The sequence below is a fragment of the Paenibacillus sp. R-74696 genome (assembly GCF_055814915.1).
Map to the genome: position 1 here is coordinate 57,672 of NZ_JBPULM010000018.1, position 57,671 is coordinate 115,342.

The 57,671-nt window shown below is 47.0% G+C and carries 48 protein-coding genes (2 of these 48 cut by a window edge); 11 read left to right on the plus strand and 37 right to left on the minus strand.

Going from position 1 to position 57,671, the window contains the following annotated elements:
• Positions 1-46: the beginning of a P-loop NTPase family protein gene (locus tag ACSR9A_RS04655; protein ID WP_473755931.1), read on the minus strand. 455 nt of this gene lie to the left of the window's left edge; 46 of the gene's 501 nt are visible here — the first part of the coding sequence; it begins with the start codon at positions 44-46; the stop codon falls past the left edge of the window.
• Between the two features lie 176 nt (positions 47-222).
• On the opposite strand from ACSR9A_RS04655, the gene ACSR9A_RS04660 reads away from it, so the two are divergent.
• On the plus strand, positions 223-2,256 hold the full coding sequence (locus tag ACSR9A_RS04660) for a DUF2157 domain-containing protein (RefSeq protein ID WP_473756108.1): 2,034 nt from the start codon (positions 223-225) through the stop codon (positions 2,254-2,256).
• Positions 2,257-2,653: 397 nt separating this feature from the next.
• Here the strand turns inward: ACSR9A_RS04660 and speD are convergent, their stop codons facing one another.
• The 6 genes from speD to rlmN form a co-directional block, all read right to left on the minus strand.
• A complete protein-coding gene (gene speD / locus ACSR9A_RS04665) occupies positions 2,654-3,112 on the minus strand; it encodes an adenosylmethionine decarboxylase (protein WP_473755932.1) in 459 nt (152 codons plus the stop codon).
• Between the two features lie 2 nt (positions 3,113-3,114).
• The gene (locus ACSR9A_RS04670; protein ID WP_473755933.1) at positions 3,115-3,999 is read right to left on the minus strand and encodes a carbon-nitrogen hydrolase family protein; all 885 of its coding nucleotides are present in this window, start codon (positions 3,997-3,999) and stop codon (positions 3,115-3,117) included.
• A gap of 14 nt (positions 4,000-4,013) precedes the next feature.
• Positions 4,014-5,564, minus strand: a complete 1,551-nt coding sequence (locus tag ACSR9A_RS04675; RefSeq protein ID WP_473755934.1) for a GNAT family N-acetyltransferase — start codon at positions 5,562-5,564, stop codon at positions 4,014-4,016.
• 267 nt (positions 5,565-5,831) lie between these two features.
• Positions 5,832-6,107: a hypothetical protein gene (locus tag ACSR9A_RS04680; RefSeq protein ID WP_473755935.1), complete on the minus strand. Its 276-nt coding sequence runs from the start codon at positions 6,105-6,107 to the stop codon at positions 5,832-5,834.
• 41 nt (positions 6,108-6,148) lie between these two features.
• Positions 6,149-6,631: a transcription elongation factor GreA gene (gene greA / locus ACSR9A_RS04685; protein ID WP_473755936.1), complete on the minus strand. Its 483-nt coding sequence runs from the start codon at positions 6,629-6,631 to the stop codon at positions 6,149-6,151.
• Positions 6,632-7,055: 424 nt separating this feature from the next.
• Positions 7,056-8,147 carry a dual-specificity RNA methyltransferase RlmN gene (gene rlmN / locus ACSR9A_RS04690; RefSeq protein WP_473755937.1) on the minus strand — a complete coding sequence of 364 codons (1,092 nt, stop codon included), beginning with the start codon at positions 8,145-8,147 and terminating at the stop codon, positions 7,056-7,058.
• Positions 8,148-8,422: 275 nt separating this feature from the next.
• Between rlmN and ACSR9A_RS04695 the strand changes: the two genes are divergently transcribed.
• Positions 8,423-9,268, plus strand: coding sequence for an aldo/keto reductase (locus ACSR9A_RS04695; RefSeq protein ID WP_473755938.1), 846 nt, complete (start codon positions 8,423-8,425; stop codon positions 9,266-9,268).
• 136 nt (positions 9,269-9,404) lie between these two features.
• Here ACSR9A_RS04695 and ACSR9A_RS04700 read toward each other — a convergent pair whose 3' ends face one another.
• Entirely contained in the window at positions 9,405-9,842 is a 438-nt protein-coding gene (locus tag ACSR9A_RS04700) for a hypothetical protein (protein WP_473755940.1), read from the minus strand.
• A gap of 263 nt (positions 9,843-10,105) precedes the next feature.
• On the opposite strand from ACSR9A_RS04700, the gene ACSR9A_RS04705 reads away from it, so the two are divergent.
• On the plus strand, positions 10,106-11,680 hold the full coding sequence (locus tag ACSR9A_RS04705; RefSeq protein WP_473755941.1) for a diguanylate cyclase domain-containing protein: 1,575 nt from the start codon (positions 10,106-10,108) through the stop codon (positions 11,678-11,680).
• Positions 11,681-11,683: 3 nt separating this feature from the next.
• On the opposite strand, the gene ACSR9A_RS04710 is transcribed toward ACSR9A_RS04705, so the two are convergent.
• The 4 genes from ACSR9A_RS04710 to ACSR9A_RS04725 all read right to left on the minus strand — a co-directional run bounded on the left by ACSR9A_RS04710 (position 11,684) and on the right by ACSR9A_RS04725 (position 16,622).
• Positions 11,684-12,235, minus strand: coding sequence for a DinB family protein (locus ACSR9A_RS04710; RefSeq protein ID WP_473755942.1), 552 nt, complete (start codon positions 12,233-12,235; stop codon positions 11,684-11,686).
• 62 nt (positions 12,236-12,297) lie between these two features.
• Positions 12,298-13,245 (minus strand): helix-turn-helix transcriptional regulator, encoded by a 948-nt coding sequence (locus ACSR9A_RS04715; protein ID WP_473755943.1) that lies wholly within the window; start codon positions 13,243-13,245, stop codon positions 12,298-12,300.
• Between the two features lie 79 nt (positions 13,246-13,324).
• Entirely contained in the window at positions 13,325-14,833 is a 1,509-nt protein-coding gene (locus ACSR9A_RS04720) for a response regulator transcription factor (protein ID WP_473755944.1), read from the minus strand.
• 16 nt (positions 14,834-14,849) lie between these two features.
• A complete protein-coding gene (locus tag ACSR9A_RS04725) occupies positions 14,850-16,622 on the minus strand; it encodes a sensor histidine kinase (RefSeq protein WP_473755946.1) in 1,773 nt (590 codons plus the stop codon).
• 206 nt (positions 16,623-16,828) lie between these two features.
• Between ACSR9A_RS04725 and ACSR9A_RS04730 the strand changes: the two genes are divergently transcribed.
• From ACSR9A_RS04730 to ACSR9A_RS04740, 3 genes are all read left to right on the plus strand, one after another.
• Complete coding sequence (locus tag ACSR9A_RS04730; protein WP_473755947.1) at positions 16,829-18,148, plus strand: ABC transporter substrate-binding protein; 1,320 nt, start codon at positions 16,829-16,831, stop codon at positions 18,146-18,148.
• 75 nt (positions 18,149-18,223) lie between these two features.
• Entirely contained in the window at positions 18,224-19,093 is an 870-nt protein-coding gene (locus ACSR9A_RS04735; protein WP_473755948.1) for a carbohydrate ABC transporter permease, read from the plus strand.
• Positions 19,093-19,923, plus strand: coding sequence for a carbohydrate ABC transporter permease (locus ACSR9A_RS04740; protein ID WP_341280136.1), 831 nt, complete (start codon positions 19,093-19,095; stop codon positions 19,921-19,923). Before ACSR9A_RS04735 ends, ACSR9A_RS04740 begins: the two co-directional genes overlap by 1 nt.
• Before the next feature lie 178 nt (positions 19,924-20,101).
• Here ACSR9A_RS04740 and ACSR9A_RS04745 read toward each other — a convergent pair whose 3' ends face one another.
• Entirely contained in the window at positions 20,102-21,634 is a 1,533-nt protein-coding gene (locus ACSR9A_RS04745) for an FAD-dependent oxidoreductase (protein ID WP_473755950.1), read from the minus strand.
• A 362-nt stretch (positions 21,635-21,996) separates the two neighbouring features.
• Here ACSR9A_RS04745 and ACSR9A_RS04750 point away from each other — a divergent pair, with 362 nt between their 5' ends.
• Positions 21,997-23,469 carry an MBOAT family O-acyltransferase gene (locus tag ACSR9A_RS04750; RefSeq protein ID WP_473755952.1) on the plus strand — a complete coding sequence of 491 codons (1,473 nt, stop codon included), beginning with the start codon at positions 21,997-21,999 and terminating at the stop codon, positions 23,467-23,469.
• 10 nt (positions 23,470-23,479) lie between these two features.
• On the plus strand, positions 23,480-24,568 hold the full coding sequence (locus tag ACSR9A_RS04755) for a hypothetical protein (RefSeq protein ID WP_473755953.1): 1,089 nt from the start codon (positions 23,480-23,482) through the stop codon (positions 24,566-24,568).
• A 158-nt stretch (positions 24,569-24,726) separates the two neighbouring features.
• Here the strand turns inward: ACSR9A_RS04755 and ACSR9A_RS04760 are convergent, their stop codons facing one another.
• Together ACSR9A_RS04760 and ACSR9A_RS04765 are read right to left on the minus strand one after the other, a co-directional pair.
• Entirely contained in the window at positions 24,727-25,791 is a 1,065-nt protein-coding gene (locus ACSR9A_RS04760) for an LLM class flavin-dependent oxidoreductase (protein WP_473755954.1), read from the minus strand.
• Positions 25,792-25,815: 24 nt separating this feature from the next.
• On the minus strand, positions 25,816-26,157 hold the full coding sequence (locus tag ACSR9A_RS04765; RefSeq protein WP_341280139.1) for a zinc ribbon domain-containing protein YjdM: 342 nt from the start codon (positions 26,155-26,157) through the stop codon (positions 25,816-25,818).
• A 289-nt stretch (positions 26,158-26,446) separates the two neighbouring features.
• Between ACSR9A_RS04765 and ACSR9A_RS04770 the strand changes: the two genes are divergently transcribed.
• Positions 26,447-27,496, plus strand: a complete 1,050-nt coding sequence (locus tag ACSR9A_RS04770) for a bifunctional transcriptional activator/DNA repair enzyme AdaA (protein WP_473755955.1) — start codon at positions 26,447-26,449, stop codon at positions 27,494-27,496.
• Positions 27,497-27,515: 19 nt separating this feature from the next.
• On the opposite strand, the gene ACSR9A_RS04775 is transcribed toward ACSR9A_RS04770, so the two are convergent.
• The 4 genes from ACSR9A_RS04775 to ACSR9A_RS04790 all read right to left on the minus strand — a co-directional run bounded on the left by ACSR9A_RS04775 (position 27,516) and on the right by ACSR9A_RS04790 (position 33,088).
• Positions 27,516-28,532, minus strand: a complete 1,017-nt coding sequence (locus tag ACSR9A_RS04775) for an SDR family oxidoreductase (RefSeq protein WP_473755957.1) — start codon at positions 28,530-28,532, stop codon at positions 27,516-27,518.
• A 96-nt stretch (positions 28,533-28,628) separates the two neighbouring features.
• Positions 28,629-28,958, minus strand: a complete 330-nt coding sequence (locus ACSR9A_RS04780; protein ID WP_473755959.1) for a hypothetical protein — start codon at positions 28,956-28,958, stop codon at positions 28,629-28,631.
• Between the two features lie 530 nt (positions 28,959-29,488).
• Entirely contained in the window at positions 29,489-30,502 is a 1,014-nt protein-coding gene (locus ACSR9A_RS04785; protein WP_473755960.1) for an NADP-dependent oxidoreductase, read from the minus strand.
• Positions 30,503-30,781: 279 nt separating this feature from the next.
• Positions 30,782-33,088 (minus strand): beta-L-arabinofuranosidase domain-containing protein, encoded by a 2,307-nt coding sequence (locus ACSR9A_RS04790; RefSeq protein WP_473755961.1) that lies wholly within the window; start codon positions 33,086-33,088, stop codon positions 30,782-30,784.
• A 133-nt stretch (positions 33,089-33,221) separates the two neighbouring features.
• On the opposite strand from ACSR9A_RS04790, the gene ACSR9A_RS04795 reads away from it, so the two are divergent.
• Both ACSR9A_RS04795 and ACSR9A_RS04800 read left to right on the plus strand, forming a co-directional pair.
• Positions 33,222-33,986: a helix-turn-helix transcriptional regulator gene (locus ACSR9A_RS04795; protein WP_473755962.1), complete on the plus strand. Its 765-nt coding sequence runs from the start codon at positions 33,222-33,224 to the stop codon at positions 33,984-33,986.
• Between the two features lie 48 nt (positions 33,987-34,034).
• Entirely contained in the window at positions 34,035-34,685 is a 651-nt protein-coding gene (locus ACSR9A_RS04800; RefSeq protein WP_473755964.1) for a pentapeptide repeat-containing protein, read from the plus strand.
• A gap of 49 nt (positions 34,686-34,734) precedes the next feature.
• Here the strand turns inward: ACSR9A_RS04800 and ACSR9A_RS04805 are convergent, their stop codons facing one another.
• The 18 genes from ACSR9A_RS04805 to pyrF form a co-directional block, all read right to left on the minus strand.
• Positions 34,735-36,156 carry a hypothetical protein gene (locus tag ACSR9A_RS04805; RefSeq protein ID WP_473755965.1) on the minus strand — a complete coding sequence of 474 codons (1,422 nt, stop codon included), beginning with the start codon at positions 36,154-36,156 and terminating at the stop codon, positions 34,735-34,737.
• Between the two features lie 30 nt (positions 36,157-36,186).
• Positions 36,187-36,963 (minus strand): DODA-type extradiol aromatic ring-opening family dioxygenase, encoded by a 777-nt coding sequence (locus tag ACSR9A_RS04810; protein WP_473755967.1) that lies wholly within the window; start codon positions 36,961-36,963, stop codon positions 36,187-36,189.
• On the minus strand, positions 36,960-37,613 hold the full coding sequence (locus ACSR9A_RS04815) for an alpha/beta hydrolase (protein ID WP_473755969.1): 654 nt from the start codon (positions 37,611-37,613) through the stop codon (positions 36,960-36,962). Before ACSR9A_RS04815 ends, ACSR9A_RS04810 begins: the two co-directional genes overlap by 4 nt.
• 176 nt (positions 37,614-37,789) lie before the next feature.
• Positions 37,790-39,844, minus strand: a complete 2,055-nt coding sequence (locus ACSR9A_RS04820) for an S-layer homology domain-containing protein (protein WP_473755970.1) — start codon at positions 39,842-39,844, stop codon at positions 37,790-37,792.
• 172 nt (positions 39,845-40,016) lie between these two features.
• Positions 40,017-40,577, minus strand: coding sequence for a signal peptidase I (gene lepB, locus ACSR9A_RS04825; protein WP_473756109.1), 561 nt, complete (start codon positions 40,575-40,577; stop codon positions 40,017-40,019).
• Between the two features lie 484 nt (positions 40,578-41,061).
• Positions 41,062-41,898 carry an alpha/beta fold hydrolase gene (locus tag ACSR9A_RS04830; RefSeq protein WP_473755971.1) on the minus strand — a complete coding sequence of 279 codons (837 nt, stop codon included), beginning with the start codon at positions 41,896-41,898 and terminating at the stop codon, positions 41,062-41,064.
• Between the two features lie 188 nt (positions 41,899-42,086).
• Positions 42,087-42,803: a hypothetical protein gene (locus ACSR9A_RS04835; protein WP_473755972.1), complete on the minus strand. Its 717-nt coding sequence runs from the start codon at positions 42,801-42,803 to the stop codon at positions 42,087-42,089.
• A 164-nt stretch (positions 42,804-42,967) separates the two neighbouring features.
• Positions 42,968-46,135, minus strand: coding sequence for a hypothetical protein (locus ACSR9A_RS04840; RefSeq protein ID WP_473755973.1), 3,168 nt, complete (start codon positions 46,133-46,135; stop codon positions 42,968-42,970).
• A gap of 260 nt (positions 46,136-46,395) precedes the next feature.
• Positions 46,396-49,752, minus strand: a complete 3,357-nt coding sequence (locus ACSR9A_RS04845) for an RCC1 domain-containing protein (RefSeq protein WP_473755974.1) — start codon at positions 49,750-49,752, stop codon at positions 46,396-46,398.
• A 247-nt stretch (positions 49,753-49,999) separates the two neighbouring features.
• On the minus strand, positions 50,000-50,794 hold the full coding sequence (locus ACSR9A_RS04850) for an ABC transporter permease (protein ID WP_473755975.1): 795 nt from the start codon (positions 50,792-50,794) through the stop codon (positions 50,000-50,002).
• A gap of 18 nt (positions 50,795-50,812) precedes the next feature.
• Positions 50,813-51,601 carry an ABC transporter permease gene (locus tag ACSR9A_RS04855; protein WP_473755976.1) on the minus strand — a complete coding sequence of 263 codons (789 nt, stop codon included), beginning with the start codon at positions 51,599-51,601 and terminating at the stop codon, positions 50,813-50,815.
• Between the two features lie 12 nt (positions 51,602-51,613).
• Positions 51,614-52,621, minus strand: a complete 1,008-nt coding sequence (locus tag ACSR9A_RS04860; RefSeq protein ID WP_473755977.1) for an ABC transporter ATP-binding protein — start codon at positions 52,619-52,621, stop codon at positions 51,614-51,616.
• A gap of 27 nt (positions 52,622-52,648) precedes the next feature.
• The gene (locus ACSR9A_RS04865) at positions 52,649-54,232 is read right to left on the minus strand and encodes a nucleotidyltransferase family protein (RefSeq protein WP_473755978.1); all 1,584 of its coding nucleotides are present in this window, start codon (positions 54,230-54,232) and stop codon (positions 52,649-52,651) included.
• 10 nt (positions 54,233-54,242) lie between these two features.
• Positions 54,243-54,866, minus strand: coding sequence for a hypothetical protein (locus ACSR9A_RS04870; protein WP_473755979.1), 624 nt, complete (start codon positions 54,864-54,866; stop codon positions 54,243-54,245).
• Positions 54,853-55,476, minus strand: coding sequence for a dTMP kinase (gene tmk / locus ACSR9A_RS04875; protein WP_473755981.1), 624 nt, complete (start codon positions 55,474-55,476; stop codon positions 54,853-54,855). The genes ACSR9A_RS04870 and tmk overlap by 14 nt, the downstream gene beginning before the upstream one ends.
• Entirely contained in the window at positions 55,473-56,162 is a 690-nt protein-coding gene (locus ACSR9A_RS04880; RefSeq protein ID WP_473755982.1) for an SDR family NAD(P)-dependent oxidoreductase, read from the minus strand. Before ACSR9A_RS04880 ends, tmk begins: the two co-directional genes overlap by 4 nt.
• Positions 56,163-56,172: 10 nt before the next feature.
• Positions 56,173-56,826 carry a GTP cyclohydrolase II gene (locus ACSR9A_RS04885; protein ID WP_473755983.1) on the minus strand — a complete coding sequence of 218 codons (654 nt, stop codon included), beginning with the start codon at positions 56,824-56,826 and terminating at the stop codon, positions 56,173-56,175.
• A gap of 237 nt (positions 56,827-57,063) precedes the next feature.
• A protein-coding gene (gene pyrF / locus ACSR9A_RS04890) for an orotidine-5'-phosphate decarboxylase (RefSeq protein WP_473755985.1) crosses the window boundary here: on the minus strand, positions 57,064-57,671 show its 3' portion. Its footprint extends 292 nt past the window's final position; only the last 608 of its 900 coding nucleotides appear in the window; the start codon falls outside the window, past its right edge; it ends in the stop codon at positions 57,064-57,066.

A 57,671-nucleotide genomic window follows, 5' to 3' on the forward strand; every position in this document is an offset into this window, starting at 1 on the left:
GCAGCAGGAGACAAACAGCTGCCGCCTGCACTATTTTCAGAATCACAATAAACCACCCTCTTCTCTCGTTTCTTCTACTCCTATGATCTAAACGCCAAAATCAGGAAAATAGTTTCGATCCGCAGCAGAGTGCTTCGGTACTACAAAAAGTGAGTACTAGTTCAAGGGGAAACAGGAGAATATAATGAGACGTATACTCCTAGAGAAAGGCAAGTGAACGCTATGCTGCGTACAAACATGATAAGAATGGGCTTCCTGATGGGCATCGCATTGCTGCTTGCGGCTATCTTCTATTTATTCGCTGCGAATTGGGACGGATTTAGCAGCTCTCAGAAGATGCTGACCTCCGCCGGATTCGTTTTATTTTTCTATGTGCTGTCCTTCGGGTTCTCCCGGAGCAGGCTCCCGCTTGGCTTGTCCGCCTTTCTAAGCGGCATATTTCTCGTCGCAGGCTGCATCGCCTTTGGAGCAGCCATAGCGCTTGCTGACCAAATTTATAACCTGCATCAGCCCCCTTTCATCATTTGTCTGATTTCATTTCTGCCGAGCCTGCTGCTCGCATGGATTACGCGATACAAGCCGCTATATGTGCTGACGTATATATTTGCGCATTTCACGCTTTATTTTTTATTCGATTATCGTTTGTTTACACCGAATGTGGAGATGAACACCCTGCTGGCTGATTCCACTTTTGTCTTGTTCAATCTAGCTTTGTTTCTGCTAGCACAGACGAAGCGGCTTGCTTCTGAAATCGTTCGGCTGGCAAGCTTTGTGATGCTCCACATATCGCTGCTTAACCTTGCTGGCGCCTTTGAGCATGCTGGCCTGTCGCTGTTCATGAATGTTTTGGATATCGCCGTCATAGGGGCCTGCTTCTATTATTTCATGCGCATTCGTCTTGATAAAACGCTCCTGACCCTTACCGCACTAGCGGCATCCGCGTATACGGTGGCAAAATTCATCCGTTTCTCGCTTGAAACCGAATCCGTCTTTCGTTTCGTTCTCGGCATCTTGTTCGTTATCGTGCTGCTTACAGCAAACGTGCTGTTTTTCCGCTATATGAACAAGCTAGGCAATAAAACCTCTACTGGAGAGAAAACGGCAGAAGAGATGAAAGAGTCTGATGTTTCTACTGTTTCTGTTGCGGAAACTGCCCATCAGCAAGTAAATGGCGCCGCGAGCCGGACCACTGACCATCATCTGCTGGGCAGCATCGTCTCTACGGTCATTACAATTGTCGGCATCATCATCGGCAGCATTTCCGTTATTGGCCTAGTTGTACTGCTAACGGATGAAAATGGACCGTTGAAGACGCAGCACGCCCTGTATGCTCTATCGCTGCTGTTCATCGTGCCAATGCTTCTGCTGCCACGCGTAAATACGGTCGTTCGTTATACGGTGTTTACCGTTGGCTTCGCTATGGGGCTCGTGTCCATTGCCTGGATCGAAAAAGCGCCGCTGAGCGTCATTTTCTTGGCTATTGCGATTATCAGCTGGCTTCGCCTGCAAGGGCGCATGCAGCAATTGATCACCTATACGCTGATGAATATTGCCGCTGCCATTGTGCTTTATCAGCTATTCCAAAACATGCACGACGCTTATTCCAGCATCATCATTTCCTTGACCGTGCTTAATGCAGCGGTATACGGCAGCTCCTTCGCCGCATCGCATGGCGAGCGGCTCGCCCATCTGAGGGAAGGCAGCCTGCTGTTCAGCTTTATTTTTCTCCTATGGCTGTCATCGCTGGACCCGGTATTTACTTTATCAGTGACGCTATTCAATGCGTTGGCCTTCATTGTGCTGACAGCTGCGGTTTTCCTCTTCATCAAACGCGAGCAAGCGCTGGAAACAGCGGGAAGCTTCTTCTTCTGGCTCCTCTTTCTCGCGATCAAGTATTACGATTATTTGTGGACGCTGCTGAACAAATCGGTCACGCTTGCGCTGCTGGGCATTGTCGCACTCGGCGTCTCCTACTGGTTTGCACGCCGCCTGTTGAAGGGTGAAAATCCTCATGAGGCAAGCGTTAAAATCGAGTTTTTCGTTGGAAAAAGGAGCTGGCTCATCGCCGCAGTTGTATTGCTCCAGCTTGGTTTCATAGCCTATCAGACGACAGCCAATGAGTCTTCTCATAGTCGTAAAGACCCTGCGTTGTCAGCCCTTGCTGATCCTGCCAACGTCGAGGTATCCGTCGTCACTGTATCTCTGCCGCACGGTCTAGTGATAGCTACACAAGCTACTCATAGCCACATCAGCTAGTAATCCCAGCAAGCAATTGAATCATATGCATATGCAAAGCACAAAAAGCGCCAAGCCTGCTGGCTTGACGCTTTTTGTGCTTTTGTGCTTTGTGCTTTTTGTTGATTTGGAGCTTACTCGTATTAATCTCGAAAGAGCGGAGCAACCTGAGCAACCTGATCGCTTGCTCATTTTGGCTTCTAGCGGACACGAGATCCGCTATTTGAGGAAAAGAGGGGCTAGATCTAAATGTGCGGACTACAAATCCGTTATTTGTCTAAAACGGAACATACACAATAGGATAATAACAAAATAAGGCCCCTGGTGTCCGCCTAAGTCCAAAAGTCGTTCATTTATCCGAAATAACGTCGCTGGTGTCCGGCTACTGTAGGAATTCGGCGGAATCATTAGGATATGACTACGGCTTCATTTTCCCTTCCCCTTGCTCGCTCCCAAGGACGGAAGCTGGAACTTTCGCGTCAGACTCCAATCGATTCGCTAGCGGGTAGCGGTTAATAACGAGCTCGCCCATCCCCCTCGTAATTTTCACCTCAGCCGTTTCCTGCGGTTGAAGGAATACGAGCATTGCCTGAATAGCAACATGCGGATCGACGGTGTCGCCGCAGGTGTAACAGTCGAGCGCGGCGAAGCCCTTCTCGGGATACGTATGGATCGACATATGACTCTCGGACAGCATGACGAGCACCGTCGCGCCCTGCGGCTCGAACTGCTCAGCCTGCACGGATAATATCGTCGCGCCGCTCGCCTCTGCTGCTTGTACCATCTGCTGACTCAATAGATCAGCGGCGTTTAAATGCTCGAATGCGATGCCCCACGCGTCCATTGCGACATGGCGGCCATACGTTGAATATTCCATCATCAGCACTCCTTCAGCAGCCTATTTTCTTGTTGTTTGTAAAGATCCGGACGGCGGTCATAAAAAGGAGCGACCAGCCCCTGCTCCCGATTCGTGCGCAGCATGGAAAAATCCAGCTCCGCCATCACGAACATGTCCTGATTCAGCTCACCCGTCTCCAGTATGCCATCCTCGGCAAAAGGCACATCGCAGGGCGTGAACAGCCCCGCCTGGCAATAGCCGCGGTCAACCTGCGGACGATCCTCATTGAGCTCCCCAACGATGCCGCTGAGCACAACGAACAGCTGGTTCTCGATCGCCCGAGCCTGCGCGCAGAGGCGCACCCGGTAATAGCCGAAGGAGGTGTCCGTGTAGGACGGACATAACAGCAGCTCCGCGCCTTGATCGGCAGCAAGCCTTGCCAGCTCGGGAAACTCGATATCGTAGCAGGTCAGCATCGCAAGCTTGCCCCAGCTTGTCTCCACAATATTGAGGCTGTCCCCTGCCGCCAGCGGCCAGCGTGTCTGCTCCTCAGGCGTGAGATGCAGCTTGCTTTGCGTCTCTATCCGTCCGTCCGGAAAGAACAGGAATGCTTTGTTAAAAAACTTGCCGTTTTCCTTGCAAATATGGGTGCCGCCCAAAATCATCAAGCCCTGCTCGCGGCTGTTTTTTTGCATCAGAGCTATATAATCCTCGGTGTAGCTGTCTAAGTAACGGCAGGCTGCCTCATGATCCATTTCCTCCGTAAAACCCAGCAAGTGTGCGGTCATATATTCAGGAAACACGATAAGATCAGCGCCACGTCCTGCGGTCTCCTGAATGGTAGCCGTGATTTTTTGCCAAAATGCCGCCTCGTCCGCGATGCCCGTCAAGCTATATTGCACAGCTGCTACCATAAATGGCTTCATAAGCGCCTCCTATGCTACGAATGAATTTGCAAGGAATAGATGTCCGTCCTGCGGTCGCGGAACGTCAGCACATCCTTGGACTTGCGGTAGCGCTGTAAAATTTCCATGTCGACTTCGACCATGATAATCGTCTCTGTATTTTCACTGCACTCTCCAGCAATGCCGTCGCGCGGGAATGAGGAATCAGCTGGCGTATATACACCGGATTGCGCATATTGAATATCGACGTTGTCCACATGGGTCAAATTGCCGACCGTTCCCGAGGTAACCGTAAACACTTGATTTTCAATCGCCCGCGCCTGGGCGCAATATTTAACCCTTAGAAAGGTCTGGCGATCCTCTGCGCAAAAGGGGATGAAAATCAGCTGCGCACCTGCTTCCGCTACGGCCCGCGACAGCTCCGGATATTCAATGTCGCTGCTCAGCTGAATGGAAATTTTGCCGCAGTCGGTATCGAATACCTCCAGCCTGTCGCCACCATTGATGCCCCACCATTTGCGCTCATTTGGTGAAATATGCAGCTTGTACTGCTGCTCGATCGTCCCGTCGCGGCGGAATAAATGACCCACATTGTAGATGCGGTTATTACGCTCCACAAAATGTGAGCCGCCGATAATATTTACATTGTATTTAACGGCAAGCTCCGTGAACAGCTCCACGTATTCCGCTGTGAAAGTCGTCAGCTTGCGCACCGCAAGGCTGGGCGACCGGTCATCGAGGAAAGAGAGCAGCTGCATCGTCACATTTTCCGGAAACACGACAAAATCCGATTTATAATCGGCCGCGACATCGACGTAATGCTCGCACTGGGTTGCAAACTCCTCGAACGAGTCGATTTTTTTCATCATATATTGAACGACGCAAATACGCACTGGAAATGACAGCTTGTAATGGATTTTGCTGCTGCTCGGCTTGTAGTCGATATTGTTCCATTCCAGCAAGGAGGCATAGCTCATCGAATCATCATCATCGGGCAAATAGTTCGTCAAAATCCGCTTGAGCGTAAAGCCGTTCATCATTTGGAACGTCAGCACTGAATCATAGATGTTCTGCTGCAGCACTTCCTCCGCATATTCGCGCGGCGTCAGCTTGTCGCTGTATTTGTGATAGCCGGGAATACGTCCCCCGACAATAATGCTTTTTAAATTAAGCTTCTCGGCCAGCCGCTTGCGCGCTTCATACAGCCGTCTGCCGATTTTCATCCTCCGGTAATCGGGGTGCACCATGACCTCCATCCCATACAGGCTCCCGCCTCGCGGGTTATGGTTGCGAATAAAGCCTTTATCCGTAATTTCCGAATACGTATGCTGCTCCAAATAGTCGTCGAAGTTGACGATCAGGCTGGAGCAGGAGCCAATAATTTCGCCATCCAGCTCCACGCAAATTTGCCCCTCAGGAAAAATGCGAAGATGGCTTTCGAGCTGGACTTTTTTCCATGGAGCCATATTAGGAAAGCAAATGAGCTGCAGCGCAATAATCTGGTCGATATCTGCCATTTCTATATTGCGGATGATCATCTTTTTCTCAAATTGAGCAATCGGATCGGCTGTCATAGAACGCCTCATTTCATTATTTGTCCTTAGTATACGCTTGAAAGTTCATAGCTGTATTAGAGTACGGTAAATGCATTGTAAACTTCGCTGCATAAGCATAGCATTGCCGATTTTCCCGAAAATATGGAGGTCCGCTCCAAAACGGAGCCGAAATGGGAAAAAGCCCGGCGCACAGGCTGCTTTCCCCACAAGGGAAGGCTTTCTGCGCGCCGGGCTTTTGCCGCGGCAACTCGCTTTGTAAGGTATGAGATGAAGGCAGCCCATTACAGCTCCATTGACTTAGTCAATCTTTATAACGCGGCCCTTTTCATCCAAAATAAACTTCGCTTTTCTAACCGTATCCTCTTTGACCATGCGGACAGCACGAACCGCCGGATCGGAATCATCCAGCTCCGTCTTCCAGCCAGCTGTGTTCACCAAAGCCAGCACCTGCTCAAAATCCATATCCTTGTAGCCAAAAAAGCCGCTTTGTCCCGCCCATTCCTTGAGCAGCACCGTTAGTTTATGATTCAGCTTGTCTTCTACCGTTGTATGAATGATTTTTTTTCTAGCCATTGTCCATATCTCCTCTATTTGACCACGAATAAGCTCTTGCGTTAAGCCTTAATTTCGAGCAGTTCATATTTTATGATACCCATCGGTGCATTCACGCTAATAATGCTGCCCACTTCCTTGCCCATCAGCTCTTTGCCAAGCGGGCTTTCGTAGGAGATTTTATTATTTGCTACATCGGCCTCTTCTGTGCCAACGATTTTGTATTCCAGCTTCTCCGAGAATTCCACATCATTCAAAATTACGGTGAAGCCAATGTTGACCCGGCTCGTATCCAGCGCTTCCACATCAATGACGCGTGCCTTCTTAAGCATTTTCTCCAAAATAATAATCCGGGTTTCCATGAAAGACTGGTCGTTTTTAGCCGAATGGTACTCGCTGTTTTCCTTCAAGTCACCATAGCTGATGGCCAGCTTGATCCGGGCTGCGAGCTCCTTGCGCTTCACATATTTGAGATCGTCAAGCTCCGCTTCCAGCTGGGCAAGCCCCTCTTGCGTTAATATAATTTCTTCTCTATCTTTCGACATCTTAACAGCTCCTGTCCAGCATTCTATTGTTCATTCTAACCTAATTCGCCTCAACATGCGAAGACTGCCTTTCGTTAAACGCTGCTTCACAAGGTGAAACGGCAGGCGCTACCCTCTGGCGGCGTTGCGCGTTTCATTCCGAGAAATATAGAGAAAGGATAACATTAGTTCATCCTTTCCTATATTTCAAGGTGAAACGGCAGGCGCCATCCTCTGGCGGCGTTGCGCGTTTCATTCCGAGAAATATAGAGAAAGGATAGCGTTTGTTCATCCTTTCCTATATTTCAAGGTGAAACGGCTGGCGCTGTCCTTTCGCGGTCCGGCGCTTATAAAAGCTTATATCTTAGAAAAAGCATCCCCTGCCGCCTGTAAAAAAGCAGTCGGAGATGCCCGTATGCCTTGCTGCTGCCCAACCTGCTATGTGCTATCTAGCCGCGCTTTCCTGCGTCACTTGATCTTTGGATGCCTTGATCTGCTTGCTGCGAAGCTGTCCACAGGCCGCATCAATATCCGTACCATGCTCCAGTCGAACGCTGCAGCTGAGGCCATTTTTCTTAATCGTATCATAGAACGCCCGGATCGACTCCGGCTCGCTGCGCTGATACTGGCTATGCTCATCGACCGGATTATAAGGAATGAGGTTCACATTTACGAGCGACCCTCTATCCGCTACAAGCTCGACCAGCTCAAGCGCATGCTCCACCTGATCATTCATATCCTTGAGCAAAATATATTCGAGCGTAATTCTCCGCTTCGTCTTGGCCAAATAATAATCAATGGCTTCCATCAGCTTCTCAATTGGCAATGCCCGATTGATCTTCATAATGCGCGTGCGCAGCTCATTATTCGGCGCATGCAGCGAAATCGCCAGATTGACGCCAAGATCGTTGTCGGCAAAATCCATAATCTTTTTGGTCAAGCCGCTTGTCGAAACGGTAATATGCCGCGGGCCAATCGCCAGCCCCTTTTGATCCTTGATGACCTGCAGAAAATCGACCAGATTCGTATAGTTGTCGAACGGTTCGCCAATGCCCATAACGACCAGATGGCTGACGCGGTCGCCCTGCTGCTCCTTATCCAGATACAGCTGCGCCTTCATCACCTGCTCAACGATTTCGCCGCTCGTCAGGTCGCGGCTCTTCGCCAGCAGCCCGCTCGCACAGAAGCTGCAGCCGATGTTGCAGCCTACCTGCGTCGTCACACAGACGGACAAGCCGAACTTATGCCGCATCAGCACCGTCTCGATCAGATTGCCGTCGCTGAGCTTGAACAGGAATTTGCGCGTTCCATCCGCCGACTCCTGAAGCGTATGCTCTGCCAGCGTCTGGATGGCAAAATGCTCTGCCAGCAACTTCAAGCATTCCGGATTGACGTCCGTCATTTCCTCAAAGGACGTGACCCGTTTCCGGTACAAATACTCCCACACCTGAGTCGTGCGGAATTTCTTATGTCCATACTCCAGCAGCCAAGCGGTTAGCTGCTCGAAGGTTAATCCATAAATGGATGGTTTCATCATGATTGTTCCTCTTTCCACTGCATTGAACGACCGATCCGTTCTTCTTTAACATTATTGTCCCAAAAATACTACCCGAACACAAGGGGCGTGGAGAAAATGGCTATGCGGCGGCCATAGACAAAGATTACTTTTTAGCAATATGGGTACTTTAAAGTACGTACTGTTCTTTCCGCATGCAAGGGTGCATAATTACAGTTGTCAGTGAGCAATGAGTTAAATGCTGCAAATCATATTGCGGCTCAATTATACTTTTTTTTCAGGAGGAGAATTCATTTATGACAGCACAACATTTGCAGGATACGGTCACGCTTCATAACGGCGTCAAAATGCCTTGGTTCGGACTTGGCGTATTTAAAGTAGAAGATGGCGAGGAAGTCGTCAGCTCGGTTAAAGCAGCGATCAAAAATGGCTACCGCAGCATTGATACCGCAGCTGTATATCAGAATGAGGAAGGCGTGGGTCAAGCAATCAAAGAAGCGATGGAACAGTACGGGGTCGCCCGTGAAGATCTGTTCGTTACCTCCAAAGTGTGGAATTCCGATCTCGGCTATGAGACGGCGATTGCCGCATATGAGACTAGCCTAGCAAAGCTTGGACTAGCGTATTTGGACCTTTATTTAATCCACTGGCCTAAGGCAGGCAAATATAAAGAAGCTTGGCGTGCGCTGGAAACGTTGTATAAAGAAGGCCGCGTGAAAGCAATCGGCGTCAGCAACTTCCAGATTCATCATCTGGAGGATGTCCTGAAGGATGCGGAGATCAAGCCTATGGTCAATCAGATTGAGCTTCACCCCCGCCTGACGCAGAAAGAAATTAGAAGCTTCGCTAGCGGGCACGGTATTGTTATTGAAGCTTGGTCACCGCTCATGCAGGGAAAATTGCTCGATGAGCCCGTTCTGAAAGCCATTGCCGACAAGCATGGAAAATCGACGGCTCAAGTGATTTTGCGTTGGGATTTGCAAAATGGCATCATCACTATCCCTAAATCGATTAAAGAAAATCGGATTATCGAAAATGCCGCCATCTTCGACTTCGAGCTTTCCGCAGAAGAAATCGCACAAATCGACGGCTTGAATCAAAATGTGCGCGTCGGTCCAGATCCGGACAACTTTGATTTCTAAATCGATATCTAGCACGAGTCATTAAAAAAATGTTATGGATGCTTTTAACGCAGCTTTCTTTACAAATAAAGAATCCCATTGGAAAAGATGATGCCCTTAAAAAACATCATCTTTTCTTCATTACTATTCTTAAATATTACCAGCAATTTTCTATTACTTCAGTTCCATTATCCGTGATGATTACTTCCGAAAATCCTGTTAATGATTCCGTATAAGAGCATATTCCTTTTTTAAAAACAGCTCCTTCTGAGTTAACATAGCCTAAATAAACCCCTCCCTCTTTTCCCCCCAAGGATATATTAGGTTTTATTTTCTTTTTTTCACCACTTTTTAGAACATTACTAAAAATATGCTTATTCTCCTTTTTCACACTATCGTATGTGTCTGTTCCTGTCAGCACCCCAAGCTCTAGTGAGACAACATCATAACTGGATTGATTATCAATAGTGACTGAATAACTTTGAAATTGCGAAAGGAATTCTCTATTGCTTTGTATCAAAGTAAAAATGATAGTTAACCCTACGAGTAGAAAGCCAAGAAAGGACAATAAGAGAACTTTTTTGCTTTTATTCATATAACTGTTCTGACCTCCTCACATGTAATCCTTCCTTTCTATTCTGCTCCTCCACCTCTACCTTACAGACTCTCAAAATAAGGGATATGTTTCATTAATTATAAAATCCCCCTTCTCATTCGCCTCTCCTCTTTTTACTGTCATATTTTCACATGGTGCTATAAATATATTTCAAATCGACAAATAGCGACGAACTGTCTAAAATGAGTTTAGATGCTTGTGCAGCATGCAGATCAGATAAATCCGGAAGGGGCAGAGGGGCCTTGAGTCTGTCGGAAGTATTAGTTTCATTGGGTGCTTATTTGCTCCCCATGCTTTTATTTTTCTATATGGGTCTGGATGTCCTGTACCGCAACCCGAAGAAGATTGAGCATCAGCTCGTAAGTCTTATTATTGCTTGTTATTTTATTATGTTTATGGAGGAGTACGTTCGTTTTCTGCTTCCCATTGAATATAGCCCAGCTCTCACAGCGTTGTGGTTTTCTAACATTGGTATCGCCATACCGGGAATTGGCGTGCATTTCATCTCCAAATTTTCCGGCATGGATAAGCGGCTTCCGCGCTTTGTCTACCCGTATATTTTCTACTTCCCGCTGCTGATTATTCCCTTCAATATTTTTAGTAGTCAAAAATACATCTCCTCGCAAGAGTTCGTTCAAGTCGGCATTTGGAAATATCCCGTATACAATTTCCCTTATTTCGCCGCCATGACGGGCAGCATTCTGATTGCCATTGTGTATCTTGTGTTTCTATTGCTTGGACAAGCTCGGGTTAGAGCCACTCAGGACCGCGAACGTGCGCCTATTTATCGGCTTATGATTGCAGGCACCATTATTACGATGCTTTGGGTTGGTTTTTTTGGCTATTTTCAATTCGAAAATACACTGCCTCCTTATTCTTATTTATACGGCGGTCTCGTATGGTGCTTTATGCTGCGGCTCGCTATGCAAAGATTTGAGTTTCTCAACTCCAATAAACAGCGATATGAGCGACTGTTTAATTTGAACCCAGCCGCTATTCTGCTCGTTGAGAGCTCCGGCACCATTAAAGAAGCTAATCCAAGTGCGAAGCAGCTGTTTGATCATTTACAGCTGGAGCATGCTGGACTCGACGCGTTAGCTAGTACCGAGCTGAAAAAACGGCTCCGAAACCAATTGGAAATTAAAGAGCTGGAGACGAAAATTCATAAGGGAGACAGAGAACTCACGGTGCTAATTGATGGGGACTATGTGACAGTGGATAATGAACCGCATGTCATTCTTATTTTCCGCAATATTACGCTCATCAAGGAGCATCAGGAACAGATTGCCTTTCTCGCCTACCATGACGCACTGACCGAATTGCCGAACCGCCGCTTCTTCTACGAAAGGCTGGCGGCAGCCATTGCGGAAGCAGAGCGGAAGCAGCAACAGCTGGCTGTTGTACTGATTGACCTGGATGAATTTAAAGAAACGAATGACCGCTTCGGGCATGATGCAGGCGATGCTCTGCTGCGGCACACCGCTGGAATCATTAAAGAAAGCGTCGGCGGTCAAGGTATGGCAGCAAGGCTGGGCGGCGACGAATTTGTCCTATTCATCAGCCCGCTCCCGGCTGCCGATTGCGTTTACGAGATCATTCCTGAGATTGAGGAACGCTTCGCGAGCCGTTCACTGCGCTACGGCAATGAGCAGCTGTTCGCCAAGCTTAGTATGGGGATCAGCCTATATCCGCGAGACGGACTGGACGGGGATTCCTTGCTAAATAGTGCAGATAAAGCGATGTACAAGCTTAAGCGCGAGCGCAAGCTGCGGAAGCACAATGTGGACCAGCTCCCGCAGTCGCAGTCCATCCTGTAGCAGTTACATCGAAGCTGCAAAAGGCTTCAAACGCTCCAACTGACGAAGATGATGACGGAAATGCATTTCGATGAGCAAAAACCATTCCTTGGCGTTCATTTCACCAAAACCCGGATGTGGAATTGTACGATGCTCCGGCGCCCCCGCAAGCGCTGGCTCCAGTTCCTTCATCCGTCGCAGTACTTCGCCCATTCCTTGTACCAGCTCATCTTTGCTTTTCGGCTGGCTAGGCGTGTACTCAGGGGAGGGCTCCACCTGTATACGCATCGGCGGCAGACTGCCCGCTGTAAAAATGGCATTTTTCCTCGCATTCGTTTCGCTTGTTGAATCGCTTAGGCTAACGGGTGCTTGCGATTCATCGCTCAAGCATTGCTTAGCGAAATTTAACTGCATGTATAGCGCACTGTTGATCAGATGAACATATACCTGACCGATCGACCATTCGTCCTCGGCTGGCTTCTGCTGCAGCTGCTCAAGCGTGAGCAAGTCCAGCTCCCGTTCATATTGCTCCTTCAATGGTTCAAATTGCTTCAAAGATTGTAACGTGTTTATCAATTTACACAGCCCCTTTAGATAAGATAGGGCCATTATAAGAAAAAGCTACTGACAGCTGCATGTCAGTAGCTTTCCAATATTTTAGCGGCCTCCGCCCGAATTTGCTGGCGCAGCGATTCCGGCTCCAGCACAATGACGCCAGAACCCCAGCCGAGTATCCAGTGCAACAGCTCCTCCTGCACACGAACAAGAAAATTCACGTACAGGCCGTCATCTGTCTCCTCCAAGGATTCCATATAAAAGTTATTTTGCTCCTTCACTTTATCCGCGATAGAAGGATTCACCCAAATGCGTACGGGCAGCTTGCGGTCATTTTCGGGCGTATAAGCATGCAGATCAAAATCCTGCGGCAGCTTGAAACGCTCATCGAGCAAGGCAAGCTGCTCCATGCGCGACAAGCGGAAATGGCGCAGTGCTGCCCGCAGCTCGCAATAGGCCAGCAGCAGCCAGTTTCCCTGCGATAGTACGAGTCCATATGGCGCGACTACCCGGGTGCTTTGCCGGCCTCCGTCCTCTTCCGCATACGTTTTTTTATAGTGGAGACGTATTTTGCGCTGCTCCAATATAGCGGTACGCAATAGATTGATATTTTGCTTATCCACTCCCCCCGCTAGCGGGTCATAGGGTGCCAGCAGCTTAATGGAAGCGCGGACACGCTGCGTTTCCTCACGGACATGCTCCGGCAATATAGCCTCGATTTTCCCGCGGGCAGCGCCGGCCTTCGACGTATATCCCTCATCAAACTGCTGCTCGACAAACACAGTGCCGATCAACAAGGTCACTGCTTCCTCTACGGTAAAGCTCACAGGTGGCAGAAAATAGCCCTCCATTAGCGAATAGCCGACACCAGGCTCTCCGACAATCGGGACACCGGATTCGCTGAGTGCCTGCATATCGCGATAAATCGTACGGACGCTCGTCTCGAATACCGCGGCCAAATCCTCGGCGCGCATTCTGTCTTTACGCTGAAGCTCCAACAAAATCGCCAACAATCGCTCTGTTTTATTCATAAAGCCAGCTTGTCCTCATCGCAAATCCTCCTAGTTCCATGTTGGATGACAAGGGCTGCGCCTGCCCTTTAAACATTCCTTATAAGCCCTTGAGCTGCTCCTTATACTCCGTCGGACTGCACCCTGCATACTCCTTGAATACCTTGGAAAAATAGTGCTGGTCGCTGAACGATAGCACATCAGACAGCTCTTTAATCTTCATCTCCGGCTTCGTTTCCAGCAGCCGGCACGCCTCCTTGATTTTCAAATTCAAGTAGTAGTGGACGAATGTTTTCTCCGCATATTTTTTCATAATTCGGCTGATATAGGAGGGACTGACATGAAATCGCTGCGCGAGATCGGCAATGGATACATGCGAATACATGTTCATCTGCACATACTCGTCAATTTGCTGGAACAGCTCTGAGCCGCTTTTGCGATTTTGATTGTGCAGCAGCTCAAAGCATTGCTCGGCCCAGAGCAGCAGCTGCATGGTAAAGTCTGCAAAGCTGCCCAGCTCCAGCAGCGCATTCGCCTGCTCCGTCAGCTTGAGCTTGTTCCATGGGTCCTGCTCGGAGAGAGAGCTGCCGAAGGCCTCGCTCAGCAGCGCCAGAAAACGCTCCAGCTCCGCCAGGCGAACGTTGCTGCTCTGCCATTTTTGCAGCTGCTCGGCCAGCTTTAAGGCGAAGCGCTCCTTCTGGCGCTGGCGAATCATGTCCACGAAGCTGTTCGAGAGCAGCTCGGTTACACCTGAATCGGCGTTCAGAGGCAGCGCAGCGAGACCGTTATCCAGCAGCAGAGGGCCTGTGACGGATAGCTGCTCCTTCATGAGCCGCGAAATTTGCTGATAAAAATCCGCCAAGCCGCTATCCTGCACCGCTTGCAGCTGGCCGCATAGCGAGGCATATAAGCCTTCCCTCAGCAAGCCGCTGCGTGCCGCCTCCATGCATTCATAAGCAGAAGGGTATTTGTCCTTAACCGAAAGATTAACGAGTACAAAAAACTGATAGGGCTGCTGCGTTGGAAAAACCCAACAGCCATGCGGGGCATAAACCTCCGTCAAACTTGCCTGCAGCACGTTCAGCTTCCAGTGTTCCTTATTCGGGGAGAAGGGCTGCTTATGGATGAGAAAGGGCGCTTTCATCTGTTCCCGGAACTCAGGCCCCAGCCTGAGCTCTGCGTGAAAATCGGGATCAACAATATCCTTGAAGCTCCCAGCCTCCCCCGATTGCTGCTCCTTCAGTTGGACGATGATCCGTTCCATAACCTCCTGCAGCTGATGGCGCTCAACAGGCTTGAGCAAGTAGTCAAATACCTGCAAATTCAGCGCTTTGCGCGTATATTCAAAATCATTATAGCCGCTGATCAGCACAACCTTGAGCTGCGGATGAAGCAGCTTCGCCTGCTCGATAAGCTCCAGTCCATCCATTTTAGGCATCCGAATGTCCGTAAGCAAAATGTCGATGCGATGCTGCTGCATATATGCCAGCGCTTCCTCCCCATTCGCCGCTGTTGCGGCAATATGAATCGGCAGCTCGGTCGCTTGCAGCAGCGCTTTAATATTGCGAAGGATCGGCTTGCTGTCTTCTGCAATTAAAGCATGGAACATCGCTTAGCCCTCCTCATTAGTAAAAATCCTTCGTCAGTGATGCGATAATCTGAATGGTTGCGCCTTTGCCGGTATCTGCATTGTTGTAAACATTGAAAAACAAGCGGTTTTTGTACATCAGCTTGAGCCGATTGACCGTATTCACCATGCCCATATTGCCAATGCCCGTGCTGTTCGTTTGCAGCTCAAGCGCCCCCGAATCGGAATCATGAATATTACCGAGTATTTCTTTGATTTTGTCGTCGGAGAACCCTTCGCCATTATCACTTATCTCAATCGCCCACAGCCCGTTATACAGCTTGAAGCGAATCGAAATTCGCCAAGGCGGGTCGATATTTTTAAAAGCATGCTCGATGCAGTTTTCAACGAAGGGCTGGATAACGAGTCTTGGCAGCTGGATCAAGCCTGTTGTATCATCGGACTCCATGTCCCACTCCAGATCATCCTCATATTTCTGCTGGACGAGCGACAAGTAATTTCGCGTATACGCCAGCTCGTCCGACAGCGATACATGCTGATAGGGCGAGGATACGACATAACGTAGGCTGTCCGAAAGCTGCTTGCACATATCCTGCACGACCTGATCCTTGCCCTCCTGAGCAGCAATGCTAATCAAATACAGCACATTATGGATAAAATGAGGCGCGATTTGCGCTTGCAGCGCAGAGTTTCGCGCTTTAATCTCCTCATGCAGCGCCAGCTTCTCGCGCTCAATCGATTGCTGCAGCCGCTCCAGCAGCTCCTGAAATGCCTCATTGAGCAAAATCAGCTCATTATTATGCGAGCGGCTATCTACCTTCACATTCATATTGCTGTAGTTGACGCGCAAAATTTGACTGCGCAGCTTGCGAATCGGCAGCAATAAATTTTTTGCGGAAAAATAAATGTAAAAAAAGGAAAACAGCATCAGCGAAGTAATGAGCAGGATGGAAATGTTGCTGATCGAGCTGACGGGGCCGAGCACCGCTTGTTTTGGCGTGACAATATAGGTTGTCCACTCTGAGCTGCTGGATTTGTAATAAGTAACGTAGTTCTGCTCATGATCCATATACATGCCGCTTGCTCCCGATCGCGGCTCCAGCGTAGACAGCCTTTTATCAACCTCGGCATTTTGGGAGCTTGAGATGAGCTGACCGTCCTGCCCTAAAACAAACACCTCGCTGTCAGCTAGTCCCTCCGCTGGCTTTTGCAAATAAGCTTGGTCCAGCTGGATCGATAAATAACCGAAAATTTCCCCATTTTGATTGATAATCGGGCGAATAAAGGAGACTTTCCCTGCCTGCTCACGATTGAGCAAATAACCGCTTCTGCTCCAGATTGCTAAAGTCTCGCTGTCTTCCAGCAGCGGCTTTAAAGAAGGCGGCGTCCGGTCGTAGCCAATATAAGAGACCAGGGCAGAGCCCTCGAGATTGTAAATAATCATATCCTGAATGTTCAAGCTCGGCCCGATCGCCTGAAACATAATATCCTTCAGCTTGCGGCTGCGGGACAAGCCTTCAAAGGTTTGAGAAGCCGCATCATCGGCAAGCAAAATATAAACATCTTTATTGGACAAAATACGTTGAGATAGCTGATTTTGGCTATCGATATAAATATCGAGCTGATCGCTGACCTTCTCTGCTGACATCAGCTTTTCATTTTCCGTTTTCTCTTTAAGCGGTTGAATGACGACGAGGTTGACATAGACCAGAAAGCTGCCAAGCACGATAAGCAGCAGCACCACGAACGTTAGAAAAAACTTGGTTTGCAGACTCGCTGGAAATGGGTTTTTACCGAACTTGCGATTCATGATAGCCAGCTATATTCCTCCCTCACACGCTTTAATGCTCCTACTGTACCATTTCGGATACAGGCGGACAAGCGGGGAATGGTTCAGAATATTACACATGAAAGGTAAATGGCAAACATGTACCTACCCTGCTTTAAAGTCTATAATCGAACCTGTAACCGCATTCAGAATGATTCACATACAATTCAATACGGGGGGATTTAAACATGAATCACAAGATGAAAAAAGCTGCAACGGGCGTCATCGCAAGCTTACTGGCTTTGTCACTGGCGGCATGCGGATCAAACAGCAATAGCCCAGCCGGTACAGCAACCAACGGAGGAAGCGGCAGCAGCGGCAGTAAAGTAACGCTGGAGCTGGCGATTTCGAAAAGCTCGCAGGACTCCGCTTTTGTAGCGCAAGACCTTCTTGATGCTTTTGAGAAAGAGACCAATATTAAAGTTAATCTTCAACTGCTTCCAGCTGAGCAGACAGCAACCGTGCTGCAAACCAAGCTGGCTGTTGATGAAACTCCAGATATTATTCAGTACAACCTGGCTAGCGCCGTAACCGACCTGAACTTGGAGCGCAACTTTGAAATTTTGGATAGCGAGCCATGGGTTAGCCGTCTATTGAACAAAGACGTACTGTCGGCTAATGATCATGTATACAGCTTCCATGTCAGTCAAGACACAGGCATGCAAGGCGTTGTGTACAACAAGGATATGTTCAAGGAGCTGAACCTGTCGATCCCGACAACCTTCGAAGAGTTCCTTGCGGTATGCGAAGCGATTAAAGCAAGCGGTGTTACACCGGTATTCATGCCTTTCAAGGATAACTGGGCAGCCAACATCTGGCCGGGAGCAGCATTCGCGGATTATGCAGCGAAAAATGATCCAACGTTGTTCGATGATCTGAACAGCAACAAGAAAAAATGGACAGACATCCCGGAGTTCGCAGCGCTGCTGGACCAGCAGTACCAAGTGTTCAAAAAAGGCTACACCAACCCTGATATTCTGAGCGACAGCTACGATATGGCCGTTGGTAAATTTTTGGACAAAGAAGTAGCGATGATGTTCATGGGCGACTGGCTGATTGAGAACGTAGCGGAAAAAGATCCTAGCATCCACCTTGGACTGTTCGCGATTCCTTCTTCCAAAGATGCAAGCCTCGGCGCAAGCCCGCTCGGTGGACAGCTGTTCATTCCTAAAAAAGCGAAGCATATGGCTGAAGCTAAAAAATTCCTTGAGTTCATCGCAACCAAAGAGCAAGCACAAAAAATTGTTGATGCACAGGGTTATGTTTCCAACTTCAACGATGTGACGACACCTAAGCTGCCGGACTACAAGCAAGAAATCGTAGATAACTACATTACACCGAAGAAAACCGTTCTGACTACAGATGCGCATATGCTGGTTGACCGCAGCGAGCTTTACAGAAACCTGCAGGATCAGTTTGCCGGTGCCAAAACACCGGAAGAAGTATTGTCTGCATGGAACGACAAGTTTGCACAGCTTATGAAAGATAAAGGCGTTGCCGGATTTTAATTGAAGGAACACTAGGCAGAATAAAGTCCTTTCGGGCTTTATTCTGCCCCAAGCTGTTATGGAGCGTGATTACAGATGAAGACAAAAAGCTTATATCCTTATTATCTAATATGGCCGGCCCTATTCATTTATTGTATTTTTTTCGTATTACCCGCCCTCATCGGCTTGTTTTACTCCTTTACGGACTGGCGGCTTGACCGCGAAACGCTTAAATTTATCGGCTTGGACAATTTCGAACAAATTTTTTCAGATAAGACGCTCGTTCTAGCCCTTAAAAATACTTTTATTTTTGCGATTGTTACGGTTATCGGAAAAAACGTGCTCGGTATCGCTTTAGCCATTGGTTTGAACATGCGACTGAAATCCAAAAATTTGCTGCGCGCGATTTTTTACTCGCCGTCGATTTTAAGCGTTCTGGTTATCAGTATTGTGTTCACACCAATGCTGCGCACAGATGGCACTATCAATAAATTTTTGGAAGCAATCGGTCTGGGTGTCATTGGCCAATCGTGGCTGACCGATCCTACTATTGTTATATGGACCGTTGCCCTGGTCTCCATCTGGCAGCACACCGGATTCCAAATGGCCATCTATCTGGCTGGACTCCAGTCCATTTCGAAGGAGTATTATGAAGCAGCGACGATTGACGGCGCAGGCGCATGGAGCACATTCAGCAAAATTACGCTCCCGTTATTGCTGCCCGCCATTAATATCAATCTCATGCTGACGCTCATCGGCGGCTTGAAAGTATTTTCCGAAGTCTTCGTCCTGACTGGCGGCGGACCGGGCAACGCTTCACAGGTTGTCGGAACGATTATTCTCCGTTCTTTCGGAGAAGGCAGCTGGGGTATGGGTACGGCAATCAATACGCTGCTGTTCGCGGCGGTTACCGTTATATCCATTCCGCTGCTGATCTTCATGCGTCGTAAGGAGGTTGCTGAATAATGAGTTATACACGAAAACTTGCGCTTCGCAACTATATCGTCGAAATTTTTCTGCTGGTCGCTTCCCTGATCATTATTGTGCCGCTGCTCATTATGATTTTCGGTTCCTTTATGACCAGCTCTGAGGTGCTGCGCTTTAAGCTCGCGCTTCCGGACAAGTGGATGTTCTCCAACTACACGCAGGTTTTTAAAGAAGGCGGCCTCGGCCGTGCCTTCCTGAATGGCCTGCTGATTACCGGCGTATCTTCCATCGTCAACATTATTACCTCTTCAGCCGCCGCTTTCATTCTGGTGCGGAGAGAATCGAAGCTGTCGAGCTTCCTGTATATGTTTTTCTTTATGGGACTTATCGCTCCTATGTCGATCATTACGACGATTCGTGTCGTACAATGGCTGGGCTTCTACGGCAGCATTACAAGCGTTATTTTCATTTACGCCGCTTTGAACGTCGCGTTCAGCGTGTTTCTGTATAGCGGCTTTATCAAATCAATACCGAGGGCGCTCGATGAAGTAGCTTTCCTGGAAGGCGCAAGCATGCTTGCTGTATTCTTCCGCATTATTACACCGCTTATTGTTCCGGTGAATGCGACTGTAGCGATTATGGTGTTTATGTCGGTATGGAATGATATTACGATTCCGCTTTATTTCCTCACAGACAGCTCCGACTGGACAATGCCGCTATCCGTTTACAATTTTTATGGAAAATACAGCCGGGACTGGAACCTGATCTTCGCCGATCTGGTTATGACCTCTATCCCTGTGCTCGTCCTTTACCTGTTCGCACAGAAATACATCGTCAGCGGCCTTACAGCTGGCGCGGTCAAAGGTTGACCGCCACACACCAAGCCCTCGCGCCGGACTGCCATCTCCTGCGCGGGGGCTTTTTTACATCGGCTTTCTGCAGCATGTTAAAAAGAGCCTCTGCCGCTGCGAACGGCAAAGACTCTTAGGGCTCCGACCTGTATGAGATCGGCCAGTGCTGAATTTGCTTTGATTGATGGACTGCCGGTTACAAGTGCAGTCGTGTCAACGGCTGCTTGGCAGGCCCCTCCATAACATCGCCTTCATAGGAGAAGCGCGAGCCATGGCATGGACAGTCCCATGTGCGTTCCCCATCATTCCACTCGACCTCACAGCCCATATGCGTACACGTGGTATCGACCAGGTGAAGCTGGTCCTCCTTGTCTCGGTAACCACCCGCTCTTCGGCCATGGAGCGTGATAGCTCCCCCTTCATCTTTTAGCAGGTCTTCTGGCTTTCTATAAACCATTTCAAGCTTGCCTGCTATTAAATGCTTGGCTACATCGGCATTGTCAGAGACCAGCTTTTGTACCGTGTGCCAGCTAATCGATCGTGAAGGAGAATACAGCTCTATATAGGGGCTCTCCTTCTCTTGCAGCAAATCTCTAAGCAGGAGAGCAGCGGCCGTTCCCGTTGTCATTCCCCATTTGCGATATCCCGTGGCGACATACACATTGGAAACGGAGCTTGTTAACGGTCCAATAAATGGTATTTTGTCTCCTGTGACAAGATCCTGCGCAGACCATCTATAGCTGATCTCCTTGAGCTTGAAATGTTCCGCGGCAAACTGCTGCAAGGCTTCATAATGATTAATGGTGCATATGCCTTGTCCCGTCTTATGGCTCTGGCCTCCAATAAGAACCAATCTGTCCCCATTGCCGGTTTGCACACTGCGAATAGAACGTTTGGGCTCATCAGCGCTCAAATACATGCCGCTCGGATACGCTTCGTCTAATTTAACACCGAGAACGTAGGAGCGATCAGCGTGCATTCTTGCAAAATAAAACCCGCCTCCGTCATGGAACGGGAAATGGGTACAGCTAACCACATAACGGCAGCTTACATGATGGCCATCTCTTGTGACGACCTTTGCCATTGATCCATTTTCTATATCAACGGCTGTTGTATACTCGAAAACCTCTCCACCTGTGTTCACGAACTCCTTTACGAGAGCAGCCAAATAACGCAGGGGGTGAAACTGTGCCTGCTGAGGCATCGTTAGGGCGCCTAGCGCAGGAATGGGCAGTGGAATGCTTTTATGATAAGAGCTGGGAATGCCCAATGTGTTATAGGCCTCAAGCTCTTTCTCCAATTGAGAGAGTCCGCTGTCCGTGTTCGTGTATATACAGGCGTCCTGTTCCTCAAAGCCACAATCGATATGAAGCTGTTCGACCGTTGATTGAATAAAATGCAGCGCATCCGTATTGGCCTGGTAATAGAGCAAGGCTTTTTCTTTTCCTTCACGCTGGATTAATTCATCATAGATCAGGTCGTGCTGGGCGGTGATTTTGGCGGTCGTATGGCCCGTTGTGCCATTCAGAAGCCTGCCGGCCTCAATCAATGCAACTTTAAAACCAGCCTTTGCGAGAACATATGCCGTGGTGATACCCGAGATCCCGCCGCCAATTACAGCAACATCTGTTTCGTGATTGTGCTTTAACGCAGGGAATTCTTGAAGCGTGTCGCAAGAAGCCTGCCAATACGCCTCTGGAAACGTTGGAAATGCTTTTGGATTCGTCAAAGCTTCTGCCTCCTTATAGGTTTGCTGATTTTAATATGTTCGAAAAATGGGAATCTATACATATTCTCAAATACCCCTTACAAGAAGGGTTTGAATTTAATTAGAAGCCGATATGACATGAAATTATGTACTACCACACACCAAGCCATCGCGGCGGACTGGCATCTTCTGCACAGGGGCTTTTTCGGCTTTATTCTGCATACTAAAAAGACCCTCTGCAACTGAGAACAGCAGAGACTCTTTGCACTTAAAAATAATAATGCTTTAATAGTTAATGAATTTAACTTATAATTTGGAAAACAATATAGTAACTCTCCATGCTCTATTGACCCCAAATAGACTGTAACAGGATGTGCGCCTCGATGCTTTTTAATTCACCCGTTTTTATTTTCGGCTTTTTGCCTCTCGTTTTTGGTGGTTATTTTCTTTTCTCATCGATTGCTTCCCCCTCCATCTCAAGGTCATGGTTAGCAGTCTGTTCGATCTTCTTCTACGGCTGGTGGAATCCCAGCTATCTGCCCATTCTTTTTGTATCCATGCTAGTTAACTTTTTCTTAGGAAGGTTTTTAACTACTCATAAAAAAAAGACTGTGCTCGTTATAGGCATTCTATTTAATTTAAGCTTGTTAGGTTATTTCAAATATACCGATTTTCTAATTTCTAATTTCAATTTCGCCTTCTCTACCCATATATCGCTGCTCCATGTTGCATTACCCTTGGCTATCAGCTTCTTCACCTTCCAGCAAATCACCTTTATCGTAGATTGCTTTAAAAGCAAGGTAAAAAATTACAGTATTATGAATTACGCCTTATTCGTCACGTTTTTTCCGCATCTTATTGCTGGTCCCATTGTCCATCATAAAATCATGATGCCCCAGTTTCAAAACGAGCACAATCACAAAATAAATTACGAAAACATTTCCCGAGGTCTGTTTATTTTCTCCATTGGATTGTTCAAAAAGGTCATATTAGCGGATCAATTTGCAATAACGGTAGGCAGCGGTATGGGCTATCTCGATACCATTGGCTTTTTCGATGCATGGGCTCTCATTTTATCCTACACGTTCCAGCTGTACTTTGACTTTAGCGGCTATTCAGATATGGCAATTGGACTAGCTCTGCTTTTCAACATTAAGCTGCCCATCAATTTCAATTCGCCATATAAAGCGACCCAATTTCAAGATTTGATCTCTCGCTGGCATATTACGTTAACTCATTTTCTCTATGAATATGTATACTTTCCAATGAACCGCTTCTTTACTAGAAAAGTAATGCCGAGATGGAAAATTCGACTATCCTCGACCACGCAAGTCAATCTTAGCCTAATGACTTTGTTCTTAATAAGCGGTATTTGGCATGGAGCGGGTTGGAACTTCGTCGTATGGGGGCTGCTTGTAGGACTTGGAGTTGTCGTCTATCGTACATGGAGCAAATTCAAGATTAAACTTCCCACTATTCTCGCTTGGATGCTTACTTTCAGCTATTTAAACCTAACTTTGGTTTTCTTTAAAATGGAGAGCTTTCAGCAGGCTCTGTTGTTCTTCAAAGCTTTATTTGGTTTTCAGGGCTTCACGTTACCGATTGAACTGTCAGGCCTGCTGTCCCCTCTTGCTTCCTATGGGTTACAATTTATTCCAACCCCGATTAATGAGGATTGGAGATATGCAGCCTTGATTGGGTTAGGATTTATAATTGTATTAGGCTTTAAAAATAGCTCAGAGAAGATGGCGGCCTTTAAGCCCAATTTCTTTCATGCTCTCTTCTTCATCCTAATTCTTGTGTATGCTCTATTAAATCTAACCAAAATATCCGAATTCCTATACTTCAAATTTTAAGGTGAATGCTATGAAAAATGATAGACGATGGACATTGTCCGCTTTAACTGCAACCGCCCTGCTGCTGCTTCTAACAGCCTTCATTAATTATTGCATTGATCCGTATGGGCTATACCATTTTTCCGGGGAAAGCTACAATTACCGAAAAAGCATCAATAAGGATCCCTACCAATTTAAAACCTATCACAGCAAGCGATTACAGCCACAGGCCATTGTTCTAGGAACGTCAAGAGCGATGAGGCTCGACCCTGCCTTTATTCAATCACTCACTGGTGAGGTTACCTATAACCTAGGTCTTCCTGCTGCCACTCCTTATTCAAGCTATCAATATCTTAAATATATGCTTAAGGTTAACCCGCAGCTAAACACCGTTTACCTTGGTTTAGATTTTGAAGTCTTTGATGATCAGCTAGCCGATCATGCCAACTATGTTGAGAAGCGCTTGACTAGCCCCTTGTATATTACGGACTACTTCTCTACCTTATTATCTGAGCCAGCGCTTACAGAAAGCTGGAAAATATGGTCGGACAACCATAATCACACTACTGCCTATTCAGAAACCCGTTATTTGCAGGATGGCAGCTTTGATGAGAAATATGTTTATCCTGATAATATTAATGAAGGCACATTAAATATTCTTCCAACTACGCTGGAGCTATCATCAAACAGCCTGGATGTTTTAAAAAGAATAATCCAACTATGCGAGCAAAATCACTTGCAACTCTACCTCTACATCAGCCCGGTTCATGCAATTGTTTTAGAAACCTATTGGCAAAACGGCCTGTGGCCACAATATGAAGAATGGAAACGACAACTGGTCAGTATCGCCCCCATATGGGACTTCTCTGGCTACCACGATATTTCTACAAGTTCGCTGCAAACAGGGGAAAACTACAACGACCTTTCTCATTTTTCAAAAAAAATAGGCAACCTCATGTTGGAACGCATGCTGAACCTTCATGATGAGCAAGTTCCTTCCTATTTCGGATCAAAACTTACTCCAGATAATGTAGAAGAACATTTAAAGGAACTGAAGGAAAACAGAGAACGCTGGTCAGAGAAAGATAAAAACATGGCCGAACTAGTGGTCAGCTATTAATAAGCCTAGACATACCTCTCTCGAGAAATGCGGTACAGTTATTCTAATTCCTTGCGGGTAACCAACCGTATAAAAACAAAAAGGAACCCAGGTTTCCCTGGATTCCTTCTCTTCTTGCCTTATGCATGTCGCTGCCTTGATATGGCTTAAGTTCGCTTTTAGTTCGTCTTTCCTTCGTTTTCCGCTTCCCACTTGGCAATTTCTTCGCGCACACGCGGTGCAACCTCCGTACCAAGCAGCTTGATCGCGTTCATCACGTCCTCATGCGGCATTGTGCCCAGCGGCGTATGCAGCAAAAACCTTGTAATGCCGACATGCTTGCGCAGGTTAATGATTTTGCGGGCAACCGTTTCGGGATCGCCTACGTAAAGTGCGCCTTCAATGCTGCGAGCAGCGTCAAAACTGGAACGGTCATAATGCCCCCAGCCCCGCTCTTTGCCGAGCACATTCATAACCGCTTGCGTCGAAGGGAAAAACGTGTCCGCTGCAAGCTGCGTCGTCTCCGCAATAAAGCCGTGAGAGTGCGATGCGATAGGCAGCTTCGAGGCATCATGCCCCGCATGAGTGGCGGCTCTCTTATACAGCTGCACCAGCGGCGCAAAATTCATCGGACTGCCTCCGATAATAGCGAGAACCAGCGGCAGGCCGAGCAGGCCAGCACGGACAACCGATTCCTGGTTGCCGCCGCTGCCAATCCACACCGGCAACGGGTTCTGAACAGGGCGCGGGTAAACGCCCAGATTGTTAATGGCTGGGCGGTGACCACCTGCCCAGGTTACTTTCTCGGATTCGCGAATTTTCAGCAGCAGCGCCAGCTTTTCATCAAACAGCTCATTGTAGTGGTCCAGATCGTAGCCGAACAAAGGGAACGATTCAATGAAGGAGCCACGTCCTGCCATAATTTCCGCACGACCATTTGAAATGCCGTCCAGCGTAGCAAAATCCTGAAATACGCGCACAGGATCAGCAGAAGACAGCACCGTAACCGCGCTCGTCAAACGAATCTGCTTCGTTTGTGCAGCAGCTGCCGCCAAAATAACGACTGGAGAGGAAGCCGCATAATCCTCGCGATGATGCTCCCCTACTCCATAAACATCAAGCCCAACCTGATCGGCAAGCACGATTTCTTCAACGACTTCACGTATACGCTGGGCATGGCTCATCACCTCTCCTGTTTCTACATCTGGCGAGGTTTCAACAAACGTACTAATCCCTATTTCCATCGTAAGATCCCTCCTGCTTCCACTCTATATTTTTTTAACAAACTCCGATTTCAGCTTCATTGCGCCAAAACCGTCAATTTTGCAATCAATATCATGATCGCCGTCGACGAGACGGATGTTTTTGACCTTGGTGCCAATTTTGACAACGAGCGAGCTGCCTTTTACCTTCAAATCTTTAATGACCGTGACTGAATCACCATCGCTCAGCACATTGCCGTTCGAGTCCTTTACAACCTTCTCATCTTCACTGGCATTATCCTGTGCATTCTCATTCCATTCATGCGCGCATTCCGGGCAAACGAGCATCAGCCCATCCTCATATGTATATTCTGACTGACACTGTGGACAATTTGGCAAGCTAGACATGTATTCATGCCCTCCATTCCTGTTACTATAATCGTTACGACTTTACCTTGAAGTTTTATTATAAACGGGAAAATAGCAAGCGTAAACGGCTGAAGCCATCCTCCGGCGGTAAAGCTGCCGTTTCGCGGTGAAATATAAGTCCTATTTATAAGCTACAACTTATAAATTCTTATATTTCAAAAAACCATGCTGCACCTCTGCATAGAAAAATCAATGCCTGATTTTCGGCTGCAACGGCTGCCTTGAAGCTATATAATAAAATCCATCAGAAAAGGGAGGGGCGAGCGCCATGATACCTGTTGAACGTTATCCCGAATGCTATCAGGCCTTAGTGGAGAAAAATACTGAATATGAGGGCGTTTTTTATGTTGGCGTCAAAACGACCGGGGTATTTTGCCGGCCAACCTGCCCGGCTCGCAAGCCCAAGTTTGAAAACTGCGAGTTTTATGAAACGGCGCAGCAGGCGCTGCTTGCGTCTTTCCGTCCTTGCCAGCGCTGCCAGCCGCTTTCCCATCCGAATCAGGTGTCAGAGGTTGTTCGCCTGCTCGTTGAAGCGGTAGAACAAAACCCGGAAAAACGCTGGAAGGGTCAAGATTTCAAAAACTTATCCGTCGATGAATCAACAGCGCGCCGCCAATTTAAGCAGCGCTTCGGCATGACCTTCGTCGAATATGCCCGCGCCCGCCGGATGGGAATCGCCTTGAAGAACATTAGATCTGGCCAATCGGTTATGGATACGCAGCTTAACGCCGGCTATGAATCCAGCAGCGGCTTTCGCGATGCTTTTTCCCGCATTATGGGGGCTGCTCCTACCTTGTTGGAGGATGGCAAGGTGCTGAAAGCGGCTTGGATCGATACACGGCTCGGCCCGATGATGGCCATTGGCGACGAGCAGCACTTGTATTTATTGGAGTTTGTCGATCGGAGAGGCCTTGAGCGCGAGGTCGAGCGGCTTCGCAAAAGAACCAAATCCGCGATCATTCCCGGCACAACCGCATCCATTCAGTCTATTGAACGGGAGCTGGCGCTTTATTTTGACGGGAAATTGACGGAATTTAAGACGCCGCTATTTTTATTAGGCTCGCCGTTTCAGCAAAGCGTGTGGGCACAGCTGATGCAGATACCGCCGGGTGAAACCCGCTCCTACGCTGACATTTCGGTCGCACTTGGAAAGCCGACAGCCTTTCGTGCGGTCGCTCAGGCCAATGGAGCCAATCAGCTGGCCATCCTCATCCCCTGCCATCGCGTTATTAACTCGAATGGTGAATTGGGCGGCTACGGAGGCGGACTATCTCGAAAAAATTGGCTGCTCCAGCATGAGAAACAAGCATCATGCTGAAGCAGCCGCTTCAATTGAGCTATTCGGCTAGAGCCTTCTCGGCAGCAGCCAGAGCATTCACCACTTTATCGCACCAGAGATCGAATTCCTCGTCTTCCTTCTGATGCTCAGCATTGGTCAGAATATGGGCAACTGTCTGCTTGATGCCCTGATCAAGCCGCGTCGTAGCTACAAATTCAGGAACGAGTCTTTTCAGCTTCGCATTGTCAAAGACGACGGAGTTCGCCTTGTCGCCCAGCAAGCCGCCTCGGAAATCATACTTGCTGCTCGCAGCCAGAAAATCAGAAGACACATGCACCGCATTCAGCTTCACGCCGAGCGCATCCGCGATGATTTCATAAATTTGATTCCAGGTAACCGACTCATCCGACGTAATATGAATGGCTTCGCCAATGGCATGAATATTGCCCATCAGGCCGATGAAGCCTTTGGCAAAATCGCTGTTATGCGTCATCGTCCATAGGGAAGTGCCGTCGCCGTGGATGATGACCGGTTTATTTTCAAGCATACGCCTTGCGACCTGCCAGCTTCCGTTATTGCCATGCACGCCCAGCGGTATCGAGCGCTCGTCATACGTATGGCTTGGCCTTACAATCGTGATTGGGAAGCCATGCTCTCGGTACTGTTTGGTCAAATACTCTTCACATGCTATTTTGTTGCGGGAATATTCCCAATAGGGATTGGATAATGGCGTTCCTTCGGTGATGCGATAATCCGACAACGGTGTCTGGTAGGCTGAAGCTGAGCTGATAAACATAAACTGCTTGGTTTTTCCATTGAATAGTCGGTAATCGCGCTCCAGCTGCTCTGGCTTGAAGGCGATGAAATCCGCTACTACATTAAATGACAGATCGGCAATAAGCGCCGCCACCTGCTCCTCATTATTAATATCGGCTTTAATGCTATGTACACCTGCCGGCAAATCAGCGTTTCTAGTTCCCCGGTTCAAAAGATAAAGCTCGCATCCACTCTCTACTAACTGCTTCGTAATGGCAGAACTAATCGTGCCCGTTCCTCCAATAAATAGCGCTTTCATAAAACACCTCCGTTAGTATGGTATTGCTGTAAAAGCTGCTTCTTTTCTTCTTTATGATAGCATGGAGCACGTATGAATACTACGACTGAGCGCTCATTATTCGTCTGAGTAATCCTCACATTGAGCAAAAATACGCTCTAATTTTTCCTCAGCGATTAGATGATGGATGACTTCCTCAATACGTAAGCGGCTGCACTCGTCGACTAGCAGCATATCGCTGCCCCAGAGATATTTTCCAGATAGGTACTCGCCAGTTTCGCGGTTTTTCGCAGCAAGCGTCTGTATATTGGTGTAAGTGTAAAAAGAAGCGACCCATCTTGTCCCATTTTCAAATGTGACGATAGCATCGGTGTTGTCATTCTGGATATCCCAGTCGTTTTCCCATTGCTCCGCTTCAATCCAAAGCGTGTATGGCTTATCTTTCATTTGGGTTCCTCCCTTAACATCAGAGACGTATTTGATATTTTTAAATGCTAAGTATCCCGAAAATAACCCATTACGGTACAGACAATTCCCGATAACAGAGAAGGGACAACTAAAAAAATAACAAATCCCGTTTTCATCGAATAGCTGACTATTGCTTCTAATGAAAATACGATACCTGGGCTATATATGTAGTAGTACAAATACGGGCTAATAAAGCTTATGACTAGACAAAGCGGAACGATCGCCCAATATAGTCTAAGGCTCAGCTTTGTTTGGACTAGAACAAACAATTTAAAAATTAGTAATGGATATAAAATAGAGACTATTAATGCTAACACTAAACGCATAGCGTCCCTCCCCTATAGGTAAAATGTTTTGTATTTAGCTTCTTTCCAGCCAGCACCTACATAAACTTTCAATAATCATACCCGTTTTACCTTTAATAGACCGTAACGAAGAAAAAAAGCTGGAAAAGGCACCGACATTACTGTCGATACCTTGTCGGTGCCTTCTTGAGAGCTGTGCTTTTCCTAAGGAATCTTAACCAGCATTTTCCCCATATTCTTGCCTTCAAACAGCTGCAGAAACGCTTGAGGCACTTTGTCGAAGCCTTCGACAATCGTCTCCTCGTATTTCAGCTTGCCTTCGCCAAGCCACTGTCCTAGCGCCTGAATACCCTCCGCCGTGCGGTCGGCGTAGTCGCCGAGCACAAAGCCTTTAATAAGCGAGCGCGTCTTGATCAGCTGCGTCTGTATCCGGGGGCCAATGTCGCCCGATTTGCTATTGTAAGAGGAAATTGCACCACATAGCGGAATACGCGCATGCGTGTTCAGCAGAAGCATCACCTGATCGGAGATGTCGCCGCCTACGTTATCAAAATAAACGTCGACTCCATTCGGACATGCCGCCTCCAGCGCTTTGCCTAGATCGCCGACCGTTTTGTAGTTAATCGTTTCGTCAAAGCCAAGCTCCTGCTTCAAATAGCTGGTCTTCTCATCCGTACCCGCGATGCCGACGACACGAGCGCCCTTGAGCTTTGCAATTTGCCCAACAATCATGCCGACTGCGCCTGCAGCGCCAGATACGACGACGGTTTCTCCCGCCTTAGGCTGTCCAATATCCAGCAGACCGAAATAGGCAGTCAGCCCTGTAAGCCCCAAAACGCTTAAATAGGCCGATAATGGCGCCACTTGATCATCCACCTTGCGAACGCTGGCGGCATCCACGACATTGTACAGCTTCCAGCCCAGCATGCCGAGCACCTTGTCCCCAACTGCAAACTGCTCGGAGTTCGATTCGACAATCTCGCCCACAACACCGCCTACAATCGGCTCACCCAAGGCAAATGGAGGGATGTACGACTTGCTGTCATTCATTCGTCCCCGCATATATGGATCAACAGATAAATACAGGCTGCGTACGATAACCTGCCCTTCTGCCGGTTGTTCCACCGCTGCGTCCTTCATCGCAAAATGCTGTTCTGTCGGCATGCCCTCAGGCCGTGCTGCCAAAACGATCATCTGGTTATTTAAAGTTTGGTTCATGATTCAAAAACCTTCTTCCTCGTTTTAAAATAATATATCCATTTTAACGGGCGGCATTCGGGTCGCCCGAGCTACCATAAAGATTTTGCATAACACAGCCGTAGTTGTATTTAAGAAAATAACATACTGGAGGCGAAGTTTCAATGTTCGATTTACATCGAACTGTTTTCACTGAGCCATTTTCACAATTAGCGTATCTATGATCCAATCGGTGAAAACGACAAAACAACCGGAGCCTCATATGGCGCCGGTTGCTTGACTTGCTTTTGTACCGCAGCCTTACGGGCTGACTACCGCACTTGTCGTTCTAACTCCCGCAACGCGACCCGCACAGCTCACAGGCGACTTTGCTTTAAACGTGACAATGACACTGTTCTTCTCTCGTGTAAGCTCCTCTGCTATTTCATAGGTTACATAAAAAACATGCCCGATTTTGTTGCAATGGATCGTCTGCTCTCCGACGATCTCATCATCGACCAGCACCTCAAACTCGCGATTATACGACTTGCCTTCATGCTCGAATCGGAAATAATCGCCACCCCAATAAGCTACGCAAAGATGATTTTTGTTCGCGCCATCAACCGCGAGGCGGTAGCTGAAGTATGCATCGCTCACGCCAAACGCTTCTCTCCACATGTGCAGTTTGTTCTGATTATCCGTGAATGATCCATTATAGGCACTCGTCAAGCAGTTGCCTTGAAGCTGATGCCCGATCTCATCCTGCTGACCGTCCGGCTCTACACTATCGATGGTCACCTCATTCAGCTTCTTCTCGAACGCATCGCCCTCGTCATTCAAATTCCAATACAGCGTATAAAACTCATGATGCAAGGCGTAGAAAGGAATAAGCGTAGCCCCTTTTCCATCGGAGGTCACTTCTTTCGCTATATCAAACGTTAGCGTAGCAGCGTCCCGCAGGGTGATGAAATCGGATAAATTTTCACTTTCCGTCCATAGCACAGGCACATCCGCCGTCTTCGTGCTTAACGCTGTCTCATCCACGATTGTATCCTCTGGAAGACCTTCATTGCCAAACTTGCCCGCAAGCACGATTGGCCCATAAAGAAAGGCGATCTTGCTTGCGCTATCCTTCGCGGTGTACTTTCTCAGTGCCATCGGCAGCGTGAGAATGATTTGGTCCCCCTTGCTCCATGTGCCACTGATGGTCAAGTAGCCGGCTTGATTTTCAACATATTTGTGCTCGCCGTTGACGACCGCTACCATCTCACCCGAAAGCCAGGATGGCACGCGCAGCTTAAGATTAGCCTCTGCCGTTCCCTCAGCAATAACAAGCTTCACCGTGTCCGAATACGGAAAGCTTGTTTCCTGCCTGATGACTAGCTTTTTGGCTTTCCATTCCAGCTCGGAGGCGATATATAAGTTCACATACAGATCATCCTGATTTTCAAAATAAATCGCCTCGGCATATTTCCCCGGGTTTTCCATGCCCGTTCCCGTACAGCACCACCAAGCGGAATCGTGGGTGCCGTAAATTTTGAAATGGCCCGGCAGCGTCGAGGCAAAATAGGTTTTATTGCCGTTATCCGGGTCCTGCGCGCCGAGGATGTGATTGTACAAGGCATTTTCATAATAATCCATATACGCGCTGTCTTGCTCCCAGCCAAATAAATATTGGGTCAGCTCCAGCATATTATGCGTACAGCAGGACTCCGCCGATTTAATGCCCAAGCTTTCCATATCCATCGCTTCATAATGCTCCGAGAGACTGCTCCCGCCAAAAACATAGGAGCGCCTGCCAGCCACCGTATGCCAGAAAAACTCGGCTGCTGTGCGATAGCTGGTATACTTCTTGTTCTGTTCATAAATTCCAGCCACACCGATGACCTTCGGAATTTGCGTATTGGCATGCCTGCCCTGCAGCTCGTCCCGCTCCTGCTCCAGCGGCGAAATAATGGCTTTATGCGTAAATTGAATCGCTGCTTCCAGATAAACGGTTTGTCCTGTGAGACCATACAGCTGTGCAAACACTTCATTCATGCCGCCATGCTCGCATTCCAGCATATGCTGGATTTGTTCCTCCGATAATTGCGACAGTCCCTCGACTGCCCAATCGGCAAAGGCTTTGACAACGCGCAAAGCCTCCTCATTTCCCGTCAGTGTGCAAGCATCGATTAAGCCCTGATAAATTTTATGCACGCTATACCATGGAACCCAATACCCATTCATGCTAAAACCGCCAATGTCCGTTCCTTTAAAGGCTTCGATAAAAGGCGTTTCGACCAAGCCTCCAACATATCCGCTTCCTGTTGTTGCTTGAATGCCCGCAAGCTCCGATACGGCATAATCCAGCTTCGCTTTTAGCGTCTTGTTGCCCGTCGCCTGATAGGTGACGGCAAGTGCCGACATATAATGCCCGAGCGAATGCCCGCTGATCGTTCTGGCTTCCCAGCCTTCGTACCGCGGCTGCTTGGGCGTCAAACCATGGGCCTCATAACATGGGGCGAGGAAACGGTCGATATCAAGCGCGTGCAGATAACGCTCGCCAACCTCTTGTGACGTTTTAAAAAGTCCGTCAAGCAGCAATACGTCGCTTTGGCTGACGAAGCCTTGATTTATTTTTGCCATATTTACGAGTCCTCCCTAGACCTAAAATCAGCTATTTGCTATTCTTTACGAATCATTCATGGTAGTATCTTATCAAATAAAAATCGAAATAATCAGGCTCATAATCAAAGAAAAGGTGGATAAATCAGTCTATATGAGTGAAAAGCTGAGTCACTACCTATGCGGTAAATTCATATCCGAAGGCAACTGGTCGCACATAAGACGAAATACACTGCATGATGAGGTTATTATGATGCTGGAGGGCGAAATGTACATCGCCGAGGAAGACAGGGAGTATGTCGTCCGCCCGGGAGATATGCTGCTTCTAAGACAGGGCTTGACGCATTATGGGTACCGGAAAAGCGAATCGCCCGTCAGCTTTTATTGGGTGCATTATGGTACGATGGTGGAGCAATATCGGAGCTATCCAACCCATGTGCCCATTGAAGGGCCTTCGACGATTAATCAGCTGTTTAAGCAGCTGCTGCATGTTTCTTCTTTTTCGGCTGAGGAGGCAAATGCCGCGTTATTGTTATTATTGAATGAGCTTACGCGGACGATTGACCAGCAAAATCATGCCCCACACGCCATCGTCGATAACATTTGCAGGTGGATCGATGCCCATTTGCATCTGGACATTAATGTCCGTAAAATTGCAGAGGTGTTCAACTTTAATAAGGATTACATCTCGAAGGTTGTGAAACGGGAGAAAGGGATGGGCATTAAAGCTTATATTTTGACGCAGCGCATCAGCAGGGCGAAGCTGAAGCTACTGAACACAAATTTGAGCGTAAAGGAAATTGCCGGAGAATGCGGTTTTTCCGATTATAAGCTGTTTCTGCGAACCTTCAAGCATTATGAGGGCATGACGCCGAGTGATTATCGCAATATTTTATACTCGACACCATTGAATATTTAAAGGTTGAATATGGACAAACCAGCTGGAAGACGTTTAGGAGATGATCGTATGAGTAAAAAGAAGAAAGCGATGGCGATTGAGGCACCAATCCTGCCGGCTGAACTGCCTGTGCTGGAGCAGACTGAGCTGCAATCTCATGCTTTTTTTGAAATGGGCATTATCCAGGATTGCGTATGGGATGGGCAGCAGGCTCGCAAGGTGATTTTCGACAAAATTATTTTCAAAAATGTCACTTTTACCGAGACTGCGCTGAATGAGGTCGAGCTGACGGATGTGATTTTCGACAAATGCGATTTGTCGAATGCCGACTTTAGCGATGCCATTATCCACCGGACCGTGTTCAAAAATTGCAAAATGATCGGCATCAATTTGACTGGCGCTACGCTGCGAAACATGGTCTGGAAGGATAATTTGGCCGATTACGCCAATTTTAGAATGTCCGATATGAAGCAGGTATCGTTTCAGGATAGCTCGATGGGCAAAAGCGATTTCAGCTTTGCAAAGCTGCAAAAACTTGAGCTTTCCCAATGCCAAATTGACCAGGCTCAATTTTCAAATACGAAGCTGGCTGGCCTTGATCTAAGCACCTGCGAATTCAATGGGATTGCCGTAGCCCCCGAGGATTTGAAGGATTGCACTATTTCTCGGGAGCAGGCTTATGTGTTTGTGGCGCTGTTTGGGTTGATTTTGAAGGAGTAGCAGCTCCGCTAGGCTATTCCTTCAAAAATTGTCTCATGCCTTATTTCATTCAAATCATCATTAAATACAGTAGCAGCGCCAGCCCCATAACAGCGGCAAATATATAATTCGGCCTCGCCAGCTCGAATACCGACTTATTGAAAAGCCCCGCCAGCAAATTGTTCACCGCCGAAGCGGGAGAAATCGGATTGGACAGCCCCCAGCTTCCCAGCAGCAATACGGCGAAATAAATCGGGCTAATCTGTACAGCGGCCGGATCGATGCTGCTCACGAGAATCGTCACTAATACAATCGGATGCAGTCCAATTAACGAGGTCGAAGCAATCAGAACGATTGTGAAAATCGAGAACGATAATGCGATCGGGAGCGGGATATGCCCAAGCAGGGAGGGAATCACATTCCCAAAGCCTGTAGCGCTAATCGATCCGCTGAAAAAGCCGGCGGCTAAAAACAGCGTAATCTCCTTTTGCAAAGCGGGCAGTGTGACGGTTAAATGATTCTTCAGTCCCTGCCGGAATGTCGGCAGTGCGCCTTTCGCAAGGCACCAGAGCAGCGGAAAAACGACCGCCGCCATGCAGGTAATCAGCACCATCGGAAGATCAATCAGCTGCTCCAGCAGAAGGATTGCCGCCGTCGCCATCAGCAAATAGATACCGAGCCCAATCGGAAAGGACGCCCGTCTGCCGTTATCCTTCTCGCTGCTCTGTCCATTCTGACTCTCGACCGCTTCCGTGGCTTCCTTGCTCCACTCTCCTGCTTCCGCAGCCACAAGCTCGCTTACCTCATCCTTCGCTCGCAGCCGCTTGAAATCAACAACCACACTTACCAGCAGGCTGATCAGCGACAGCCCAATTAAATAGGGCAGGAGCGCTGACCAGTTGAGCCGGAGCGCCGAGGTAACTAGCGCCATTGCGGCAAAATAGGGCGACCAGCAAATCGCGCCTCCAAAGCCGCGATTTAAGGCATTCGCCAGCAGCCCGGATAAGCGCCCTGAACGCGGCTTAACGAACACCAAGTGATAGACGACGGGAATAGATCCAACGTTAATAAACCCGCCCATTATATGCGTCATAAGCTGTGTACCGATGAACAGTGCTGTATGGCTGCGCATGCGCGTTTCATAGAAGCTTTTCAGCGCTGCGACATAATCCGGCAGCCTTACTGGAATGCCGAACAAGGGGGCAAATACGAATAAGGTTACCAACGTCGCATTCATGCTCGCGGCTTTAAACCAATAGGCGGCAGCCTGATGCTGCACCAGCATTAGAGCAATTCCGCCAGTCATAAAAAAGAGAGTAAGCCACAGGGCTACTCCCTTAAGCTTAGGCAGCAGCAGGAGCACCGCCAAAAAGGAAAGTCCACCCAGCACATAAACTAGCGGCTCAAAGTGTGTAAGCTGATGAAAAATAAAAACGGCAGCGAGAGCGAAAATAACCGCTCTGTCGATCACTGCCTTTGTCCCAACCGTCATGACCTTCGCCTTCTCTTCTGCTTCTGCTTACTAGTTAAACTTCCAACAGCTTAAGCTTAAATTGCCGAACTGGTAGCTGCGGTGAATCAGGGATGCTTGACGCAACTTGTCGCCCGAACCCATAGCCAGCAGGAGCGGGATAAAATGCTCGTTCGTCGGCACAGCCTCCTGCGCAAAGGGAGCCTGTTCCCTATAGTTGAAAAGCGCCGGGAGATCCCATGCCTCAAGCTTGCTCTGCAGCCAATTATCGAATGATTCTGCCCATTCGTCAATCCCCTCCGACTGCCAATTCAGCCTTCTTAGATTGTGGACGGTGCCGCCGCTTCCAATTAAGAGCACATCCTGCTCTCTAAGCGCAGCTAATGCCTTGCCGATTTCGTATTGCTGCTCATTGTTTAAATGGCGGTTGACCGAAAGCGCAATGATGGGAATATCCGCATCCGGATAAAGAAGCTTAAGTACAGCCCAAGCGCCGTGATCAAGCCCTCTTTCCTCATCCAGCACACTTGGAATGCCATGCTCAGCGAACAAGGCTTGAATATCCTCGCTGAGCTGGCGCTTGCCTTCTGCCGGATACGTCATTTGATACAGCTCATCCTGAAAGCCAGAAAAGTCATAAATCGTGCTGTACACTGGGGCAGCGCCAACTGTCTGTACCGCCTGCTCCCAATGGGCAGAGAAAAGAACTATTGCTTTTGGCTTTGGCTTTGGCGTCTGCTCCTTAAAGCTTTTCAACAAAGCCGTATAGCCATTATTCTCTAATACAATGGACGGTGCGCCATGAGCGAAAAAATAGGCAGGCATCATTGTGTTTGTTCCCCCTTATCGTTAGTTAGCCAGCCTAGAAAATCCAGCTGGTTTTGTTCCGATACGCCATGGTCGGTCGGATACGTTTTAAAGGTCAAATGCGGCGTCACCGATTGAAAATAATCTGCTGTTTCGTGCCCAATCCGAATCGGAAACACGGAATCAAATTCCCCATGCGACACAAAAACCGAGACGTCTGTCAGCGATTGCAGCACATATTCGGTTTTGACGAACTCAGGTACATAGCCGTTCAGCGCAACAATACCTTTCAACCTGTTACCCATCGTAAGCGCAAGCGTCATCGATAAAATCGCTCCTTGGCTAAAGCCCAGCAAATAACGCTGGCTCGCATCTATCGGGTATTTTTCCGTCGCATACTCAATAAATGCTTCAAGCTGCTGCACCGCCCGGTCAAAAATGTCCCGAATCGGGTTGCCTAGGCTCTTCAGCTCATAATATTGATATCCGGCACCCAGCCTAAGATCGCCTCGGATATTAATGATGATGAACTGGTTCGCCAAAGGTGCTACAAGTCCATGCATGTTTGCCTCATTCGAACCTTTCCCATGAAGGGTGAAAATAACAGGGTATGTTTGGCCTGCACTCGCATGCTCCGGCAGGTGAACGTCATAATGATAAGCGGGGTTCATAATAACCCTCCTTAAAATATTAGTAATAAGAATTAAAGTTCTGTATTACAAATATATAGTGAAACTAGGGCTTTGGTCAACAGGAAAATCGCTGCGCCCACTTATTTACGCATGCAAACAGCGCGTGCTGATCTAGGATCGGCACGCGCTGCTTGGTTTCTTTTTTAATCATTAGACTACAAGGTTTCCAGAAGCGCTTTAAGCTCGGGATTCAATTGCAATACATGCAGCACCATCGTCAAAGCTTCCGCGCGGGACGCTTGATTATTCGGCTGGAACGTTCCGTTGCCAGCCCCGCTGACGATTCCAGCTACCGCGGCTTTCTCAATTTGCTCCTTATTCCACACTTGATTAATGTCGGTGAAAGCAGGCGCATTTGCTGCATTCACACGATCAAGATCAATAATTTTAGCAAGGATTGCGATAATTTCGGCGCGGCTAATTTCCTGATTCGGCTTAAATGTGCCGTCCTTGTAGCCCGAAATCACGCCTGATGCTTGCAGGCTTCCAATCGCTGCTGCAGCCCAGTGGCCCGAAACATCGTTTAGCTCGCTGCTGCCTAAGGTAGGCCCATTTATGCCAAATACTTTGGAAATGATAGTCGCAAATTCAGCCCGGGTAATGCTTGCATTCGGACGGAAGGCATTGTTCTCATATCCATTAACGATACCGAGCTTAACAAAGACGTCAACCGTCTTATTCGCCCAGTGGGAGCCGGTATCCGTAAACTGGACGGTTGTTGGATTAGCTTTAACTTCCTCTACTTGCTTCGCAAGGCCCGTGATAACTTCATCAATTTTGACGACTTTATCGTTAAACTCTAGTTGAGATGCTGGCACCGGTGTCGGCACTGGCGTGGCTGTAGGAGTGGCTGTCGCTACAGGCGTAGTCGAAGAGCCGCCTCCACTGCTTCCGCCACTCGATGATGCTTGAATAACAACCGCATGCGAGCCATATACAGCCGAGCCATCGGCCGCTGTTGCTTTCGCAGTAACCGTACCTGCGGATACGCCCGTCAATAAGCCGCTGGCGTTAATAGTTGCGGTGCCTGTACCATTTTCAACCGACCAAACGATCGATTTGTCCGCGGCATCCACAGGAGCAATTTCTGCTGCCAATTGAATGCTGCCGCCAGTCTGAACAACGGCTTCCCCCGTCAAAGCTATAGTCGATACCAGAACAGGCGTCGCTGTTGGCGTCGGTTCTGGTGTCGGCGTCGGTGTCGGTGTCGGTGTCGGTGTCGGTGTCGGTGTCGGCGTCGGCGTCGGTGTCGGCGTCGGTGTCGGTGTCGGTGTTGCAGGCACATTTATCGTTACGTCCATGCTTCCTACAATACCTGTACCGTCCACGGCAGTTGCTATCGCTGTAACTGTTCCAGCCGATACGGCCGTCAACAGCCCGTTTGCATCAATCGTCGCTGAGCCTGTGCCGTCCTCAACAGACCAGACGAACGCTGAATTAGCTGCATCGACTGGAAGGACTGTCGCATTTAACGCTAAGGATTGACCCACATCGACAGAATCGATACCTCCAGACCCACTGACCTGAATATCTGTTACGACATGAAAAAAGTTGTCCGTAATCAATTTCGGACCCGAGTATACCGCTAATTGTGCCGAATTCACAGGAACATTAACATTGTTATTTTTAATTAAAAACTTCACAAGTCCGTTAGTCGTATTAGAGGACATCCCTCCAGTTGTTGTATCGCTTGAGGCACGATCAGTATCCATATCAACAAAAACGAAGTTCGGATTGCTTGTCTGAATAAATATTTCTGTCCGTCCCGTCACAAGCGTATCATTCGCATCATAAACAGAAAAAGTGACGCTTGTATAATCCGGAAAATTGACATCCGCATGCAGCGGTTCAGCCAGAGTAATATAATCGACAGCCTCTGTCGGTTTATACATGCTTATATCTGATAACATTATGGATTGGCTGAAATATGAACGAGTGGGAATCCAGCTAACCTGACCATCAGTCACATAACCACCCATCATGGTTTTATTGGCATAGGTATTTACAGCTACAGATGTTGCCCCTACGTTAACATCCGGTACCTGTGTGACCGTTCCATCGGAATAACGTATAAATACATGCTCCGAGGTATCTGGCAGCCCATTACTATAGGAGACCGTTATGGAGCTGGACGAAGTGATACAACCGCTTAACAAACTGAGAGTCAAAGTTAAAATCAAACCTAATTTCATGATTGAACCTTTTTTCATTGCTTTCCCTCATTCCTTATCATTTTGATAAATGCCCATTAGCTCTAGTATAGTCCATGCCAATGACAGGAAAATGACAAAGTCTTGGAGATCGCAAAGAACCCTCACTTTGAGGGCCCTTAGAGTTATGTTATGGATGCTACACGAATAGGAAGAGGATTTAAACAAAAAATTAAGGAAACTTTTTAACTCCCATCACATGATTAAGCGGAATATATCCAATTTCCCTGCTGTCACTGCTATGATTGCGATTATCGCCCATGACGAAAATATGCCCCTCAGGAACAGTCCATTGTTTATCTGAAACAAAATTCATCGTTTCATTCAGATAAGGCTCATCCAGCGCCACGCCATTGCGATAGGTTTTATGCTCCTTAAACTCCAGCACATCGCCGGGTTTGCCAAGCACCCTTTTCACATAAAACACAGCGTTGTCATTCGTTTTATTTTTCATAAAAAGCTGAAGCAGCGGATGCTCCAATAGATCATCCGTCAAATGCCGCTCTCTGCTCACACGGCTGTCGATCACGACCACATCGCCATATTCCGGAAGCTTGGACAACGTATGTGAGATTTTCGATACGTAAATTCGCTCCTTATCCTGCAAGGTTGGGTCCATAGAATGACCATCAACCTTATAAGGCTGAATAACAAATACGCCAATAATTAATGAAAGTACAACTGCTATGCCGAAAGTGCTTACCCAGCTGCCAATCTCCTTCAAGGCTTTCATCTTGATCACACCATCCTCCTCATCCACATTATAGCTAAATTATACCATTCACTCTATCACATGAAAACTTGAAGAAAGGCAGCTTCCTGCTTTTCGTTGTATGCTTCTCGTTTCATGCTTCTCGTTTCATAGGTCTGCTCCCTGTACAAAAATAAATTTGGCGGACACAGCAGACCCTATATCAATAGAATCACGGGTTATGCAGCAGGCTGCGGACTCAGGCGCTGCTAATGTGCTGCAAATGACCATTTTGCCGGGATGAGGAGGGCTATAACGGATTTCCTGTCCGCTTACGGCCTAAAATCGTATCAAAAGCAAGAATAGCGGAATCTCAGTCCGCACCAAATTCGCTTTATTTACATAACCTAGCCTTCATATAAAAAACCGCTGAAAACCAACCTGCCTAGAGCGAGCTCTTATTCGGGCCGGTTGGTTTTCAGTGGTTTTTATGTGCTAGACCGTATCCTAATTCTTATTGTTATTCTTACTCGTTCAGAAAAGCAATCAAAGCTTTATTGAAGGCTTCGGGATGTGTCGCATTCACGCCATGCGGGCCGCCTTTAATTAAAGCAAGCCGGCTGCCTGCAATGGCTTCGTGCGAACGTTTTCCGCTGACTTCAAATGGCACAATAGCATCCGAATCGCCGTGAATAATGAGCGTCGGCACATTTATTTTTGCTAAATCATCACGGAAATCGGTGAGTCCAAATGCTTTGATGCAATCTAGCGTCCCCTTCGGGGAGGCAAAAGCGGCAATATCGCGGCTGTATAAGCGAGCCGGCTCACTTACTAGATCCGACTTGTCCCCAGCGGCGAAAAAGTTTTTAGTAAATCCATCGAGGAAGGCCAGGCGGTCTTGCTTTACCCCGTCCTCAAACTCTTTGATCAGGGCATCGTCGACACCGCCCTCTGGATTACCCTCGGTTTTATATAGGTATGGCGGGACAGCTGCCGCCAAGACGACTTTTTGAATCCGATCCGTTCCATAAGTGCCCATGTAGCGGGCAACCTCGCCTCCGCCCATTGAGAACCCCACGAGTACAGCCGCTTTCAGGTCAAGATGTTCAAGCAGCTTATGCAAATCTGCAGCAAAGGTGTCATAGTCGTAGCCTTCCCATGGCTGAGAGGATTGTCCAAATCCGCGGCGGTCATAGGTAATGACACGATAGCCAGCGTCGATCAGCGCTGGCACCTGATACTCCCACGAACGTCCGCTCAGCGGCCAACCGTGAATGAGCACCACCGGTTTTCCAGTACCCCGATCCTCATAAAAAAGCTCAATCGGAGCATTATTTTCAGATCCAACCGTTAATTTTGACATGTGAAGCACCCCTTCCAAGTTTGATCATAACCTTGCAGTCAGCTCTCCTCGATCTAACTAGTTAGTGAAATTACACACTACAAGCCGTTGCTGCAATATTATTCCCCTTAAAGAGGACAAACCAAACAAAGTAGAGGCCGCACAGCCCGTTATGATTATGCACTTCTACGATCTGCCGCAGCTCTTTCTTACGGCGTCCATTGATCGTGAATAATGCCAACAAGTGCGCGATCATCCCCTATTTTCTCGAACACGAGACGCAGGCTGCGCCAGTCCATCCCCTCAACTGTCGGATCAATACCGTCAATATAATATTCCACGAAGTCATAGCTTTCCTTCGGATACACTTCGTTCAGATTATTGGTCGTTGTGCTTTTCCCCTGGACTTCGTTTAGCGAGATTGTGCCATCCTTTACAAAATCCGCATCATAAACAAATTGTTTATAATAATCGGCATAGGTCAATTGAATCGGCTCACCTGATCCAGCAGACGTCCCCCAGACGTATGTTTTGGAATCTTCCATTAAACCGTTTAGCGTATCTTGCTTAAAGGTAAGGTCTGTTTCTACGTCAACGTAAGCATAGGGTGAAAAGCGAACTCCCTTCTTTGCATGTACCCAAGCTGCAACGGTTTGCATATCACCTCTCCTAATCGCCTTCATGACGGTTGCCGCCGCTTCACGCGCTGTCGGAGGCTGCCCCTCCACTGGCTCCTCAGGCTCCTGTTCCTGTCCCTGCTCTTGCTGGGACTGCTCCTGCTCTGGGAGATGTTCAACTGTAGGCTGCACTTGTGGTGTAGCTGTCTCTTCTGCCTTCGGAACCGTGTTTGGAGCACCTGCACAAGCCGTCATCATGAGCGTGATTGCAACCAAAACCATCCATCCTAAGTTTCTGACCTTATACATAAGCCCACTCCTTTGCCTTTTCACATGCGTTCCATCCTATTATTACCCCTTTTATCATTATGCCCTTCGAAAAAATAAAACAGGCCAGCTCATCCGTGAGCTGGCCCCAACAATCCTTCACAATCTATAAGTCATCTATTACATGCATGCATTTTAAATGCCGCTTACAGCTCGATTACCGTATAGCGAATCTCTTGCTCCTCGACCGGAGCTGCTGCAAACAGCTCGGAATCACCCGCATTATCCACATTTGGCTTGGATACTACAAATCCCTTCAAACGGTCATTTGTCCGCTGCGAGGCGTATGCCTCTGCCTTGCCTTCAACCATCATCTCAATTCTGTTGACGTTGTGCAAATTAACGCCATCGTTAATTGACATGCCCGCCAAATCAACGGTAGGAACCTTAATAGACCAGACGGATAACAGTCCTGGCATAATTCGGGTACGGCCATCACCTACGACGCCGCCTGCCATAAAGCTGCGCTTCTCTCCTTCGGGCTGAAGGTTCACTTCATATTGATACAAGCCTAAGCTGCTTTTATGAATAAAATCATGGCGCCTCGCTTCCCGGTCAAGGAAGGTGGAAGAGCCAGAGTGCATAAAATCAACATATACTTCCCCGTCCGTCTCACGCGCTCCAGGCAGCACAACCCGGCAGCCGCTCACCATCATATGCGCTTTTCCAGCGATTTTGCTCCGAATGAGAAGGTTGTCAAGGGATAGAGAGAATACAGCCGCATCGCCTGCGCGCAGCGCTGCAAACTGCTCCGGGAACGTTTCCTCCTTAAAAATAAACTTAATATTTTCAAACGGCTGAATGGCGCTATCCGCGGCATTCAGCATATTTTTCAGCTTGACGACCACATCGGCATGGATACCGCTCAGCTCTGCGACATGGCTGTCTTTGATTTTCGGGAAGCGATCATCTCCCAAGGTCATATAGCGGTATGCCTGATATTCCTGATACAGGAAGTCAATCAAGGCTAGTCTAGCTTGACTGAACCGTTCGAAAATGTACGTATGGAACAGCGGCAAGCTTGCATCCATTCCGTCACCCAGGTTTTGGCGCATATGTGCTTCATTCGCATGCAGCTCAATCAGCTCGGCTAACAGCTTCTCATCCTCCAGGAAATAGGCACTGTAGGCCGACGCTTTATTCTGATAATCCTCGACAACATTAAGGAATTCATAAAATGCGGCTCGGTATTCCCCCGCTCTTTCGGGCACCTTGCTGTAAACTGGCTTCAGCATCTCCTCAAATTGCTCCCGTGACATCGTCATCAGCGTCGAATTATATCCGAAATGATCTTGTGCAGCGTTCATCTGCTTCGTCAGGTCGATCAAGCCTCCGCCCTGCTCCCACAACGCACGGCCAGCTGCTGCGGTCTTCTTGACCGAATCCAGCGATTTGGACAGCTCTTTCTCCTTCTCTTTCTTTTCCTTCTTAATCGTCTTATCGCTTTTGAAGGCTTCGTCTATGACGATCGTCTTGCCCTCAGACGCCAGATTGCTAATAGCGGATGCCAAAGCACCGCCCGCTCTGAGCGCTCCAACTACAGGAGCTACACCCGTAGCCAAAGAAACGCATGTAACAACTATATCTACGGTTATCTTCAGAGACTCCACACGCAGCTCGTTTTTCAACGCCTCGACAAACGCGGTCGCTTTCGTTTGTAGCTTCTCGCCTTGGCTGTGCACATCCTTCAGCATCGCGTCGATATTGTGCTTAAGCTCGTCTCTCTCTTTGATAAGCAATACTCTGCGTTTATCTATCTCCACTGCTTTGTCTGAGGATTGAGCCAGGGCTTCCTTAATGACTCGAACCCGACTGTCCTGGTTGCCCTGCACGCTTAAATAATCCTTATATAAATCCTCCGCTTGCTGGGCTGCCGTTATTAAGTTGCCGCCAAGCTCCAAATATCGGTCGAACGGCATAAGCGGAACCCAGTTCCAAGGATGTCCGAAATAATCAAGCCCTTGGCTAAACTGGGCGATTAGAATAGCAGCTTTGTTTCGCAGGGCAAGCCACTGAAGCGAAACCTCCAGCATACGGCTTTTGAAATCCTCAAAACGGTGCGCCTCATCATCATGCACCTCATGCAGCACAGCATAGCGAAGCTCTTCAAACCAATCCGCATCCGGCATTGTTTTAAGCAGCCAATCCAGCAGAACTGCCGCTTCTTCCAAGCGTTCCTCGCTGGAAGCCAGATAAGCAATGCTGGCTTTGTGCAGCGTGAGGCTTTTCTGCTCCAGAGACCCCATCAGCCGCTGATCAAAGAATAGCAGCGTGGGAGCATTCTGCCGATGAATCATTTTAAAGCTACCGAAGAAATCGGCATATTCAATAAGAGCAGCTCTGCCTTCGCTATCAATGCCACAGCGTCCCGGTCTGCCGTCTGCTGCAGCTGCCTTATACTCGCCATCCTTGCCGTTTGTTCCGTCTAGTCCATTTTTCGCCCTATTCGTCTCACTGATAATATAAATATAATTTTTTTCCATCCATGCTGGCGCCGGCTCCTTATCATAAAAACGGCCCCCTTTGCCGCCTGTTCCTCCGCGTGCCCCCTTGCCCGGTTTTGTCTGCTCACCGGCCTTGCCCGCCTTGCTCTCCATCGTAATGTAGTGCTCATTGGCTGAAACTACGTAGCCGACAACAATATCCCCTCCGTTGCCGCCATCTCCAGAATCTCCGGCATTCCCGCCTTGGCCACCTTTGCCGGCGTCGCTGCCCGGCGTTGGATCGTCGTCAAAGAAAATGTTGAATTTATAGTCTACTCCTTTAATACCGTCCGCACCTATGCCTCCGTCTCCGCCATCCTGTCCGCGCCCACCTTGGCCGCCGTTAGCGATCAGCTTCAATTCGCCCTTCAGCTCAAAACGCTCCGCCGCCAATGTAATAGCGCCGCCATTATAGCCATCTGTACCGAACTTGCCATTTGCACCGTCAGAGCCGCGCTCACCCGGCTTGGCTCCTGCAGGGCCATTTTCAGCATGGTTAGTCTTAGAAAAGTTGATTGCGGGTTCTTCGCCTGATGCATCGATGACTGCCTCTCCCTCAGAGGAGATGATACGGGCATTAATTGTAATATCTCTTCCCTTTGTTTTAAGCTTGCCTGATAGGCAAATGGTATCCGCATGAATCATATAATTGCATTGGGTATCGCTTAAATATTCCGATGTCAAAGTAAAATCAGCTGCTGTTAAATAAATCGTATTGCCCTTCTTGCCACGCTGAACATTCGAATACTTCAATTGATTGGCCAGCCATTCTTGCTCCGTGTCCTGCTGCGCAAGTCTCTTCTCACCGATATGATTTTCTTTCGTTGGCATTCCCTTCGCCTCCCTGTATTTTCCTCATAAAATAGCGAAAAACCAGATTACTTCCATCCTTCTATCGGCTACATTCCTGTAAAAGCTTGTAAGCTTTCACTAAATTCATCTTATCAAATCGCTCTGAACGGATTTTGAACCATATTCTCCCTGCAAGCCGCTTGCTAAAAATAGAATGAAGCAGAAGAGCAGCCCTGCACAGGATATAAAAAAAACAGGCTGCCACGTGGCAGCCTGCTGTTTTATCTTTTTATTCCTTTTTACGGTGCTATCAGCAAATTCAAATTATTGACGATTCCAGGTGTATAGCGCTCACCGCTGCCACCTTCACCAAGCATGCCGTCAGCACCGTCGCCCCAAGCCCATAAGCTGCCATCTGCTTTTAGAGCATATGTTGTATTACTGCCCCCTCCGTTGATCGCGATGACATTTGAAATGCCACCAACAATGTCGGGAGTGTTTGTATTATTGGTATGGCCAAAACCTAGCTTGCCGCTTTGGTTGCTGCCCCATGCATATACATTTCCAGCTTCATCTTGTGCAAAAGATTGATAATTCCCTGCACCGAGCAGAGTAATTTTCGGCAGATCCTCAAGTTCAACTGGAACCAATTGATTGGCATTTGTTCCGTTGCCTACTTGGCCCATTTGATTAAAGCCCCAAGCATATACACTTCCTGTCACGCTTAAGGCAAGAGCATGCTGGTTGCCCATCTTCATGGAAACGATATTAGTTAGTCCCGATACTTGAACCGGAACATTGCTGCTTGTTGTTGTGCCGTTGCCAAGCTGTCCATTTGTATTGTCGCCCCAAGCCCAGACGGTTCCATCAGCTTTTAAAACGTAGGAGGAAGCGTATCTAGCCTGGATTTCGAGCACATGATCCAAGCCTGGTACTTGAACAAGCGGTGTATAATCCCCCCATGTCCATACGGTTCCATCACTTTTCAACACGAGTGAGTTAGTGCCGCCTTCTGCTGAAATCGCAATAGCATGATCAATCCCGTTCACTTTAACTGGTGTATTGCTTGATCCCCTGCCCCATTGCCATACGTCCCCTTTCGAGGTCAGAATCAGGGAATGACCAAAGCCAGCTTGTACCGCAATAATATCACTTGGCAAGTTAGGCACTGTAAATCGGCTAGGAGAAGCTGTCGTCGTCCCATTGCCAATTTGCGCATTCCAGTTAGCACCCCATGTGAGCACTTGGCCTATCGCGTCCAGCACAATGGCATGGTTCGATCCTAATGAGAAATGATTTTGCGGCAAAATAGCAATCTCATTCACTTCATACTCCAGTTCCTCAGAGTCCAGACTCGCTTCCCGCAATGAATCTGCTGCATGTGCGGTTATCGTATGTGTTCCCGGCGCTAAAGCATTCAGTGCAAGCGTCAGAGTATCTGTTGTTGCCGTGCCAGAGGCCAGAATTGTTGTTCCATCTGTGTCGTAAACCGTCACCACGCTGCCAGCAGTCAGTTCGCCAATCGTAATCATTGGCAAGTGGTTCGAATACGAACCGTCTACTGAAATAACAGGCTGCCCCATTACGCTTTCTTGACTTACAGCTTTCGCTGCCTGTCCTGTTGTAGGAGCCGCTGCATTTTTCGGCGTCACTTCAAAAGTAATATATTTGCCAGCATCTTCGCTGCCAAGCACATACGTTAAGCTTGTCGCCCCATCAATTGCTGTATAATTAATAGTCTGTTCGTAGTCATCCGAGCGATACCACTGATAGGTTGTTCCCTCTTCTGCATCCCCATCGGTATCCCAGTAGTAATAATTCCCTGTTAACGTTTGGCCTACTGCAAGCATACCTGTAACTTGAACTCCTTCTACGTATGGAGCAACGGGAGCGTTTTTCACTGCGCCCGTAGCTGCACTTTTAACAGTATCTCCAATTGTTGGTTCTGCTGCATTCGCTGGCGTAACCTCGAAGGTGATATAATACCCCGCATCTTCCTCGCTGAGCACATAGGTTGAGTCATTTGCTCCGTCAATTTGCGTATCGTTCGATCCATTCTCATCATCCGAACGATACCATTCGTAAGCTGTTCCCTCTTCCAAGTCGCCATCTGCATCTTGGTAAGTGTAATTGCCCGTTAGCGTTTCCCCAACAGTTGCTGTCCCGCTAATAAAAACATCGGATGCCGTTGGAGCCTGTGGTGCGGGTGTTGCTGTCGGTTCAGGCGTTGCTGTTGCGCTTGGTTCTGGCGTCGCCGTTGGTTCTGGCGTTGCAGTAGCCGTCGGCGTTGCGCTTGGTGTCGGTGTTGCTGTTGACGATCCAGTTGATCCCGTTGTTGTAGTTGCTGTTGGCGCTGGAGTAGCTGGCGGATTTTCAAAAGTCGTTCCCGCTCCTCCAGTATTAATGGTAGCTAGTACGATTGTACCTTGACCTAACATTCTCACGACCGTATCCAGCACAAGCGTGTTAATCCTGCTGGCTTGGCCAAGGTTAACTGTCGAGCCTGTTGCTCCTGACTGGACATTCAACTGCTGAACTGTGCCTGTCGGCAGGTCAACTTGAATTTGCTGAGCGCTGACATTGACCGTGTTGAACGAGCCTTGCAGGGTTACTTTCGAGCCTGCTGGCAGTGCTGCATTTACGTTTACATTGCCAAAGCCCGTTGCTGAGCCAGATTCCTGAATAATGGCAGAAGAATTGATCATAACAAGCGCAACGGTTGTTGAGCCTTCCGACACAATACGTACGGTTCCCGTGCCTGATTTTTTGTCGATAACAATATCAATAAGCACCGAGTCGTTAAAATGGATACTGTTCTCGCCGCCGCCTTGAACGGTTACCGTTCCCGTTACTTTAACGTTGTTCAAAAACGCATCACCGTTGCCGATGCCTTCGCCCAATAACAGGTCGCCATTAATGACCATGTTTTGCAGGGTCACGCCGCCTGTGCTAACAACGACATCTTTATTAACCGTCTCAACTCCAGTAGCTGGACCATAAGTTCCCGCCGTGTCATAAACGGTAGCTTGCGACTCCATTGCCCGGTTCAGCGTTACTACCGCTTCTGCGCGAGTAATAAAGGCTGCTGGCTTGAACGTATTGTCCGCGCTGTAGCCCTTCATAATCTCCTCAGCCACGACTGCGCCAATCGCATCCTTGCTCCAGCTGGCAAACTGATTCGCATCTGTGAAAGCTGCTGCCGTGGTGCTGGATGCCGGATTAATTTTCAGCAGACGGATGACAATTACCGCAGCCTCTTGACGGCTAATCGGCTTGAAGGCTCCGATTGTTCCATCCGCATAGCCGGAAATGTAGCCTGCTTTCACCGCTTTCGCGATATCTGCATAAGCCCAGTTTGTAGATGGCACATCACTAAACGAAATTTCCGTTTGCTCGGTAAAACCGAATGCACGATTGACCAGTGTTATAAATTCAGCTCTTGTAATTTGATTTTCCGGCTTAAAGCTGCCGTCCTCATAGCCTGTGATCAGCCCTTTGCCGATCCACTCCGAAACTTGGCTTTGCGCCCAGTGCCCTTCAATATCGGCTGGGGTTGCCGCTGCTGCTGTGGCACCAAATGCCATACCAAACGACGACAACAATAGACATGCTGCAACTGCTGATGATACAAGCTTTTTGACTAGTTTGTTCTTCACGATAGTCCTCCTAATAATTCTTCTTCACTATTGATTGGTTCTTTATTCCTACTAATAAATAAGTATAACTCTACCCAATGACAGCAAAATGACAAACTCCGACAAGGAGTATGCAAATCCGATAGAGAAACGGCAATCCTCAAAAAAAAAGGCCCTTCGAACGAGCAAAAGCAGCCTTTCCGAAGGAAGGACTGCTTTTGCTCGTTTCTTGGTATATGTTAAAACAAATGTCATCATGGTCAACAACTCAGCCGCCGGCACCTTGATACTTGTTCGCACCATACATCCAGAACCTATAGCCTGCCCAATAACAAAGGGGACCGACAATTGGCACCATCCACATTGCCCATTGTGGCAAAAGGGTGGCATCATTAGATAAAAGGAAGGCAGCTGGATAAAAGCTAACAAATGCCAGTGGTACAAGGGCAGTAAGCAATAACTGAATAAACGTTCCGAATATCGGCAAAGGGTACGCAATAAAATCTTTTAATCTAAAAAACAGGGTGAACATAAAACTAGTTCTAATCCATATAAAAGAAACAGCACCGATGATGGTGAGGATTCCAGCATAAATCATAGCACCGCTGACAACGACTAGCATTAAGTATATGTACTCGCTCAGCGCCCATTGCATATTCAACTTCGAGATGGACCAAATCAAAACAGAACCGGAGATTAAAATATGGGCGATGTACCCTAAGTTGAAGCCTCTGCTTACTAGGTATAGATAAGGATTTACAGGTTTTATAAGCAAAATATCAAACGTGCCCTGTTTAACCTGGCTTTCCAATTCACGCATCTGTACAAAAGAAAAGGATGCCCCTAATGCATATGTAAAGAGACCGATGCTATACAAAAGGGCTATTTCAGGCCAAGTCCACCCAGCTATTGTGTTAAACCTTTGGATAAACAACCAGATTATAATATAGTCTCCGGCATATGCGATGATTTGAGCAAAAGCGGAAAGGATGAAATCAGCCCGATACTCCATTCTTTCTTTTAATAATAAACGAACTAGCTTGCCAAACAACTGCAGTGTCATGAATTTCCGCCTTCCTCTTTATCCGCCCTGCACAACTAAGCGACGCACGGCTCTAGTCCAAAGCCATTGAACGAGGACAAGTAATCCAACGATCCATCCTACCCCCATAGCAAGTACCTGCCATAGCTCGCTGCTCGTTATATTGCCTAAATATATGGCAGCCGGGACATAACCCATGTACTGAAATGGCAGCATTTTCGCTACAGAAGCCCATGTAGGGGGGAAAAACCAAATGGGCAAAAAAGAGCCAGAGAAGATAGTAATTAGGCCTCCCATCATCCAACTAAGAGCAAAATGATTCATAAACCAAAACGCGAGTAAAGAGATCAAATAACCAAGTAGAAATGAAATAATAAGAGCTAAAACTAATGCAAATAAAAAAGCGAAAAGGTTGGTTGATGTAGCAGGTGGAAGTATTCCGAAAAACAGCCCCGCTATAAGGAGAGACGGTGCAACGGTGAAGGCTAGCTGATAGAGCGAATTGCCTAGCCCGTCAAAAAGTAAATATAACGGGTACGATAGCGGCTTGATTAATTCAGAAGCAATCCCTCCCGATTTTAAGCTTCCATCTACTTTACTGCTGACCCCATTTAACAACAGGGCAAAAAGCAGGGTATTGATAATGCTGTATGTAATCATTTGTTCGGCTTTAATACCCACTACGCTGCCGTTTCCAATAACGGCTCGCCAGATTTCGACCTGGATCAGAATCGTGACAAAGTTGCCCAGTAAACGGAGCCAAACCTCCGAACGGTAAGCTAGCTGGTTAGAAAAAGCTTTCATTGTGAACATAAGATACATTCTCATTCCTAATCCACCTTAACCAATTTGGCGTTTTAAATCCGCTTCAGCCAGTTGTTGATAGAGCCGACGGATAACAGAATCGATATCCGCACTTTCAATTGAAGCGTCCTCAACGGGATACTTAGCCGCAATTCGACTCACAAGCTCAAATACGCTTGCATCACTTTTTGCAAAAGAATAGGTTCGTCTTAACCCTTCCTCTTGAAGCAGTGTTATGCCTGGCATATCTATTAAGCCTGGTTCTTCCCGAAAATCAATGACAACTTGGCGTTCATTCCCTAGTCTATTGCGGAGCTCTACAACGGACCCGTCGTAAACGACGCTCCCTTTATTCACCACAATCATTCTCGGACATATTTCCTCTATATCTTTCATATCATGTGTCGTTAAAACGATGGTTACTCTTTTATCACGATTTACAGTACGCAAAAACTGCCGAATTTGGTCCTTGGCGATCACATCAAGGCCAATTGTAGGCTCGTCAAGAAACAGAATTTTAGGTTCATGTAAGAGCGCCATTGCAATTTCGACGCGCATCCGCTGCCCTAGACTTAATTGTCTCACTGGTTTTTGAATAAAATCCTTAATGGCTAGCAATTCAACGCAAAATTCCAAATTCTTTTCAAACGTTATCGGAGGTATCTTATAAATGTACTTATGCAGATCAAAGGAGTCCTTGACCGGAAGGTCCCACCATAGTTGGCTTCGCTGTCCGAAGACCACTCCAATTTGCCGGGAGTTATCCTTACGCGCTTGATGAGGCACGCTGCCAAGTACTCGCAGCTCTCCTGCAGTAGGCACCAAAATTCCGGTCATCATCTTAATCATTGTTGATTTCCCTGCACCATTAGGACCCAAATAACCTACTGCTTCGCCTTCTTTAATGGAAAAACTAAGATGACGAACTGCTGTTTCTTCTATATACTCACGCGTAAATAAGCTCCTAACGGAACCAAGGAGCCCCGGGAATCTTCTATACTGACGATAAGTTTTGGTGATATCATTTACAGAAATAATATCCATACCACAATTACGCCCCCATTTTTCCACTTAATGATTCACAACCTCTAAAACGGGCATATTGATCCAAAAATCCTTCTGGTACGGCGGTGCCGTTTGCCAATGCGGGATTCTGCCTAGCAAATTATCTATGACCCCTATCATATATCCAATATAATGGCCACTTCCATAGTTTTCATAAGGCAAATAAATGAGCAAGCTCCCATTATCATTTTGAAAATCAGAACAGCCTTGTAGGACATCTTCTTCTCCCGCATGGTCAAATTTAGATCTTTCAACGGGTTGAAGCCTATTATTTTCTTTGCGAATAATGACTTGATGGGTGAAATAATCTGGGCATTCCAGATTGGGATTTATAAGAAAAATCATGATTTCCTGATTTTCAGTAAGGCTATTTAATGTTGCTTCGGAAAGGTTCAAACGGAGTATAAGTTGATTTTCCTCATATTCAAAGGTATAGCGCAGATCAAATTTATTATCGTTTACTAACAACTGCCGCCACTGGCGATCGTTTGTTTTTATGGGGCCGCAATAATTTTTATTATGATCGCTAAAAGCTGCTTTTTTACTCATTAAAGCGATCTTTTTCTTACGCTGCTCTGCATCAAGAAATAATCTCTCTGTTATGCTGATATCCCATTCATAAAATAATTGATTATGATGGATGGCCTCGTCTATTTTTATACAATCAAGAAATGAAAGATCGGTGCCGGCAAATATCTCTTTAATTTGCTTTATAACCAGAGCAGACTCTCTGTTCAATTCATACTTAGCCAACCATCTATTTAAGTTATCGCCATTCATTGCTTGCTCATATTTTTTCATGAACATGACAATATCAATATAGTTTTTAAGGGCTGGAATACGCTCATCGAAGCCCTCGGCATCATTGAATGCATTTTCAAGCAAGGCAATACAGCTATGCTCGAGATCTAGGGTTTTTACATTTTCATTGCCCTGGATAGGAATAAATTGAGTAGATTCCAGAAAGGAAGTGATCTCTTTTATGGATTGATGCAGATGCCTTCCCGTCTCAAGTACAACGTATCTTCCAGATTGGGTCTGTTTCCAAAACTCGAAAAATTCATGACTTTCCGGAGCTTTCAATATAGGCTTATCCAAATAAAAGAAATCGTCTGGGTCCTTCCTGTCTATGTGATACGTATTTTTATTTCCTATGGCACTATGAAAGCCGCATACATTTAACAGCTCATTAATTTCATCCATCTCGTTTTCATCAATGAGTAAATCGATGTCCCGAGAGTCCCTCTTATAAGCATCGTCATAGATGAGGATCGATAAAGCGATGCCTTTGTTTAATACAATATTTACATCCATTTCTCTGGCTTTATCAAATAATAATTTAATCTCATTCATTCTCTCATCGATAATTTCCACATGGTTTTGGTATATGGTTTCACACGACTCTTTTAAGCTATCAGGTAGGATAGGAGCTATATTTTCATAGGTTAAGGCAAATATTTTATGCTGCTGTAACAAATTTATTAAAATAGACCAATCTATATCCTGAAAACAATCAGCCGCTAGTTGATGATTATTTATCACACTTTTTGACACTTCTAATAATGCTGCTTGCTCTCTAGTTAATTTCATATATCCTCCATCATATTAGGGCGTTTTCAAGTGTTAGAAGTCTATCTTTAAACTTTTTCACATTACCATAAGCTTTTCTCATTTTTAAATCGTCTGGATTTATCACCCTTGAAAAAGGTAATATCGCCTTGCTTCTAACGATTAAGGAGAGCGTCATTTCATTACTTGGAATGACGCGATGAAAGCTGCCCGCTTCAAAAAAATAAGTGTCGCCCTCTACTACCTTAGAGCTGCGAGTTAATTCAATTTCTACTTTATCCATCTCAAGCTCCGTGACCTTATATTCTTCGTGGGTATATTCACCGCATAATAGGATGACTGCAAAATTAAACCTATGATCATGTATACTTTCAAAAGGCCATTTATTTTGCGGCCAGTAATGCAAGCGACCACGAATTCCGGAATCTTCGCTGTTCCATAATACATATTTTTCAAATCCCAAAGGATGAATTTCCATGAGTGACGCTAAATTGCCTAATTGATCTTCAGATTCTTGACGCAATTCTGAAAGCCATTCTGTAACCTTCTGTAAATTCACCTGTTCCTTTAGCAAGCCGCACATTAGCTCTAACTCCGCTTTACTTTCTAAGGTATATGCACGATCTACAACTTCAACAAATTTATTTAATTCCATACGAATAACCTCCCTTTGCGCTAATGATTTTTTTTACATTTAATACAATTTCAGAATGAATATCTTGCGGAGCTCTTTCCCCATCCATAATTAAAGCATCTTCAGGCAATACCGTTCGAAAAGCCTCCCTTACATTAATAAAAATAGAAGGGTCTTTTTCTTCATATTTTAGATGCCCATCTCGGGCCTGTATTCGCTTAATGGTGATTTCCGGCTTAATATCTAAAAAGACAGTTAAATCTGGCTTGCGTATTGAACCATAAAGGTTTTTAATATCATTTATATCCATACCCCGAACTTTGAAATAGGCATAAGAACTGTAAATATAGCGGTCTGATAGAATATTAACGCCCGAGTCCAAACGCTGCTCCAAATCATGCATATGGGTTATTCGATCAGCAGCAGACAGCATCGCAATCACCCGCATGTCATGGACCTGCCCATTATCAAGATAGGACCGCACTCTTGGATCATTTCTATATTGATCAGTTGGTTGCTTTGTGTTGTACAATTGCAAATTATTATGTTCAAACCATTTAGTAAGCATACCGATTTGTGTCGTCTTCCCTGCTCCGTCCAACCCGCACATTGCAATTAATAGTCCACTCAAAATGTCATACCTCCATTAATATCTATTGAAGCCCCCCATATATAGGAGGAGGAGTCGCCAAGTAAGAAAGCGATTACATTAGCAACCTCTTCAGGTCTGCCGATTGTGTTTGACAAGGTTTTTTTTCGATGATAGTCGCGTCTCTCTGAGGTTTGTACCTTTGACATGTCTGTATCTATAATTCCAGGCAATATGGAATTAACCCTTATTCCCTTCGGAGCAAGCGAAAGGCTAAGGCTTTTTGATAGTCCCAGAAGAGCTGCTTTCGATGATGCATACGCAGGGTCGCGACTTCCCACTTTAGCAGCTGTACTTGAGGTGCAAATAATGCTGCGTAAACGATCACAGCCTTGTTCTAGCAATAATTGCACGATAATAAATAAAGAGGTTACATTCACAGCGTGAACTTTCTGCCATAATGATAAATTGTATTGCGAAAGACTGAGGTTAGGATATATTCCTGCCAAATGAACAATACCCGTTATGTTTTTCAAATCATCTTTATATAAATCGAATGCTTTCCTTATTTGCTGCTCATCACTTAGATCGCAATGTATAGGAATGTCCACCGCTGTACAGCTAGTCTTCAAATCAATACCAACTACTTGAACGTCCCGCTCTTTTAACTGCCTGATTAGCTCTGAAGCTATGCCCCCTCCAGAACCCGTTATTAAAATTTTATCCAATAGATCACCCTTATACATTTATTTTCATTCTATCTCTTAATAAATCTTGCTCAGGCTCTTTCGACTTATTATTCAAGTATTTAAGAACTTTCTGATCGGTTCCGTCATAAACTAGAGCAAATCTATCAACGACTTGAATACCTGCGTTGCGTGTGGCCTCGTATTTCTTTCTATTATTCCCTATAAGCCTAACCTCAGTTATGTTAAAATGATTGAGTATTGCGATAGACGCTCTGTAATTTCTAGCATCCTCCATCCCCGTTCCCAATTCGGAATACGACTCGACCGTATCAAGTCCTTCATCCATCTTATTGTAAGAAAGAAGCTTCGTGGCCAGACCAAAGCCTCGTCCTTCATGAGAGGCATGATAGGTAATAATCCCTTGTCCTTCAGCACTTATTAACTCCATAGCCTTGTCCAGCTGCCATTTACAATCACATCGAGTGCAATTAAACACTTCGCTTGTTATACAAGCCGAGTTAAAACGACATAATACTGGACCTTCCCAATCTACTCCATTGCGTTTTACTACTGCTAGGTGTTCAACGGATTCTGAAGGCGCTTGCAAAAGATCCGTTATACTAAAACGATACAAGTCCATCGTCCCAAAGATGGTATGAATCTTCCCTTTGACTACATGATTGATTACAATATGACTGACCACGATTCTTCACCCCTTCTTCGCTAATTATTCCAACAAATGACTCTTAATATTATAAATCGGAAAATATGTAAACAGATACCTTTACAATTGGTTAATATTTCATATGCTTATTAGTGGTCAATTCAATAGGCTTTCCTATGGTGTATTTTGATGAACAAAAAAAGGACTTCATCTCCGCTTCCGAGACAAAGTCCTTGCACTTTAATTCATCATAAAATTTAATAAGCATCTAAATAATTAATGGCTAAGCCGTACCTCGTTGATTTTATCTTTAGACTCTCTAGCAGCCTTCGCAATAAATTCATAGAGGATCACGTCTGTTTTCTTCTCTTCCTTTGCACCGTTATAGATGATGCCTCTGGATGAGGAAACCAAGGCGCCTAAACCTTTTGCATCAAAAAAGGGCTTTAAATCATTAGCCGTTCCGCCTTGTGCACCAAAACCTGGAACTAGAAAAATAGAACTCGGCAATGCTTTCCGCACCTTCACAGCATCCATTGGGTAAGTTGCCCCAACAACCGCACCAATAAAGGAGTAATTATTTTCTCCCAGTGTTTGCTGCGCTAATTTGTTTATATCATCAGCCATTTTAATATAGAGCAATTCTCCACTTTCCAGCCTTACATCTTGTACTTCATGCGAAGAGGGATTAGAGGTTTTCACTAGTAAAAATAAACCTTTTCCGTTTCTTCCAGCTTCCTCTATGAAAGGGAGGTAACCATCGCTGCCCAGAAAGGGGTTAACGGTAACCATGTCTCCTGCAAGGGAGCCATTTCCAAGGAATGCCTTTGCATATGCACTCGAAGTGGAGCCTATGTCTCCACGTTTTGCATCATTGATGACGA

Bases quoted from the DNA above. Each gene is read 5' to 3' on its own strand.
- ACSR9A_RS04660 (WP_473756108.1), top strand. From the start codon at position 223: ATGCTGCGTACAAACATGATAAGAATGGGCTTCCTGATGGGCATCGCA.
- speD (WP_473755932.1), bottom strand. From the start codon at position 3,112: ATGGAATATTCAACGTATGGCCGCCATGTCGCAATGGACGCGTGGGGC.
- ACSR9A_RS04670 (WP_473755933.1), bottom strand. From the start codon at position 3,999: ATGAAGCCATTTATGGTAGCAGCTGTGCAATATAGCTTGACGGGCATC.
- ACSR9A_RS04675 (WP_473755934.1), bottom strand. From the start codon at position 5,564: ATGAGGCGTTCTATGACAGCCGATCCGATTGCTCAATTTGAGAAAAAG.
- ACSR9A_RS04680 (WP_473755935.1), bottom strand. From the start codon at position 6,107: ATGGCTAGAAAAAAAATCATTCATACAACGGTAGAAGACAAGCTGAAT.
- greA (WP_473755936.1), bottom strand. From the start codon at position 6,631: ATGTCGAAAGATAGAGAAGAAATTATATTAACGCAAGAGGGGCTTGCC.
- rlmN (WP_473755937.1), bottom strand. From the start codon at position 8,147: ATGATGAAACCATCCATTTATGGATTAACCTTCGAGCAGCTAACCGCT.
- ACSR9A_RS04695 (WP_473755938.1), top strand. From the start codon at position 8,423: ATGACAGCACAACATTTGCAGGATACGGTCACGCTTCATAACGGCGTC.
- ACSR9A_RS04700 (WP_473755940.1), bottom strand. From the start codon at position 9,842: ATGAATAAAAGCAAAAAAGTTCTCTTATTGTCCTTTCTTGGCTTTCTA.
- ACSR9A_RS04715 (WP_473755943.1), bottom strand. From the start codon at position 13,245: ATGAATAAAACAGAGCGATTGTTGGCGATTTTGTTGGAGCTTCAGCGT.
- ACSR9A_RS04720 (WP_473755944.1), bottom strand. From the start codon at position 14,833: ATGTTCCATGCTTTAATTGCAGAAGACAGCAAGCCGATCCTTCGCAAT.
- ACSR9A_RS04725 (WP_473755946.1), bottom strand. From the start codon at position 16,622: ATGAATCGCAAGTTCGGTAAAAACCCATTTCCAGCGAGTCTGCAAACC.
- ACSR9A_RS04730 (WP_473755947.1), top strand. From the start codon at position 16,829: ATGAATCACAAGATGAAAAAAGCTGCAACGGGCGTCATCGCAAGCTTA.
- ACSR9A_RS04735 (WP_473755948.1), top strand. From the start codon at position 18,224: ATGAAGACAAAAAGCTTATATCCTTATTATCTAATATGGCCGGCCCTA.
- ACSR9A_RS04740 (WP_341280136.1), top strand. From the start codon at position 19,093: ATGAGTTATACACGAAAACTTGCGCTTCGCAACTATATCGTCGAAATT.
- ACSR9A_RS04750 (WP_473755952.1), top strand. From the start codon at position 21,997: ATGCTTTTTAATTCACCCGTTTTTATTTTCGGCTTTTTGCCTCTCGTT.
- ACSR9A_RS04755 (WP_473755953.1), top strand. From the start codon at position 23,480: ATGAAAAATGATAGACGATGGACATTGTCCGCTTTAACTGCAACCGCC.
- ACSR9A_RS04760 (WP_473755954.1), bottom strand. From the start codon at position 25,791: ATGGAAATAGGGATTAGTACGTTTGTTGAAACCTCGCCAGATGTAGAA.
- ACSR9A_RS04765 (WP_341280139.1), bottom strand. From the start codon at position 26,157: ATGTCTAGCTTGCCAAATTGTCCACAGTGTCAGTCAGAATATACATAT.
- ACSR9A_RS04770 (WP_473755955.1), top strand. From the start codon at position 26,447: ATGATACCTGTTGAACGTTATCCCGAATGCTATCAGGCCTTAGTGGAG.
- ACSR9A_RS04775 (WP_473755957.1), bottom strand. From the start codon at position 28,532: ATGAAAGCGCTATTTATTGGAGGAACGGGCACGATTAGTTCTGCCATT.
- ACSR9A_RS04780 (WP_473755959.1), bottom strand. From the start codon at position 28,958: ATGAAAGATAAGCCATACACGCTTTGGATTGAAGCGGAGCAATGGGAA.
- ACSR9A_RS04785 (WP_473755960.1), bottom strand. From the start codon at position 30,502: ATGAACCAAACTTTAAATAACCAGATGATCGTTTTGGCAGCACGGCCT.
- ACSR9A_RS04790 (WP_473755961.1), bottom strand. From the start codon at position 33,088: ATGGCAAAAATAAATCAAGGCTTCGTCAGCCAAAGCGACGTATTGCTG.
- ACSR9A_RS04795 (WP_473755962.1), top strand. From the start codon at position 33,222: ATGAGTGAAAAGCTGAGTCACTACCTATGCGGTAAATTCATATCCGAA.
- ACSR9A_RS04800 (WP_473755964.1), top strand. From the start codon at position 34,035: ATGAGTAAAAAGAAGAAAGCGATGGCGATTGAGGCACCAATCCTGCCG.
- ACSR9A_RS04805 (WP_473755965.1), bottom strand. From the start codon at position 36,156: ATGACGGTTGGGACAAAGGCAGTGATCGACAGAGCGGTTATTTTCGCT.
- ACSR9A_RS04810 (WP_473755967.1), bottom strand. From the start codon at position 36,963: ATGATGCCTGCCTATTTTTTCGCTCATGGCGCACCGTCCATTGTATTA.
- ACSR9A_RS04815 (WP_473755969.1), bottom strand. From the start codon at position 37,613: ATGAACCCCGCTTATCATTATGACGTTCACCTGCCGGAGCATGCGAGT.
- ACSR9A_RS04820 (WP_473755970.1), bottom strand. From the start codon at position 39,844: ATGAAAAAAGGTTCAATCATGAAATTAGGTTTGATTTTAACTTTGACT.
- lepB (WP_473756109.1), bottom strand. From the start codon at position 40,577: ATGAAAGCCTTGAAGGAGATTGGCAGCTGGGTAAGCACTTTCGGCATA.
- ACSR9A_RS04830 (WP_473755971.1), bottom strand. From the start codon at position 41,898: ATGTCAAAATTAACGGTTGGATCTGAAAATAATGCTCCGATTGAGCTT.
- ACSR9A_RS04835 (WP_473755972.1), bottom strand. From the start codon at position 42,803: ATGTATAAGGTCAGAAACTTAGGATGGATGGTTTTGGTTGCAATCACG.
- ACSR9A_RS04840 (WP_473755973.1), bottom strand. From the start codon at position 46,135: ATGCCAACGAAAGAAAATCATATCGGTGAGAAGAGACTTGCGCAGCAG.
- ACSR9A_RS04850 (WP_473755975.1), bottom strand. From the start codon at position 50,794: ATGACACTGCAGTTGTTTGGCAAGCTAGTTCGTTTATTATTAAAAGAA.
- ACSR9A_RS04855 (WP_473755976.1), bottom strand. From the start codon at position 51,601: ATGAGAATGTATCTTATGTTCACAATGAAAGCTTTTTCTAACCAGCTA.
- ACSR9A_RS04860 (WP_473755977.1), bottom strand. From the start codon at position 52,621: ATGGATATTATTTCTGTAAATGATATCACCAAAACTTATCGTCAGTAT.
- ACSR9A_RS04865 (WP_473755978.1), bottom strand. From the start codon at position 54,232: ATGAAATTAACTAGAGAGCAAGCAGCATTATTAGAAGTGTCAAAAAGT.
- ACSR9A_RS04870 (WP_473755979.1), bottom strand. From the start codon at position 54,866: ATGGAATTAAATAAATTTGTTGAAGTTGTAGATCGTGCATATACCTTA.